We start from the raw sequence: 56,199 nt of genomic DNA on the forward strand, positions 1-56,199 counted from the left end.
AGATGCTGGCCGCGGCGGTACGGGCCGGGCGCCGGGAGCACGGCGCCCTGCTGCTGGCCGACTGCGCCCAGCTGCCGCTGCGCGACGCCACCCTGGACGCCGTCTTCGCCGCGGGGCTGATCGGGCACCTGCCGGACCCCCGGGCCTGTCTGCGGGAGCTGGCCCGGGTCACCCGGCCCGGCGGCCGGCTGGCGCTCTTCCACCCGATCGGACGGGCGGCGCTGGCCGCCCGGCAGGGCCGCGAGCTGACCCCCGACGACCTGCGCGCCGAGCCCAACCTGGGGCCGTTGCTGGAGTCCTCGGGGTGGACCCTGACCTCCTACACCGACACCGACGAGCGGTTCCTCGCGATGGCCTCGACGAAGGCGTAGGCGTTGTCGAACATGATGGTGTGACCGGCGCCGGGGACCGTCACGACGGACACCCCGGCGGCCTCCAGCTCCGCCCGGCCGCTCAGGTCACCGCTCGGCTCACCCTGCAGGAAGGTGCGCGGAACGGGCGACGAGAGCAGCAGTTCGCGCATGACCGGATCGCTCCCCGCAGCAGTGACGAGGCGGTGCGGTGCGGGGCGACGCGGTCGGCCAGGCGCATCGCGGCGACCCAGTGCGGGCCGACCCGCCATAGGACGCGGGCGAAGCCTCCGCCGTGGACGAGCTCCTCCTCGGTGAAGGCCGCGATGCCGCTGCTGCCCGCCGTCGCGCGCGGACGCGCGTCGAGGTTCGCCTCCGCCAGCACCAGGCGCGCCACCAGATCGGGCCGGCGCGCGGCGAGGACGATCGCCACGGCGCCTCCCATGCTGTGGCCGACCACCGCGGCCGGGCCCGTCGCGGCGGCGTCGAGTGCCGCGGCGAGCGCGTCCGCATGCTCCTCCAGCGTGTAGCCGAAGGCGGCGGGCCGGTCGCTGATGCCGTGGCCCGGCAGGTCGGCGAGGAGGGAACTCCGCCCGGTGAGGGCCGGATCCGCCGCTATGTGGGCGAAGTAGACGGAGAGGTCGCCCAGCCCGTGCACATAGACGAGCGCGGAGCCGGTCCCGGGTGTCCCGGTCCAGCGGATGGCTATGAGCTGCGTAAGGGCATCGCCGCTACCACCGAGGGCTGCGCCGAGCTGCGCCGGCGGCTCACGGAGCCGGACGCCGCCGACATCCCCGACGAGAACCGCTGGTTCACGTTCCTCGCCCTCCTGCGCCATCTCGATGACCCCTCCCTGCACAGCGCGGTGCTGCGTCGCCGGCTCGCCGTCCTGGTGGAACCCACGAGCTTCTTCCACGACGGCGACCGCCCGCTGCGGAGCGGAGGAGCTCGACGACCCGTTCCGGCGGGGCGTCCTGACGATCGCACGGGTCACCACGCGGGCGGAGCTCGGCCGGCTGCGCAGCACCCTGGACGCCCTGGGGTCCTGAGTACGGCCCCGGCGGGTCCGGCCGGCGCGGCGGGGACGGTAGCCTGCGGCACGTCCGACCGAGGAGAACTGCGAGGCCGCGCGTGACCCGAGAGCTGCACAACGTCCGGCTGGTACCCCGCGAGGGGGACCCGACCCCACTGACGGACGAGGAGGAACAGCGCGCGCGGACCACGCTCTTCAACGACCTCGGCCGCGCCGTCTCCGACCGCGGCTGGGTGCGCTTCCCCGCCTACTCGCCCGAGGAGCGGCGGCGGCTGGTCGACGTCGCCGGCCGGCTGAGCGCCTACTGGGGCGTCGAGGTCGGCGTGGCGGCCGAGGACCCCTGCTCCATGCGGCTCTTCCTCCCCGGGTACGGTCCGCGGGAGGCCGCGGTCACCCCGGCCGTGGAAGGCCGCTTGTGACGGCCCGGGCCCGGTAGGGCGGCGGACGCCTCACGCTTCGGGGAGGCCGAGCAGCGACCGGGCGACCGCCCGCGGCGGTACGCCACGCTCCTGGGCGAGCACCGCGACGGCACGCCGTGCGAGTTCACCGATCCCGAACATCAGCGCCTCCGGCGCGACACGCGCCGCAGCGGCCTCGAGCGCCTCCTCGTCCCCCTCGACGGAGGCCGCGACATGGGCGGCGGCCGCCTCGAAGAGGTTGCGCTCGCGTGATGCCCGGCGTGAGGGCTCCGCCCCGGGCGTCGGCGGGGGCTTCGCGGGCCTCCCCGGCGTCCGCGCCGCGGTGAACCTCCGGAGCCAGGTGGCCATCCGCATCACCCCTCTCACCCAGGGGCGTTCCCGCCCGCGGGCAGCCGGAACCCCGGAAGGCCCGGGTCGCCGCTCTCCGCGGTGAGCACGAGAGGGGGGCCGTGCGCGCCGGGCTCCCAGCCGGCGGCCAGCGCGTGCTCGACGAGCAGGCGGACGTCGCGAGGAGTCGGGTGGGCGGTATCTGTGACGCAGTATCCCCACGGACCGGGCTCCGAGGCCGACACCAGATCGGCGGCGAGGGCACGGCCGCCGGGAGCCGCCCCGTCCGTGACGCGGACGAAGACGACGCGGCGGCAGGTGCCGTCGGGCTGATCGGCGTGCCCGATGCGCGCGGTCCAGAGGAACTCGCGCCCGTCGAAGCGGAGGCGACGGCGCCGTTTCCTCACGGGCGGCCGCCCTGGTGGGCAAGGGAGTTGGCCATGGCGTCAGCGTAGGGGCCGGCGATCCGGCCACCGAACGGTTTTCCACAGGGCGCGCCCCGGTCTCGACGCGGGTGTTACCGGGTGGTTAGGGTGCGCCCACCACTGAGAACCCACTGGAGAGGGGATGCCCGTGTCCGCGACGGACGACGACGCGCTGTTCGTGCTCACCGCGGCGATGCTGACGCCCGCGCAGTTCCCGGGCGTCCTGGCCGACGACTATCCGGCCGCGTGCGCCGAGCTCGGGCTGGAACCGGCGGACGACGGCTACGGCCTCGTCTTCGGCCAGGACGGGACGGGCGCCCGGTGGACGGTCGCGATCAGCGACACGGCGCTGGTCGCGTGCGCCCTCGCCGCGTGGGACTGCGGGCTGGAGTACGACCTCTCCCCCGACGAGCGCTCGGTCGTCGCCGCGCTGCCCGGCTGGCCGCTGCCGGTCGCGGTGGCCGCGCCCGGCGTGCCCGCTCCGCACGATCCGCCCGAGGCCGAGGACGGCCCGCCGCTCTCACCGCCCGACACCGGGACGTGGGGGCCGGCACAGCGACGCCTGGGGGCCGACGAGATAGCCCTCCAGTGGCGGATCTGGCGGGAACAGCTCGACGCCGGGGACGAGCCCGACACCCCGGACGGCGCCGACAGCTCCAGCAGCTCGGACACATCCGCCGCGACCGTCACAAACTCCGCGCCCGACGGCACGGAGAGGGAGCCCACGGAGAACGAGTCGGGTGAAGGAACAGGGGCCACGGCTGCCACGGCTCCCGCCGCCGACGGCCTCCACCCCGGGGTGCGGCGCGCGCTGGAGGCCGCCCAGGAGTATCTCCGCACGCCCCCGCCGCCCGGCCGCATACGCTCGACCGCGGCGGGCGAGGGCGTACGCACCCTGCGTGTGGACGGCGAGGGCTGGAGCCTGGTGGCCCGCACCGACGACATCGCCTTCGTGCTGCTCGACGAGGAGCCCGGCGAGGTGCTGCCGGTCGGCCGGGGGCCGGAACTCCCCAGCCTGCTGGAGGGCCTGGAGAAGCTGGCCGTACGGCCCGCCTGAGCGCCGCTCCCGGTCGCGGCTCAGGCGTCCGGGCCGTCCGCGCGGACCTTCCCGTCGACCTTGCGCGCGGCGATCAGGACCGGGTCCCACACCGGTGAGAACGGCGGGGCGTAGCCCAGGTCGAGCCCGGTCATCTGCTCGGCGGTCATGCCCGCGGTGAGCGCCACCGCGCCGATGTCCACGCGCTTGGCCGCGCCCTCGCGGCCGACGATCTGCAGTCCGAGGAGCCGTCCGGTGTGCCGCTCCGCGATGGCCTTGACCGTCATCGGCGCGGCGCCGGGGTAGTAGCCGGCCCTGCTGGTGGACTCGATGACCGCGGTGACGTACTGCAGCCCGGCGGCACGGGCCTGGGACTCCTTCAGTCCCGTACGGGCGATCTCCAGGGAGCAGACCTTGCTGACGGCCGTGCCCACCACGCCCGGGAAGGTGGCGTAGCCGCCGCCGATATTGGTGCCGATGACCCGGCCCTGCTTGTTGGCGTGGGTGCCCAGCGCGATGTGCTGCATCCCGCCGGAGACCAGGTTGAGGACCTCCACGCAGTCCCCGCCCGCCCAGACCGCCTCCTCCCCGCGCACACGCATCGCGCGGTCGGTGAGCAGCCCGCCGTGCGCACCCAGCGGCAGCCCCGCGTCGCGGGCGAGGCCGGTGTTGGGGGCGACGCCGAGCCCGAGCACGACCACGTCCGCCGGGTACTCGCCCTGGTCGGTGGCCACCGCGCGGACCCGGCCGTCCGCCCCGGTGAGCACCTCGCGCACCGGGGCTCCGGTGACGACGGTGATGCCGAGGCCCTCCATGGCCTCCCGCACGAGCCGGCCCATGTCCGGGTCGAGGGTCGCCATGGGCTGCTCGGAGCCTTCGACGAGGGTGACCCGGAGACCGCGCCGCAGCATGGCCTCGGCCATCTCCACGCCGATGTAGCCGCCGCCGACCACGACGGCGGTACTGACGGGCCTGTTGTCGAGGGCGTCCAGGATGTCCTCGCCGTCGTCGAGGATCTGCACGCCGTGCACGCCCCCGGCGTCGATCCCGGGGATCGGGGGGCGCTTGGGCACGGCGCCGGTGGCGATGACGAGCTGGTCGTACTCCGTCCATCCCTCCGCCCCGAAGACGTCCCGGGTGCGCACCCGGCCGCGGTCCCGGTCGATCTCGACGACCTCGGTGCCGAGCCGCACGTCGATGTCGTGGGCCCGGTGCTTCTCGGGCGTGCGGGCGATCAGCTTGTCGGGGCCGGTGGCGTCCCCGGCGATCCAGTACGGGATGCCGCAGGCGGAGTAGGAGGTGCGGCGCCCGCGTTCGAAGGCGACGACCTCCAGTTGGTCGGGCCCCTTCCTCCTGCGCGCCTGCGACGCCGCCGACATGCCCGCGGCGTCCCCGCCGATGACCACAAGCCGTTGCCTCATGCCCCGCAGCGTATGTGCCGCCCCGGTGTCCCGCGCGATCACCCCGTTGCCGCAGACTGGGCGCCATGGACCTGCAGATCACCGCGACCTCCCCGGACCATCCCGCGACCCTCCTCGACCTGCCGTGGAACGTGCCGCTGGAGGAGTGGCCGGAGGAGTACCTGGTGGCGCTGCCGCGCGGCATCTCGCGGCACGTCGTCCGGTTCGCCCTGGCCGGCGACGAGGTGGTGGCGGTCAAGGAGGTCGGCGAGTGGGCGGCCGTCCGCGAGTACGGGCTGCTGCGCGACCTGGACCGCATGGGCATACCCGCGGTCGACGCCCTCGCCGTCGTCACCGGCCGCGCCGACGACCGCGGCGAACCGCTGGAGCCGGTGCTGATCACCCGCCACCTGGGCGGCTCGCAGCCGTACCGCTCGATGTTCGAGACGACGATGCGCCCGGGCACGGTCAACCGGCTGCTGGACGCGCTCGCCGTGCTGCTGGTCCGGCTGCACCTGGCGGGCTTCGCCTGGGGCGACTGCTCGCTGTCGAACACCCTCTTCCGGCGTGACGCGGGCGCCTACGCCGCCTACCTGGTGGACGCCGAGACCGGGCAGATCCAGCCCAGCCTCTCGCGCGGCCAGCGGGAGTACGACATCGAGGTGGCCCGGGTGAACATCGCCGGCGAGCTGATGGACCTGGAGGCGGGCGGCTCGCTGCACCCGTCCGTGGACCCGGTCACCTTCGGGCAGGCCATCGCCGACCGCTACGACGAGCTGTGGCACGAGCTCACCCGCGAGTCGGTGTACCCGGTGGCCAAGCGGCACTACATCGACCGGCGCATCCGGCGGCTGAACGACCTCGGCTTCGACGTCGCGGAGATGCAGATCCAGCGGTCGCCCGACGGTGACGACGTCACGTTCCTGCCCAAGGTCGTGGACGCCGGCCACCACCAGCGGCAGCTGCTCCGCCTCACCGGCCTGGACGCCGAGGAGAACCAGGCCCGCAGCCTCCTCAACGACCTCGAGACGTGGATGGCCGGCCAGGAGGACTACGCCCCCGGCGACCCGCTGGGCGCCCGCCCCGAAGTGCTGGCCCACCGCTGGGTCCGCGACGTCTTCCGGCCGACGGTCCGCGCCGTGCCGCGCGAGCTGCGGGGCTCCCTGGACACCGCGCAGATCTACCACGAGCTGCTCGAGCACCGCTGGTTGATGTCCGAGCGGGCGCAGCGTGACGTGGGTCTCGACGCGGCGGTCGAGGACTACGTCCGGAACGTGCTCCTCCCGTCGCCGCAGGGTCCCGCCGTTCCGCTGCCGCCCGACTAGGCCTTGTCGTCGAAGCAGCTCCCCCGACCTCCTGCCGAAGGCTGGGAGGGACTTCGACGACACGGCCCGGCGCCGGGCCCTAGCTAGTCTCGACGGGTGACCGACCCGACTTCGCTGAGGGGCGTCTTCGACGAGGACGCCGAGCTGTACGACCGGGTCCGCCCGGGGTATCCCGGCGTGCTCTTCGACGATCTGGCCGCGGTGGCGGGGCTCGGCCCCGGCGCGCGCGTGCTGGAGATCGGCTGCGGGACCGGACAGGCCACCGTGCCGCTCGCGGAGCGCGGCTTCCGCGTCACAGCCGTCGAGCTGGGCCCGTCGATGGCGGCGGTCGCCCGGCGCAGGCTGGCCGGGTTCCCGGGCGTCGAGGTGGTCGTCTCCGCCTTCGAGGACTGGCCGCTCCCGGAGGAGCCGTTCGACGCGGTCGTCTCGGCCACGGCGTTCCACTGGATCGACCCCGCCGTGGCGGTCGTCAAGTGCGCCGACGCGCTGCGGCCCGGCGGGGTGCTGGCCGTCATCGCCACCCATCACGTGGACGGCGGCACCCGGGCCTTCTTCGCGGACGTGCAGGAGTGCTACGAGCGCTTCGACCCGGCGACGCCCCCGGGGCTGCGGCCGCGCGCGGCGGCCCTGGTCCCCACCGACAGCGAGGAGACGGACCGCTGCGGGCGCTTCGGGCCGGCCGTCTTCCACCGCTACGAGCGCGAACTGCCGTACACCACGGCCGAGTACCTCGACCTGCTGCTCAGCTACTCCAACCACCGCGCCCTTCCCGCGACGCGGCGGGAGGGCCTGCTCGCCTGCATCCGGGCGCTGGCCGACGGCCGCTACGGCGGCCGCGTCGTCAAGCGGTACCTGACGGAACTGCGCATCACACGGCGACTGTGACGGTGACGGACCCGGCGGGCACGCCGATCACGCCCGTGTGCCCCCGGGGCCGCGCGTCGCGGAGATCGTCAGGCGGACGTAGTCCACGACGGGCTCCGGCAGGCGCGCGGCCACGGCGCGGACGAAGGCCTCGTGCTCCGCGCCGGGGAGGCGTTCCAGCTGTCCGCCGAGGACGACGACGGCCAGGTACGCGAGCAGTTGCGCGCCCGGTTCGAGACGGGCGGGGTCGGGGACGAGGGCGACCTGGACGTCGGTGAAACCGGCGTCCCGCAGGCGGCGTTCGGTCTCCTCGACGCCCGCGAAGTTCCAGACGGCGGGCTGCGGGCCGAGGACGTCGTCGACGGCGGCCGACACGCCGGCGATGTTGCCGAGTCCGCCGCATTCGGCGACGAGGCGTCCGCCGGGGCGCAGGACTCGTGCGACACCGCGGAAGAGCGCGGCGTGGTCGGGGATCCAGTGGAAGGTGGCGACGCTGGTGACGGCGTCCACCGTGCCGGTGACGGGGAGCGGGCCGGTGATGTCGGCGTGCACGACCTCGACGCGGTCCAGGCGTCCGGCGAGGCGCCGTCGGAGCTGCTCCAGCATGCGCAGCGAGCCGTCGAGGGCGACGACGCGGCCGTGCGGGAGCAGGTCGAGCAGCGCCTCCGTGTCGCGTCCGGTGCCGCAGCCGAGGTCGAGCACCCGCTCGTCGCCGCGCGGCGCGAGGCGGTCCAGGGTCCCGCGGCCCCACTGCACGTGGGGCAGCGGCAGGCTGTCGTACGTGGTGGCGTCCCATTCCCGCGTCATGACCTCCACGCTAGCCAGCGGAGTCCACCAAGTGATACCCATGTCTCACATAGTGACCAGCGAGAGATGCATCGGCGGCAGCGGAGGAGCGCACATGACGGCGGTCGCGGTACGGCCGGTGGGATGGGTGACCGGCGGCCGCGTGCCGGTCGAGGACGACGACTGGGGCGGCGTCGAGGCGGTGATCCGGCTGGACGGGGAGCAGTTCGGCCCGGAGGCGCTGTACGGCCTGGACACCTTCTCCCACCTGGAGGTCGTCTTCCACTTCGACCGGGTCCCCGAGGAGCGGGTGGAGACCGGCGCACGCCATCCGCGCGGGAACACCGGGTGGCCACTGATCGGCATCTTCGCCCAGCGCGGCAAGAACCGGCCCAACCGCCTGGGTGTGTCGCGTTGCAAGATCTTGCACGTCGACGGGCTGGATGTCCACGTCGCGGGGCTGGACGCCGTGGACGGGACGCCGGTGCTCGACCTCAAGCCGTGGATGGCCGAGTTCGGACCGCTGGACACCGCGTTCCAGCCCGCCTGGGCCACCGAGCTGATGCGCGACTACTACTGAGCGACCCCACTGCGGGACCTCTTTACCGCCCTGTCATGTCCCAGTAACCTCATGAAGATTCTTGCAGCAACTTGCAGGAAACTCACGGCTGTTCCCTTCGTGGCGCGCGGGAGGGCCTGCCTCACCCGCACCGGCCGCCGCCCCCGGCGGCCCTCGCCCGGGGAGCCCCCGCATGACCCGACACGCGCGCCCTGGAAGCCATCGCGCGCTGCACACCGTGCTGTTGCTCGTCGGCGGCCTGCTGCTCGGCTTGCTGCCGACGGGTCTGTCCTTCGCCGCCACCTCGGCGACGGTCTACTACCGTCCCGCCTCCGCGTGGACCACCGTCAACCTGCACTACGCGCCCACCGGCGGCGCCTGGACCACCGTGCCGGGCGTCGTCATGCAACCGGCCTGCACCGGCTGGTACTCCAGGACCGTCGACCTGGGCGGCGCCACCGGCCTCTCCGCCACCTTCACCAACGGCAGCGGAGCCTGGGACAACAACGGCGGCGGCAACTACCGGCTCGGCACGCCGAGCCCACCGGCAACACCTGCGTCAACTGGGGCGTCCCCACGGGCGGGAGGAGCGCCGAGGGCTACACCCTCTACAACTGTCAGTGGCCGAGCCCGACCTCCGGCATGTTCCCCTCCAGGTACTACCACCAGTGCTGGATCGGCAACTGGGAGGGCGAGGACTCCCGCTCCTGCTGGCTCCACGAGGACCTGGCGGACCTCAACACCGAGAACGCGCAGGTGCAGAACTACCTGATCGGCGCCTACGACAAGTACATCGACATGGGCGTGGACGGCTTCCGCATCGACACCGCCGTGCACAGCCCCCGCGTCACCTGGAACCGCCGTTTCCTCCCCGCCATATACGACGAGGTGACGGCGAAGTTCGGCGCGGACAAGGCGAGGGACTTCTTCGTCTTCGGCGAGGTCGCCGCCTTCGTCAACGACAAGTGGAACCGCGGCTCGGTCAACCACTCCGCGCAGTTCTACACGTGGAAGGAGCGCAGGACCTACAGCGACGACGACACCACCGCCGCGCTGGAGCAGTACACCTACGAGGAGCAGCTGGGCACGGGCGGCCAGCCGACGTCCACGAACGCCCTCCTGGACGGCAACGGCTACCACACCCCGGACCGCAGCCGGTTCTCCGGGATGAACGTCATCGACATGCGGATGCACATGAACTTCGGCTCCGCGTCGAACGCCTTCAACAACGGCAAGGACTCCGACGACAGCACCAATGACGCGACCTACAACGTCGTCTACGTCGACAGCCACGACTACGGCCCCAACAAGTCGTCCTTCCGCTACGCCGAGGGCACCGACGCGTGGGCCGAGAACATGTCGCTGATGTGGACCTTCCGCGGCATCCCGACGCTCTACTACGGATCGGAGATCGAGTTCCAGAAGGGCAAACAGATCGACTGCGGCCCCACCTGCCCCCTGGCGTCCACGGGCCGCGCCTACTACGGGGCGCACCTGGAGGGCGACGTCACCGCGTCCGGCTTCGGCACGGTGAGCTCCGCGTCCGGGCAGGTGGCCACCACGCTCTCGCAGCCGCTGGTCAGGCACGTGCAGCGGCTGAACCAGATCCGGCGGGCGGTGCCGGCACTGCAGACGGGCCAGTACTCCACCGCCGGGGTCAGCGGCGAGATGGCCTTCAAGCGCCGCTACACCGACGCGGCCGGAGGGGTGGACAGCTTCGCCCTGGTCACCGTGAGCGGCGGCGCCACGTTCACCGGGATCCCCAACGGCACGTACAAGGACGCGGTGACCGGCGCGCTGAGGACCGTGAGCGGCGGGAGCCTGTCGGTCGACGCGCCCGGCAAGGGCAACCTGCGCGTGTACGTCCTCGACCTGGGCGGGGCCAACGCCGCACCGGGCAAGGTCGGCTCGGACGGGCCGTACCTGAGGTAGCGCACCGTACCCGCGCACCGTACCCGCGCCGCGGGCGGTACCCGCGGCAGCGGGCCGGCCGAGGTGGGGAGGGCATCCGGGTGAGGTCCCCGGGCCGCCCGGCGTGTCCTCTCCACGCGATCCGGTCATATGAGCTGATGTTCATCTCATGGGTTCACACCGTGCGGCCAAGCACGCGCGCCGCCGCGCGGCCGGACGTCCGCGGCGTGCGGCACGTGTCTGGGCGACCGCCGCGGGGACGGCCGGTGTCGTCGCCGTGGCCGCCCTCGGGGTGCACAGCGCGATCATCCACACCGACCCTCCCTCGGTCCACGCCCGCCCGGCGCCGAGCCCGCAGCTCATGCCCTTCCCCGACCTGGCCGCCCGGGCCAGGCTGCAACGCGTCCCGCTCTACCCGGCCCACGAGCCCGCCATCGTCCCGCGCAAGAGCTGGGGGGCCGACGAGTCGCTGCGCACCGAGCCCCCGCACTACAGCACCACGGTCAAGGCGGTGTTCCTGCACCACACCGACAGCGGCAACGACTACAAGTGCGCGGACGTACCCCGGATCATCCGCGACATCTACTCCGGCCACATCCAGAGCCGCCACTGGGACGACGTCGCCTACAACTTCTTCGTCGACAAGTGCGGCACGATCTACGAGGGGCGCGCCGGCGGCTCCGACCGCCCCGTCACGGGGGCCCACTCGATCGGCTTCAACAAGGACACCATGGGCATCGCCGCGATCGGCACCTACGACGCCAAGGGCAGCGTGCCGCAGGCGATGACCGAGGCGATCGCCCGGATCGCCGCCTGGAAGCTCGGGCTGTCCGACATCGATCCCCGGGGCGAGGTCACCCTGGTGTCCAGCAGCAGCAAGAGCCGCTTCAAGAAGGGCAAGCAGGCGGTCTTCCACGTCATCGCGGGCCACCGCGACGCCTACATGACCGACTGTCCCGGCAAGGAGCTGTACGCCAAGCTCCCGGAGATCCGCACCGAGGCCGCCCGGCTGCAGGGCCGCCCCCCGCTGCGCGCCGCGAAGGGCAAGGGCTGACGCTCCGCCCGCGTCAGCGGGGCGCCAGGGCCAGCAGGGCGACGTCGTCGCCCACCGCGCCCGCGTACCGGTGCAGGTCCTCCCAGACCGCGTCGACGACCGCCTCCGGGGAGAGGCCGGCGCCCTCCGCCAGCCGGGCGGCGAGGCGTTCGGCGAGCGGGTAGAAGGTGCCCGAGGCGTCGCGCGCCTCGGTGACGCCGTCGGTGTACGCGAGGATCACGTCCCCCGGCTGCAGGGTCACCACCGACGTCGGGGCCGGTGCCTGTCCTGGCGGTCCGGCCCCGAGCGGGGGACCGGGATCGCACTCCAGCTCCCGCACCTCGCGGCCGCGCAGCAGCAGTGCGGGCGGATGCCCCTGGCAGACCACCCGTACCCATGACCCGTCGTCGGGGAACTCCAGCAGCAGGGCGGTGGCGAACAACTCGCGGTTCCCGGCGGCGTCCAGGGAGAGCCGCCGTTCCAGGCGCCCCGCCACACCGCGCAGCTCCCGCTGGTCGAGCACGGCCTCGCGGAAGGCGCCGAGCAGCCCCGCGACCGTGCCGACCGCGGCGAGGCCGTGCCCTTGGACGTCGGCGACCAGCGCCCGTACACCGTAGGGCCCGGTCCGCACGTCGTACAGGTCGCCGCCCACCAGGGTGCCGCGCTGCGCGGCCCGGTACAGGGCGGCGCAGCGCACCTCCCCCACGGTGCCGGGCACCGGGGCGAGGACGGCGAGCTGCGCCGCCTCGGCCACCGACCGGGCCAGCACCAGGCGGCCCCGGAACCGCTGCTGCACCGCGGCGATGACCACGCTGAGGGCGCCGATGAGAACGACGGCACCCAGTTCGGCGCCGACGATCGTCCCCGAGCCCACCACGGGGAGTTCCATGACGACCACGACGGCCGCGGCCAGGACCGCGGTGCCCGCCACCCCGTAGGTGAGCGCGGCGAGCGGGGCCACCGCCGCGTAGTAGGCGCCGAGCTCGACGTCGCCGGGGGTGACCCCCTGGGCCAGGATCAGCGCGCCGAGCAGGGCGACCGGGAGCACGCGCAGCCAGCGTGGCGGTGCGCCGATCCGCAGTGTGCCGTCCTCGGCCGGAGCCGTGTCCATGCAGGCACGGTAACCGCGGGCGGCGCGGGCCGCGCGTCTCAGCCGGTGGGCACGGCCGCCGCCGCGACGAGCTCCGGATGGTGCTTGCGGGCGACCTCGGGGTGGGCGCGGAGCCAGCCCTTGAGCTCGTTGCGGCCGTACTCGGAGAAGAGCGGGTTGGCCGGGTCCCGGGTGGCGCCGGGCGCGCGGTGGGCGTGCTCGAACGGCAGCGGGGCCACGCGCGCGTCGAGGCGGGGGTTGTAGAAGAAGGGCACGGAGTAGCGCTCGCGGGCGCCGGCCGGGCTGACCACGCGGTGGTTGGTGGCCTTGAGGTAGCCGTCGGTGGCGACCTCGAGCAGCTCGCCCAGGTTGACGACGAAGGCGCCGGGCAGCGGCGGCACGTCGTGGAAGCGGCCGTCGGAGCGTTCCACCTGCAGGCCGCCGACCTCGTCCTGGAGCAGCAGGGTGAGGAAGCCGTAGTCCTTGTGCGCGCCGACGCCCTGGTCGCCGCCGGTGGGGGCGGTGCCGGGGTAGCGCACCAGCTTCAGGTGCAGGTGCGGCTCGTCGGCGAAGGCCTCGTCGTAGAAGTCCTCGGGGGCGCCGATGGCGGCGAGCAGTTCGTGCAGCAGCCGGTGGGCGACGCGGCTGAGCCGGTCGATCCAGGCCAGGGAGAGTTCGCGGAGCTCGGGCAGGTCGGCGGGCCACTGGTTGGGGCCCTCCAGCCACCAGTACGGGGGCTCGCCGGCGGCCGGGACGTGCTGCGGGCGCTCGGCGCCGATGTCGAGCTGGTCGCGCCAGTCCTGGCTGCCGCCGGTGCGCTCGTCGCCGGTGCGGGTGTAGCCGCGGAAGTGCGGGGAGTTCAGGTTGCCGATGGCGAGCCGGTCGGCCTCGGGCAGGGTGAAGAACGCGCGGATCGCCCGCATCAGGGCGGCGGTCTCCTCGGCGGTCACGCCGTGGCCGGTGAGCTGGAAGAAGCCGACCTCGTGGGCGGCGGAGTGCAGTTCGCGGTGGAGCCGGGCGCGCGCCTGGGGGCCGCGGTCCGCGGCGGAGAGGTCGATCACGGGAAGCTGGAGCGTCATGGTGTGGTGTCCGCAGGGTGAGGACCCGGCACGCCGGCGATGACCGGGCGCTGCGCGACGGGCCCTGGTGGGGCGGCGTCGCGGGGCCGAGTGGGAGGAAAGGGGCGGGGTGGGGTCAGCCGCTGCGGCGACAGGACATGCTCGTGACGCGGACGAAGTCCACATGACGGCGGCGCACGAGCAAGAGCATGGGCCAAGGGTACTGCGCAGCGTCGTCCCGGGCGGTGACGCATGTCACGCGGCCCCATGAGCCGGGCGGTACGGGCGTGGGACGACCCCATGGTCGCGCCGGGTGCGGGCGGCCACGATGTGGCGGCAGCCATCCCCGACGTGCAAATGGAGGCTCCCCATGCGCCCCTGGAGAGGCGTCCCCCTGCTCGCCGCCGCCGTGTTCGCGCTCGGCGCCGCCGCGGTCCCCGCCGGTGCGGAGGCGGCCGCGGGTACGGCAGGGCACTGCGCCCGGCTGGCCCGGGTCACCGTGCCCGGCGCCGAGCACCAGCAGAAGGCCTGCCTGCCCGACATGACGACCACCGCGCTGGCGGGCACCGCGTACACCGACACCGCCGACCAGGCGGGCCTGGCGGCGGCCGGCACCACCCGCCCGTCCGGCGTGCCGGGCGTACAAGTCGACGGCTACTTCCCCGACACCTCGGGCTTCAACACCACGCACGGCTGGCAGCACGACGCCCAGTTCGTGCTGCGGCTGCCGGACCGCTGGAACGGCGGCCTGATCGTCACCGGCGCGCCCGGCACCCGCAAGCAGTACTCGCTCGACGTCCTGATCTCCGACTGGGCGATCGCCCAGGGCTACGCCTTCGCCTCCACCGACAAGGGCAACAGCGGGCCGGACTTCTACACCGACGGCCGCCGCCCGGGTGACGCGATGGCCGAGTGGAACCGGCGCACGACCCAGCTCACGGTGGCCGCGAAGGCGGCGGTGGCCTCCCGCTACGGCCGCGCGCCGCACCGTACGTACATGACCGGCATCTCCAACGGGGGCTACCTCACCCGCTGGCAGCTGGAGCACCACCCGGCGCTCTACGACGGCGGCGTGGACTGGGAGGGCACGCTCTGGACGGCCGACGGCCCCAACCTGCTGACGTCGCTCCCGGTCACGGTGGCCCGCGCCCAGGGCCGGGCCACCGACGCAGACCTGCTGGCGGCCGGGTTCGCGCCCGGCTCGCAGTTCCTGTGGGCCTACCACCAGCAGGCCTACTGGGGCCTGACCCAGAAGGTGTACCGCGCCGAGTTCGACCCCTCCTACGACCCCGCCTGCCCGGGCGCGAGCGCGGGTGCGACCGTGCCGGAGATCCTGGCGCCCTGCGCCTCGGACGCCGACTACGACTACGCGGCGCGCCCGGCCGCCGTGCACCGGGCCGTCGGCCGGGTGGCGCTCACCGGGCGCATCGGCAAGCCGATGATCACCCTGCACGGCACCCTGGACACGCTGCTGCCGATCGCGACCGACTCGGACGTCTACGCGCGCATGATCGACTCCGCGGGCCGGGGCGCGCTGCACCGCTACTACACGATCGAGGGCGGCAACCACGTCGACGGCCTGTACGACACGTATCCGGACCGGCTGCGCCCGATCCTGCCCTGCTACCGGGCCGCGTTCGACGCGCTGACGTCGTGGGTGGAGCGGGGCAGGACACCGCCCGCGGACCGCACGGTGCCCCGGCCGGCGAGCGGGGACGTGGTCAACTCCTGCGCGCTGTCCTGAGGTCAGACCCGCTCGAGCGGACGGTGCGGCCCCTCGGGGAGCTCGACGGAGATCGGGTCGCCGGGCCGCACCTCTCCGCCGTGCAGCACCACGCCCATGATCCCGCCCTTGCGGACGACGGCGCCATGCTCGTCCCGGCCGACGACCTGCTTGAGCAGGCCCTGCCGGAAGCCGTCGATCTGCAGGCAGGGGTTGCGCAGACCGGTCACCTCGACGACGGCCTCCGCGCCGAGCCGCAGCCGCGTCCCGACGGGCAGGCCCAGCAGGTCGAGGCCACGCGTGGTGACGTTCTCGCCGAGCTCGCCCGGGGCGACCTCGAAGCCGGCCGTGAGCAGCTCGTCGTGGAGCTCGCCGTGGATGAGGTGGACCTGGCGCAGATTGGGCTGTGTCGGGTCCTGGGCCACCCGCGACCGGTGCTGCACCGTCACCCCGAGGTGGGCGTCGCCCTCCACGCCGAGCCCGGTCAGCAGCCGGATCCTGTCATGGGTGGGCTTGCTGAAGTGGTGTCCCTCGTCGCGGCTGACGGCGGTGACGGTCGCGGTCATGCTCACCCTGCTCCCCCTCGGTCGGTCGGTCGATCGCGCGATCATTCTAACGAAGGCATTCATTGAACTTTCAATGATGGCCGCGTAACCTGGGGCCATGCCTGTTCGCCGTCTGAACCACGCCGTGCTCTACATCCGTGACGTCACGCGGTCCGTCGAGTTCTACACCGCCGTCTTCGGCTTCGAGGTCGACGTGGAGATCCCCGGCCGCGCCGCCTTCCTCAGCGCCGAGGACACGCTCAACGACCACGACCTCGGGCTCTTCGCCATCGGCCCGGACGCGCCCGGCCCCGAGCAGGGCCGCGTCGGGCTGTACCACCTGGCCTGGGAGGTCGGCACGCTCCGCGAACTGGCCGACACCGCGCGACTGCTCACCGAGCGGGGCGCCCTGGTCGGCTCCAGCGACCACCTCGTGTCGAAGTCGCTGTACGCCAAGGACCCCGACGGGAACGAGTTCGAGGTCATGTGGCGCGTCCCCCGTGAGGACTGGCCCACGCAGCAGGAACCCAGCGGCCCGCGCCCGCTCGACCTGGAGGCGGCGCTGGACCGCTGGGGCCCCGACCTCAGGACCGGCGCCGCCGCGGGCTCCGTCACCTGAGGCGCGACCGCGCCCCGCGCCCCGTCACCTGCCGATCTGGCGCCTGCCGCTCCGGCGCAGCCTGCGCCGCTGGGAGGGGTCCAGGGCGAGGTAGGCGGCCACGGGGACGCCCACGATGACCAGCAGGGCCAGCCAGGTCGGCAGGACCCACAGCAGGATCAGGCCGACAGCCACGCCGCCGACGGCGACCTTCGCGCGATTGGACATCTTCCCGCCTCCGTCTGCGGCGCGTGCCGCACTCACTGGGGTAAACGCGGCATCACGCGCCGCGGTTCCCCCGTACGGCGCGCCCTGCCCGGCACCGGGCAGGGCGCGACCGCCGGGGCGTCACTCGTGGTGGCGTTCGGTCAGTTCCCTCGGTTCCTGCGGGGCCGCGTCCGGCGCCGTCGTCCGCTCGGGGGCGGTCTCCGGCCGGTCGGCGGCGACCGGCCGCTCGCGGTCGCGGACCGCCTCGGCGCGCACGATCGCGCCCAGGGCTGCGTAGATGTCCACGGGCATGGTGGGGCTCCTCCTGCGGTTGTCGTCCTGCTGACGGGCATGGCTGCGGGCCGCCGCGCGGGCGGCGACGGCCGGGCGCCGTCAGCAGCGCAGGACGAGGTGCAGGTGGTCGGGTCTGCCCGCGGGGGCGACGTGCCGGGCGGGACCGCGGAGCGCGGCGCCCACGGGATCCGGGGGGCAGGTGTCGTGGACGATGTCGGCGGCGTGCCCCTGGACGGTCCCGGCACGCTGCTGGGGGCCCGCCTGCGGGACGGTGCGCCGCCCGACGCTCGCCGGGGGGTGGTGCATCTGCTTGCCGGGTTCGTCCGTGGCGGCGGCGACGGCCGCCGTCCGCTCCGGCGGCTGCAGTGCCGCGGCCCCCGGCGCGCACAACGCGTGGAGCAGACACACCAGTGCCGCGAAAAGCCCGACCGCGGCCCCTGCGGGCCCTGCGGGGGGCCGACGGGGAGGTCCCGCTGCGGGCCCTGCGGGGGCTCGACGGGGAGGTCCCGCTGCGGCATGCGGCATGCGCTGCTCCTCCGGATGCGTACCCCCCACTCTTAACCGGGCGGGCACCCGGACCCCGTAGCTCACTAGGCCGATCGACGCACGCGTTCACCCGGCCGGCGCAATCCGCGCTCCGCGCGGCCCGGGTGTTGTGTGCGGGTGCGTTGCGCCTGCGGGCGGCTGCGCCGGGCTGCCCGGTGGTTGTGTGCCGGTCGTTCGCGCCTGCGGCGGGCGTCCACCCGCCCGCCCTCCCGATTGCCCGGCACGGTCAGTGACCGCCTCGCTGCGTACGTGTGGGGTAGGTGCCGCGCCGGGGTACGCCCCCAGCCTTCGGCCGGGGGGACCCCCACCTCGGCGCTCGCGGCGCTGCCCTACGTAATTGGGCGCCGCGTACCCCACTCGTCGCCTGCGGGGGCACCCCGCCACACCCCCTCCTGCCGGTTGGGGCGACTAACGGCCGGTGGGGGGTCGGAGAGCGGTCCAGGGTTGCCGAAGGTGCCTTACTCGCCGCCACCGGCCGTCATGCGCCCCCACAACGGGAGGGGGTGTGGCGGGGTGCGCCCATGGGGTCTCCCCGGCCGAAGGCTGGGGGAGGGCGGGCGGTGGGGAAACCCCCAACCGCAACCACGCACCGCGCGTACGGGGCGACACGGGGCACCCCGGACGACTTGGCGGCGTATCAAACCGGTACGATCAGGCCCGGCGCGCCGCCCGGAACCTCGCGGACGTGCCCCCGCCCCCCGTGTGCCCGACCGGGACGGGGCGGCGGCCGGGTCGCCGCCGGAATCCGCCACAGCGGGCCCCGGGGCGCTCGGCACCCCAACGGCTCAGGCACCCCGGTAGCGGGTGAAGGCGGGGAACGCCGCCGCCAGGCCGAGCATGACGACCACGACGAGCACACCGCCCGCGGTGACCGCGGTACGCGTCCCGAACGCGGAGCCGCCCGTGCCGTGCAGGAGGTCGGCCACCCGGGGACCGCCCGCGACGACGACCGTGAACACGCCTTGCATGCGGCCGCGCATGTCGTCCGTCGCGACCGACTGCAGGATCGCGCTGCGGAACACCATCGAGACCATGTCGGCGAATCCGGCCAGCGCCAGGAAGGCCGCCGCCCACCACAGGCTGCTGCTCAGTCCGAGTCCGGCGATCGCGGCGCCCCAGCCGCAGACGGCGATCACGACCATCAGACCGTGCCGCTTGGAGCGGGAGAAGGTGCCCGAGAACAAACCGCCGGCGACCGCGCCGATGGGGATGGCGGCGAACAGCAGGCCGAGCGCGAAGCCCTCGCCCCAGGGGGCGTAGGTGGTGTCGGCGAGCTGGGGGAACAGGGCGCGCGGCATGCCGAAGACCATGGCGACGATGTCGGCGAGGAAGGACATCAGCAGGATGCGCTGGGCCGTGATGTAGCGGAAGCCGGCGCCGACCTCGCGCCAGCCGCCGCGCCGGGCGACGGGGGCGCCGTTGGCCTCCAGCGGCGGGAGCGCGGGCAGCCGCCACACCGCCCACACGGTCGCGGTGAGGGCGATCGCGTCGATCAGGTAGAGGTCGGGCAGGCCGATGACGGGGATGAGCACACCCGCGAGCAGCGGGCCGACGACCAGCCCGGTCTGCATGACCGTGGAGCCGAGCGCCATGGCCGCGGGCAGTTCCGCCGGCGGGACCAGGCGGGCGATGGCGGCGCTGCGGGCGGGGGCGTTCATGCCGGCCGCCGCCTGCTGCGCGGCGAGCAGCACCATGAGCAGCCAGACGGAGTGGGCGCCCGCGAAGGCCTGCACCCAGAACAGCAGGGAGGTGACGGCGATGCCGATGTTGGTGTACAGCATCAGCTTGCGGCGGTCCACGCTGTCGGCGACGGCCCCGCCCCACAGGGCGAAGACCACCAGCGGGACCAGCCCGGCGATGCTCGCGTAGCCGACCCACGCGGACGAGCCGGTGATGTCGTAGATCTGCTTGGGCACGGCGACCGCGGTGAGCTGGCTGCCCACGGCGGTCACGGTGGTGGAGCTCCACAGGCGGCGGTAGGCGGGGTGGCGCAGGGGGCGGGTGTCCATGAGCCAGCGACGCCAGCGGGTGCGGCTGCCGGGTATGCCGGGCTCCGCGCCGCGGTCCGCGGTGGGATCGTCCGCCGGGGCGTCGTCGGCGGTCTTCTTGGTGCTGTCCACGGGTGCTGTTGCTTCCTTGTACAACTATCGCTGACCCGCTGACACTACCCGCCCGCCCTCGTCATGCGTGAGGGCGGACGGGCAGGGCCCGGGGTCAGCGGCCCGCGGGGACCGTGCGGGCGGTGCGGGGCGGGGCGGCCGGGACGTCCGCGGCGCGCTGCGCGACGGAGGCGTGCGGGGTCGTGGCGGCGAGGCCGCGCGCTCCGCCGACGAGCGGCAGCAGGGCATGCGAGCGGGCCAGGTCGAGGGTGACGGTGGGGGTGGTGTCGGGGGGCTCGACCAGTCCCGCGTCGGTGCCCGCGACGATCAGCGCGAGCCGGTGCCCGGCGGGCACGACGTGGTCGGTGGCGCCCAGGGTGACGGTGGCCGTGTAGGCGCGGCCCGGGACGAGCGGACGCCCGTGCCATGCGGACGCGGTGTGCCCGAGGTCGGCCCAGCCGCGGCTCACCACGGTGTGGGCGACGTCGGCGGTGTCGGCCGCGGTGTCGCGGAAGCAGGCGCTGTCGCCCGCCGTGCTCTCGCCCCAGCACGAGCGCGTGGCCAGGTCGGCGATGCCCTCCTTGGCGCCCAGGAAGTCCCGGACGGTGTCCGGCCCGAGGTCGACCAGGACCGCGGACAGGTGGGCGCTGGTGGTCGAGGAGGACGCGGTGAGGGTGACCGTGCCGCTGCCGGACAGCCGCAGGTCGCGGGTGAGGGTGCCGGTGGTGAAGACGGCCCTGGAGGCGCTCGGGGTGTCCGCGCCGGCGGCCCAGTCCTCCTCCCACTCCTGCGGCGCGTCGGTGAAGGCCGCCGTGCTGCCGGGCACGGCCGGGACGGGCCCGAGGGTGCCCAGGCCCGGGGTGGTGCCGGGCCGCAGGCTCAGCCGGGCGGGTCCGGTGCCGGCGGGGGGCCAGGAGCGGTCGGTCGTCCAGTGGTCGGGGGAGCGTTCGACGTCGGCGCCGGGCTCGCGCTCCACGCCGTTGCGGACGCCCAGCAGGTAGTGGTCGAACCAGCGGTGCAGGGTGGACACCCATGCCTCGCGCCGGAAGTCGAAGGGGTCGACGTGGCCGGTCTGCGACAGCCACACCTTGCGCTCCACGCCGTGCGCGGCCAGCGCACTCCACCACTGGCCGAAGTGCTTGGTGCGGACGTTGAGGTCCTGCATGCCGTGGACGGCGAAGACGCTGGCGCGGACCTTGCCGGCGTCCTTGGTGTAGTCGCGTTCATTCCAGAACCCGGTCCGGTCGCCGCTGCGCGGGGCTCCGTCCACGATGCGCTGCTGCACCGCGGCGCAGCGGGCGCGGGCGGCCGGGCTCTCGACGTAGTCCGACAGCCAGTCGGGGCCGGAGTCGTAGAGGGCGGCGCCCTGCTGGAAGTAGTAGTCGTACCAGGAGCTGATGGCGCTGATCGGCACGATCGTGCGCAGGCCGCGCACCCCGGTCGCGGCGACGCCGTTGGCGATCGTCCCGTCCCAGCTCTTGCCGATCATGCCGACGTCGCCGGTGGACCAGCGGGCGCTCGCGGGCCGGGAGCCGGTACGGGAGGTGTAGCCCTCGGCCCGGCCGTTCAGCCAGTCGATCACCGCCTTGGCCGAGCCGATGTCGGAGGGGCCGCCGACGTCCACGCAGCCGTCGGAGCGGTTGGTGCCCGCCAGGTCGACCAGGACGACGGCGTAGCCGCGGGGGACGAAGTAGTTGTCGTAGTACAACGGGGCCTGGACCATGCGGCCCTGGTCGTCGTAGGTCTTCAACTGGCTCTCGTTGCCGCGTCCGCAGCACGAGTAGTAGGGACTCGCGTCCATGATCACCGGCACCTTGCGGCCGGCGGCCGCGGACTCGCGGGGCCGCACGATGTCGGCGGCGACCCGGTCGGTGCGGCCGTCGCCGTCGTCGTCGCGGCCCGTCTCGACCCAGACCGCCTCGCGGATCGCGTCGGCGTACGAGTAGTCCGGCCGGCTCAGTCCGTGCCGGACGGTCCCGCCGGGGGAGGTGGCCTGCACGGTGGTCACGGGGAGGAGGACGGCGGCGAGGGCGGCGATCACGGTCGCCACCAGGGAGGTCGTCCGTATGCGGATGCGGTCGGTACGGGGGCGGGTGGTGCGCATGGGTGAGGGCACCCGCGGACGCTAGCCGCGGCCCGGTCCGGGGGGCCAGAGCGATACCGGTCAACTTGTGGGGGCGTACGGGTACTTGTGGCGCGCACCGGCACGGGGGTGGCACGGCGGGTTCACGCGTTCGGCCCAGCCCGGCGATCCCCGGTGCACGATCTGTGATGACCTGGTTACGCAGCGAAGGGTGGGGGGACGGCGTGGCCGCTCCCTGCCGGGACGCGGCGCCGGGCCCGCCCCCGCGGCCGCTCACCGATGCCGACCAGCCCCGCGTCTCGCAACGGGCGGAAACGAAGGCGTGGCGATGAAAGCTGTCCCGGCCACCGGCCGAATACCCGGGCGCGGACTGCTCTGCGCACTCGCCGTACTGGTCGCCTTCGGGCTGCTGCTCGCCACCTGCACCGCCGCGACGCACACGCACAGGACCGCCGCGCCCACTCCCGCCGGGGCCTCCGCGAGCGCGGCGGACGACGCGATCCGCGTGGACCTGCGGCGCTACTACACGCAGGAGCTGCGCTGGTTGCCCTGCCGGGACCGGTCGTTCCAGTGCACGAGGCTCAAGGTGCCGCGGGACTACGCGCACCCGGGAGCGGGTGACCTCTCCCTGGCCGCGATCCGCAGGCAGGCCCGCGGCCACGGCGCCGCCCGCATCGGCGCACTCCAGATCAACCCCGGCGGCCCCGGTCTGTCCGCCATCGACGACCTGCGGGCCTACGCCGACAGGTACTCCCCCGCCCTGCGAGCCTCGTACGACCTGGTCGCGGTCGACCCGCGCGGCGTCGGCCACAGCTCGCCGGTGGACTGCGGCTCCGCCGCTCCCCCGGGCGCCGGGACGCGGGGGGCGCTCCCTTCGGACGAGGCCACGGTCATCAACACGTGGGCCGCCTACCACGCCAAGGTCGCCGCGGACTGCGCGCGGCACGCCGGGCGGCTGCTGCCGCACGTCGGCACCCTCGACGCGGCCCGGGACATGGACGTCGTACGCGCCGCGCTGGGCGAGGACCGCCTGCACTTCCTCGGCTTCTCGTACGGCACCTACCTGGGCGCCACCTACGCCGAGCTCTTCCCCTCCCGCGTCGGCCGGGTCGTCCTGGACGGCGCGGTCGACCCGGCCATGGACGGCTACCACGCCTACCTCAACCAGGCCCGCGGGTACCAGATCGCCTGGGAGTCCTTCGCCGCCGACTGCGCCCGCCGCAGGCACTGCCCGGTCGGCCACTCCGTCAAGGAGGCGGGCCACACGCTGGACTCCCTCGTGGCCGCCCTCGACCGCGCCCCGGTGCGGCAGGGCAAGGAGGGCCACCTCGACGGCGAGACCCTGCTCGGCACGGTCGTCACCGCATTGCGCGCGCCCGACTGGGAGACGCTGCGCGCGGTGCTGGACGGGGTGACCTCGGGTGACACCACCGTGCTGCGGGAGCTCGTGGGCTCCGAAGACGACACCGCGTCCGGTGACGAGTCCATGACGGCGGTCAACTGCCTGAGCTCCGCGCTCGAATCGCGGTCGACCCCCGCCCAGACGCTCGCGGCGCTGCCCGAATTCCTGCGGGCCTCGCCCCAGTTCGGGGCGTTCTACAACGAGGACCTGTCGACGTGCGCCCACTGGCCGACGCGGCCCACGCAGCTCCCGCGGCGCGTCAGCGCCCGGGGCGCCGGGCCGATCCTCGTGATCGGCACCACCCGCGACCCCGCCACCCCCTACGACCAGGCCCGGGCACTGGCCGCCCAGCTCTCCTCCGGGCGGCTCCTGACCTGGGACGGCGACGGGCACACCGCCTACCAGCGCGGCAGCCGCTGCGTCGACACGGCCGTCGACGACTACCTGTTGCGCGGTCTGCTCCCGCCCACCGGCGCGATCTGCCGCTGACGCGACCACCCGCCCCGCGCTCCGCGCGGCGCACAGAAAGGCGTGGCCATGAACGCACCCCGACGCAGGCTCCACGGCTTCATCGCCGTGCTCGGCAGCTGCGGGCTGCTGCTCACCGCGTGCGCGGCGGGCGACCTCCGGCAGACGCCGGCCTGGGCACCCGCCGGGGGCGCCGCCACCGCCGCACCGGCGGACCTGGCCCGCTACTACGGGCAGAAACCGGGCTGGAAGGCCTGCGCCGCGGTGCCGTCGTTCCAGTGCGCCACCATCACGGTGCCGCTGGACTACGACCACCCCGAGGGAGGCGACATCACCCTGGCCGCGATACGCCAGAGGGCCACCGGGAACGGCGCCGCACGCGTCGGCTCGCTGCAGATGAACCCCGGCGGACCGGGCTCGTCCGCGATCGCCTACCTGCTCGGCAACGTGGACTCCTTCTCCCCCGCGGTGCGCGCCGCGTACGACCTGGTGGCGGTCGACCCGCGCGGTGTCGGCGCCAGCACCCTGGTGGACTGCGCCACGGACACCCCCGCGGCCGCCCCGGACCCCGGCGCGCGCAGGGCGGACATCGACGCCTCGGCCGCGGGCTACGCGCAGGTCGCGGCCGAATGCGGCCGGCACGCGGGGCGGTTGCTTCCGCACGTGGGCACCGAGGACGCCGCCCGCGACATGGACGTCGTACGCGCCGTGCTGGGCGACCGGCAGCTCCATTACCTGGGCTTCTCGTACGGCACCTACCTGGGCGCCACCTACGCCGGGCTCTTCCCCTCCCACGTCGGCCGCATGGTCCTCGACGGCGCCGTCGACCCCGCCCTCGACGGGTACGACTTCACCATCGGCCAGGCCCGGGGGTACGAGGTCGCCTGGAAGTCCTTCGCCGCGGAGTGCGCCACCCGGCCCGACTGCCCCGTGGGCCGCTCGGTCCAGGAGGCCGGCCGCATCCTCGACACCCTGGTGGCCACGCTGAACCGCACCCCCCTCCGGCAGGGCAAGGACATCACCGTCACGGGGGACTCCCTCCTCAGCGCGGTCGTCCTCGGGCTGCGGGCCCCGGCCTGGGAGGCGCTGCGCGCCGCGCTGGAGGGGGTGCGGGCCGGCGACACCACGGCCGTACAGGCGCTCCTCGGCGTGGACGAGGAAACCGATCCGGGCGACCAGTCGTACTACGCGGTGTCGTGCCTGAGCTCCACCCTGGGCACGTGGTCGACCGTCGCGCAGGCGCAGGCGGCGCTGCCCGAATTCCGCCGCGAAGCACCGCAGTTCGCCGAGTACTACGCCGGGACCCTGCCGATGTGCACCCATTGGCCCGTCCGCCCTGACCAGCCGGCGCACCGGATCACCGCGGCCGGCGCCGCACCGATCCTGGTCGTGGGCACCCTCCGCGACCCGGCCACCCCGTACCCGTGGGCACAGGCGCTCGCCCGGGAGCTCTCCTCCGGACGGCTCCTGACCTGGGACGGCGACGGGCACACCGCCTACCACCAGGGCAGCACCTGCGTCGAGAGCGCCGTCGACAGCTACCTGACGAAAGGTCAGCTCCCGTCCACCGGCACGGTCTGCGTCTGACGGGCGGTAGCCGCCGTGCAGGCCGCACGTCCCCTGTCCCGCCGGGGCAGGCGCATCGCGGGCGGGCTGCTGAGCGCCTGCCTGGTGCTGGCCGCCTGTTCGCCCCAGCGCCCGCACCGGACGGCGGGCGTGAAGCGGTCCGCGGCCGCGTCCGCGGCCGCCCCGGCCACTCCGGTCGCCTCGGCAGCCTCGACGGCGGCGTCGGCGGCCTCGTCCGCGGCCTCGTCCGCGCCGCCGGACGTGTCGCGCTACTACCGGCAGAGGCTCGACTGGCAGCCCTGCCGGGAAGGGGCGTCGTTCCAGTGCACCACGGTGACGGTGCCCCTGGACTACGCCCACCCGCAGGCGGGCGACATCCGGCTGGCGGTCGTCCGTCACAGGACCACCGGCCCGCGCGCGGCCCGCATCGGCTCGCTGCTGCTCAACCCCGGCGGGCCCGGCGTGTCGGCGGTCGACGATGTGCTGTCCTTCGCCGACGGCTTCTCCCCCGCGATGCGCGCCGCGTACGACCTGGTCGGCGTCGACCCACGGGGCGTGGGCCGCAGCGCCCCGGTCGACTGCGGGACGGGCCCATCGGTCCCCGGGGCCGCCGCCGGGGACCCCGAGCCGGGCCTCGCCCTGGTCGCCGACGCGTGCGCACGTCGCGCGGGCCGGCTCCTGCCCCATGTCGGCACCCCCGACGCCGCACGGGACATGGACGTCGTACGGGCCCTGCTCGGCGACGACCGGCTGGGCTTCCTCGGCTACTCCTACGGCAGTTACCTGGGGGCCACCTATGCGGAGCTCTTCCCCTCCCGCGTCGGCCGCATGGTCCTCGACGGCGCCATCGACCCGGACATGGGCGCCTACCGCGCCACCCTCGGCATGGCACGCGGTTACCAGGTGGCCTGGGAGGCCTTCGCCGCCGACTGCGTCACCCGCCCCGGTTGCCCGGTCGGCCACTCGGTCAAGGACGCGGGCCGCATCCTCGACGGCCTGGTCGCGGGACTCGACGAGGCCTCCGGAAGTGCGGACGGCCACGGCGTCTCCCCCACCGGCGACGATCTGCTCACCGCGGTCACCTCGGCACTCGCGGCTCCGGCCTGGGGCGCACTGCGCAACCTGCTCCGCGAGGTGGCGGCGGGCGACGCCGCCGCCTGGCGACCGCTGCCCGGCACGGAGGACGACGGAGGGCCGGGTGAGCAGTCCCTCGCCGCGATCAACTGCCTGAGCTCCGCGCTGGGACCGCGGTCGACCGCGGCGCAGATGCTCGCGGCCGTGCCCGAGTTCCGCCGCGCGGCCCCCCAGTTCGGCGCGTACTACGCCGGGTTCCTCCCCATGTGCGCCGACTGGCCGACGCGGCCCACGCAGGTCCCGCACCGGATCAGCGCCCGCGGCGCCCCGCCGATCCTCGTCGTCGGCACCACCCGCGACCCCGCCACCCCCTACGAGCAGGCCCGGGCACTGGCCGCCCAGCTCTCCTCCGGGCGGCTGCTCACCTGGGACGGCGACGGGCACACCGCCTACCAGCAAGGCAGCGCCTGCGTCGACACGGCCGTCGACGGCTACTTCCTGCACGGCCGGCTCCCACCCGACGGCACCGTCTGCGGCTGACGGGCAGCAGGACGCCACACCACCAGGGCACCAGAAAGGCTGAGCGATGGACGCTGTCCGGCACACCGGCCACGCACGCAGGAGGGGACGACGCCGCGCGGTCGCGGTGCTGGGCGCGTGCGCCCTCCTGGCGACCGCGTGTTCCTCCCTCCGCGGCGGGGCGTCACCCGTGACCCGCCTGGCACCGGCCGGATCCGTGCACACCGAGGCCGTGCCGCCGCGGCTGACCCGCTACTACGCGCAGCGGCTCGCCTGGAGACCGTGCGAGGACGCGCCGTCCTTCCAGTGCACGACCCTCAAGGCGCCGCTGGACTACGCACACCCCGAAGCGGGCGACATCACCCTGGCCGCCACCCGCCTGACGTCCACGGGGAGCGGGGGGCACCGCATCGGCTCGCTGCTGTACAACCCCGGCGGGCCCGGTGACTCCGCCATCGGCGGCCTGCAGGATCTCGCCGAGGAGTTCCCGCCCTCGGTACGCGCCGCCTACGACCTGGTCGCCGTCGACCCGCGTGGCGTCGGCGCCAGCACCCCGGTGGACTGCGGCACCGAGGTTGCGGCGAACCTCGCCGAAGCCCGCCCGCTCACCGCCGGGAAGCCGGACTTCGAGGCCCTGGACGAGGCCCGTGAGAAGACCGCCGACGCGTGCCGGCGGCACGCCGGGTGGCTGCTGCCGCACATCGGCACCCCGGACGTGGCCCGCGACATGGACCTGGTGCGCGCCCTCGTCGGGGACGACCACCTGCACTTCTTCGGCTTCTCCTACGGCACCTACCTGGGCACCGTCTACGCCGGGCTCTTCCCCTCCCGGGTGGGCCGCATGGTCCTCGACGGCGCCGTGGACCCCACGGTCGACGGCTACCACCGCTTCCTGGATCCCGCACACGGCTACCAGGTGGCCTGGGAGGCCTTCGCCGCCGACTGCGCGCGCCGACCCGACTGCCCGGTCGGCCACTCCGTCGAGGAGGCGGGCCGCGTCCTGGACGCCCTGGTCGCCCGCCTCGACCGGAGCCCGCGGCAGGAGGGCAAGGACGTCACCGTCACGGGGGACGACCTGCTCGTCACCGTCGTGTCGGGGCTCAAGCAGCCCGCGTGGGAGGAACTGCGCCTGGCCCTGGGCGAGGTGGTGTCCGCCACCGGTGGCACCGCCGCGCTCCAAAGGCTCTCCGCCCCGGAGGAGGAGGCCGTCGCCGACGTGGGGTTCACGGCCGTCAGCTGTCTGAGCGCGGCGCTCGGGCCCGTGTTCACCCCCGCGCAGGCCGAGGCGCTGCTCCCCGCCTTCCTCCGTGCCTCGCCCCAGTTCGGGGCGTACTACACCGGGCTGCTCAGCACCTGCGCCCACTGGCCCGTCGGCCCGGCCCGGCCCGCGCAGGCCGTCACGGTCCCTCCCACGGCGCCGATCCTGGTCGTCGGCACCCTGCGCGACCCGGCCACCCCGTACGCCTGGGCGCGGGCACTCACCCGGCAGCTCCCTTCGGCCCGGCTGCTGACCTGGGACGGCAACGGGCACACCGCCTACCTGCAGCCCGGAAGCGCGTGCGTCGACGCCGCGGTCGACCGCTACCTGCTGAGCGGCGTGCTCCCGCCGACGGGGACGGTCTGCCGCTGAGAACACGCCGAAGCGCGCTCCCCCGGTCCTCGGGGAGCGCGCCTCAGGGCCTCAGTGCCTCACGGTGGGATCAGCCGCGGCGGCCGTTGTTGCCCCCGCCGAGACCCTTGTCGAGCCCGGCGCGGCGCAGGGCGTCGGCCATCGCGCCGCCGGGGGCCGGGCGGTCGCGGTCGCGGTCGCCGCCGCGGGACTGGCGGGGCGGGTTGCCGCCGCGGCGGTCGGGCCGGTCGGGGCGGCCGCCGCGCTCGGGACGTCCGCCGCCGGCGTTGCCCTTGGGCGCGCTCGCCTCGTCCTCCAGACGGAGGGTGAGGGAGATGCGCTTGCGCGGGATGTCGACGTCGAGCACCTTGACGCGGACGATGTCGCCGGGCTTGACCACCTCGCGCGGGTCGCTGACGAAGTTCCTGGACATCGCCGAGACGTGCACGAGCCCGTCCTGGTGGACGCCGACGTCCACGAAGGCGCCGAAGGCCGCGACATTGGTGACGACGCCCTCCAGGAGCATGCCGGGCCTGAGGTCCTTGAGCTCCTCGACGCCCTCCTTGAAGGCGGCGGTCTTGAAGGCGGGCCGCGGGTCACGTCCGGGCTTCTCCAGTTCGGAGAGGATGTCGGTGACCGTCGGCAGACCGAAGGTGTCGTCGACGAACTCCCGCGGCGCCAGCCCGCGCAGCACCGTGGTGTTGCCGATGAGCGCCCTGATGTCGGTGCCCGCCGCCGTGCTCATGCGCCGTACGACGGGGTAGGACTCGGGGTGCACGCTGGAGGCGTCCAGGGGGTCGTCGCCGTCGGGGATCCGCAGGAACCCGGCGCACTGCTCGTACGCCTTGGGGCCGAGGCGGGCCACGTCCTTCAGGGCGGTGCGCCTGCGGAACGGGCCGTTGGCGTCGCGGTGGGCGACGATGTTGGCGGCCAGGCCCTCGGTGATGCCGGAGACGCGGCGCAACAGCGGCACGGAGGCGGTGTTGACGTCGACGCCGACGCCGTTCACGCAGTCCTCGACGACCGCGTCGAGGGAGCGCGAGAGCTTCACCTCGGACAGGTCGTGCTGGTACTGGCCGACGCCGATCGACTTGGGGTCGATCTTGACGAGTTCGGCGAGCGGGTCCTGGAGGCGGCGGGCGATGGAGACGGCGCCGCGCAGCGACACGTCGAGCTCGGGGAGCTCGGCGGAGGCGTAGGCGGAGGCGGAGTAGACCGAGGCGCCCGCCTCGGACACCACGGCCTTGGTCAGCTTCAGTTCCGGGTGCCGCTTGATGAGGTCCGCGGCGAGCTTGTCGGTCTCGCGGGAGGCGGTTCCGTTGCCGATGGCGACCAGGTCGACCTCGTGGGCGGCGGCGAGTCGGGCGAGCGTCGCGATGGAGGCGTCCCACTGGTTGCGCGGCACGTGCGGGTAGATCGTGTCGGTGGCGACGACCTTGCCCGTCGCGTCGACCACGGCCACCTTGACGCCGGTGCGGAAGCCCGGGTCCAGGCCCATGGTGGCGCGCGTGCCGGCGGGGGCGGCGAGCAGCAGGTCGCGCAGGTTGGCGGCGAAGACCCGGACCGCCTCGTCCTCGGCGTCCTGGCGCAGCTGGACGCGCAGGTCGAGGCCGAGCCGGACCAGGAAGCGGGTGCGCCAGGCCCAGCGGACGCTGTCGGCGAGCCACTTGTCGGCGGGGCGGCCGCGGTCGGCCACGCCGAAGTGGTGGGCGATCGTGCGCTCGAAGCTGGAGGGGCCCTCCGCGACCGGCTCCTCGGGCTCCATGGTGAGGTCGAGGACCTCCTCCTTCTCGCCGCGCAGCATGGCGAGCACACGGTGCGAGGGGAGCTTGGTGAACGGCTCGGCGAAGTCGAAGTAGTCCGCGAACTTCGCGCCCGCCTCCTCCTTGCCCTCGCGCACCTTGGCGACGAGCCGGCCCCGCTCCCACATCCGGGTGCGCAGTCCCCCGACGAGGTCGGCGTCCTCGGACCACCGCTCGGTGAGGATGGCGCGGGCGCCCTCCAGCGCCGCCGCGGCGTCGGCGACGCCCTTGTCGGCGTCGACGAACCCGGCGGCCTCGGCCTGCGGTTCCAGGGACGGGTCGCCGAGGAGGCGGTCGGCGAGCGGCTCCAGGCCGGCCTCGCGGGCGATCTGCGCCTTGGTGCGCCGCTTGGGCTTGTAGGGCAGGTAGATGTCCTCGAGGCGCGCCTTGGAGTCCGCGGCGAGGATCTGCGCCTTCAGGGCGTCGTCGAGCTTGCCCTGGGACTCGATGGACTCCAGGATGGCGGCCCGCCGCTCGTCCATTTCGCGCAGGTAGCGCAGGCGCTCCTCCAGCGTCCGCAGCTGGGCGTCGTCGAGGCCGTCCGTCGCCTCCTTGCGGTACCGGGCCACGAACGGCACGGTCGCGCCGCCGTCGAGCAGCTCGACCGCCGATCTGACCTGACCTTCCCGTACGCCGAGTTCCTCGGCGATCCTGCGCTCGACCGAGACCGTTGTCGTCACGATGTGCGACCTGCTTTCTGGCTGGACTACCGCTGCATTATTGCGGAGCCCGGCCGCCCGGCCACGAGCCTGGGCCTATGCCGCGCCGGAGTCCGGGCCCAGACGCTTCTCGAACCAGTGGTCGGCGTAGCGTTCGCCGTTGTAGTCGGGGACCTCGTGGTAGCCCAGTTTCGCGTACAGGGCCCGTGCCTCGACCAGGTCGGCCCGGGTGTCGAGGCGGATCACGGCGGCGCCCAGTCGTTCGCGGGCCGCGCGTTCGGCGGCGGTGACCAGCAGTGCGGCGCCGCCGGTGCGGCGGGCGCCGGGGACGACCCACACGCGGCGCAGCTCGGCGACGCCGGGGGCCAGGAGGCGGACGCCCGCGCAGCCGGCCGGCTCGCCGTCGCGGCGGCCGACGAGGAAGTGCCCGTGGGGACCGGCGAGGTCGTCACTGGTGTGCTCGGTGAGCAGGTCGTCGATCTCCCGCGGGGTCATCGGCCTGCCGTAGTAGCGGCTGACGATGTCGTCGTAGTACCGCCACAGCAGGTCCCTCGACACGGGGTCGTCAACGGGGAGCGGGGCGATCTCCCATACGGGCGAAGCGTGGACGTTCGGTCGCGGTACGGTCACGCGGCCCATCGTGGCAGCACCCGGCGTCGCTATCCTCCGAATATTCGTTGGCACGTCAACGACATACGGGGGCACGACATGACGCGGCACGCCGCGCGGAAGAGCCATCCCATCGCCACCGCCGACCAGTCCTGCAACGGCGTCCTGGTCTTCGACCCCGACGCCCGGGACTGGTCGCGGCCCGGGGCCGTGACCTGGCGCTGGAGCGCGCCGGGCGGGGCCGGCACGAGCTGGCAGCACCTGTCGGACGTGCGGCTGCGCAGGACGCAGGCGTACGGGCGGGTCGTGCTCGTGGCCGCGTCCGGCGGCCGGGCGGCGATGGTGCGCGAGGACACCGGGGCCATCGTGTGGCAGACGGTGACCCCGGCCGACAGCCCGCACGCCATCGAGCGCATCCCGGGCGGGGTGATCGTGGTGGCCTCCGTGGCGCCCGGCCGGCTGCGGCTGTACGCGGACACCGAGCAGACCGCGCCGTTCCGCACCGTGCCGCTGCCGAGGGCGCGCGGTGTGCTGTACGACCCGGAGCACGGGGCGCTGTGGGCGATCGGCGCCGAGCGGCTGGTGCGCTACGCGCTGTCGGGCCGGGGCGCGGCGACGACGCTGACGGAGCACAGCGCCGTGGGCTTCGAGGGCGAGGGCCGTGATCTGCAGCCGGTGTACGGCGACCCGGGGTCGCTGTGGTTCACCGACACCTATGGGGTGTACCGGCTGGACGTCGCGTCCCTCAGGTACCGGCAGGTGGACGGGGCGAGCGGGGTGAGCGCCTACACCAACCAGCCGACGGGAACGCGCATCCGGGCCAGGTCGCAGGCGACCGGGCCCCGGGGCCGGGGCGGGCCGACGGTCGAGTTCCTCGACGCCGACGGGACCCCCGCGTACGCACGGACCCGCCCCGGCGCCGCCTTCGCCACGGTGCGCCTGTGGACCCCGGACTTCCGCTGAGGCCGGTCACGGCCGGGGCGGCCGGCGACCGGGATCCGGCCGGCGCGGGCGACCGGGGGACCGGCCCCCGCGCCGGTACGGAGGCATGTAATGATCAGATGTATTTGCCCCTGCCATCTTTTCTGCGGCCGACGCCCGACCGGGCGCCGCGCCCCCGGCGGGCCCCGGTGCGCCAGCACCCGGCCGGCCGGCACCCACGGACACGCCAACGGAGGCTTCGCTCCCATGGAATACCGCCATCTCGGCCGTAGCGGCCTGGTCATCAGCGAGATCGCGTACGGCAACTGGCTCACCCACGGCTCGCAGGTGGAGGCGGACGCCGCCACGGCGTGCGTGCGCGCGGCGCTGGAGGTCGGCATCACCAGCTTCGACACCGCCGACGTCTACGCGGGGACGCGCGCCGAGTCCGTCCTCGGCGAGGCGCTGAAGGGCGAGCGCCGCGAGGGCATCGAGATCTTCACCAAGGTGTACTGGCCGACCGGGCCGGGCCGCAACGACCGCGGGCTGTCGCGCAAGCACATCATGGAGTCGATCGCCGGCTCGCTGCGCCGCCTGCAGACCGACTACGTGGACCTCTACCAGGCGCACCGCTACGACGTGGACACCCCGCTCGAGGAGACGATGGAGGCGTTCGCCGACGTCGTGCGCTCGGGCAAGGCCCTGTACATCGGCGTCTCGGAGTGGCCGGCGGAGCAGATCCGTCGCGCCCACGCGATGGCGCGGGAACTGCACGTCCCGCTGGTGTCGAACCAGCCGCAGTACAACGCCCTGTGGCGGGTCATCGAGGGCGAGGTCGTCCCGACCTGCGAGGAACTGGGCATGGGCCAGGTGGTCTTCTCGCCGATCGCGCAGGGTGTGCTGACCGGCAAGTACCGGCGGGGGCAGGAGCCCCCGGCGGGCTCGCGGGCCACCGACGACAAGGGCGGCGCCGGCATGATCTCGCGGTGGATGAGCGACGAGGTGCTCGACGCCGTCCAGCGGCTCCAGCCGCTCGCCGCCGAGGCCGGCCTGTCGCTGGCCCAGCTCGCGGTGGCGTGGGTGCTGCAGAACTCCAACGTCTCGGCGGCCATCGTCGGCGCGTCCCGTCCCGAGCAGGTCGCGGAGAACGCCAAGGCGGCGGGCGTCGTCCTGGAGAAGGACCTGATGGCGCGGATCGAGGAGATCCTGGAGCCGGTCGCGGTCACCGACCCCAAGCGGGTCCACGACAACGTCCCTGCGCACCGCCCCTGAGCCGGCGTGCCCCGGCCCCGCGGTCCGTGCGGACCGCGGGGCCGGGGCACTGCTCGGGAGCCGCGCCGCGCTAGGCGGTGTGGCAGTGGCCCTCGCCGCGCGGGGTCTCCTTGGGGAGGTCGAGCGCGGGGTTGCGGTCGAAGAAGCCGGTCGGCTTGAGGGTGAACCCGCTGTGGTCGACGGGCATGACCGGCCACTCCTCCAGCCGCGGCAGGTGGGTGGGCCCGAAGGTGTGCCAGACGGTCAGCTCGGTGTCCTCCAGCGACTCGCCCGCCGCGGTCCAGCGGGGCAGTCCGGCGCCGCCCGCGTTCTGGTTGGGGTAGTCGCCCGCGGGGAAGCGCCGCTCGGGACGGTGGCGGGTGACCCACACGTGCTTGGTGCCGTAGGCCATGCGCCGGGCGACCGCCGAGTCGGGCTGCGCGAGGACGACCGGGCCGGGCTGCGGCACGAGCGTGTACGCCACGGGCTTGCCCATGCGGTTGAGGGAACCGGGGTTGGTGATCCGCCAGCGGCGGCCCGCCAGCGGGTCGGCGAGGCGGCCGCCCTCGGCGCTGTCGGCGACGGGGGTCACCCGGGTGGTGAAGACGTTGCCGTTGGGGTTGTCCGGCCCGCTCGGGACGGGGACGACGTCCACCTCCTCCACGGTGTTGGCGTGGCCGTCGACGGCGGCGTCCAGCCGTACGCAGAACAGGTGCTGGTGGAACGGGGCGAGCAGGCCGGGCGCGACCTCCGTGCCGACCGCGTCGGCGGTGCCGGGCTCCACGGCGGAGGTCTGCACGATGCCGGTGGACTTGGCCTCGAAGCCGATCGTGCCGTCCTGGTGGAAGTACCAGTAGAAGCCGTAGTCGTAGTTGCCGACGGTGGCGATGTAGGAGACGACGAGGCGGCGGGCGCGACGGCTGTCGGCGGCCATGTCGTTGAAGATGTCGGTGTGCTTCCACAGGAGGCCGTAGTCCTCCTCGTGGATGCAGATGGCGTTGGGCAGCGTCTCGGGGTTGCCGAGGTCGTCGGAGAGGACGGCGTCGAGGTAGGTGATCTCGCCGAGGCAGTCGCAGCCGAGCTTCAGGGCGTTGGCGTTGCGGCCGAGCGAGTACTCGCCCGCGTCGAGGAAGGCGACCCAGTTGCGGTCGTCGCCGGGCTCGGCGTAGGCGACGGCCATCTCGGCGAGCGAGGCGCGGTGCAGGACGGGGCGGACGCGGTCGCCGTCCTCGTAGCCGATCTGGTGCAGGACCAGGCCCTCGCGGCCGTTGAAGTCGATGCGGAAGCGCCACTTCTGCCAGGTCATCAGCCGGCCGCTGAGGGCGAAGGACGGCCCTTCCGGCTGGGTGATCTCCAGCGGGCGCAGGTCGGTGCGGGCCGGGCCGTTGAACTCGGCCTCGTAGCGGCCGCATTCGGACGGGATCGGCACGGCGCCGGTGTCGATGAGGCGGACGACCTTCCGCTCGATGACGTCGACGTCGGCGACGAGCCCGGCCACCGGGTGCGCCCACGGGCTGTCGGAGGCGTTGCAGCGCAGCCAGGTCAGGGAGCGCATGAGGCGGGCGCCGGGCCGGTCCTCGAAGCGCAGCGGTCCCGCTCCGAGGGGGGCGGCTACGGCGAGGTCGAGGTCGGTGACGCCGCGTTCGGCCATGGCCTTGCGCCAGCCCGGGTCGGCCTTGACGACCTGCTCGACGATCTCGTACTCCTCGAAGGTGACCGGGGGCTGGCCCTCCTCCGCGGTGTCGAGCGCGCGGTGGGCGACGACGACGCCCGCCGTGACGTCGACCAGTGCCTCGGCGGCGGCGCCGGTGGCCGAGTCCAGCAGGGTCACGCGCAGCCGGCGCACCACGGGGTCGCCGTCGCGATGGGCGTCGGCGGTGTGCCGGTCGGGCTCGTCGAGCAGGACGAGGGGGAAGCGGGTCGTGTCGGTGACCCTGCCGTCCTCCGCGAGGATGCGGCGGGCGGCGGATATCTCGTCGGCGGTCAGCGGGTCGAGGGGGTGGGGCGCGGCGGGTGCGGCGTCGGCGTCGGTGTGGCAGCAGGAGGACATCGGGGCAACCCTCTTGTCGGCGTTGGTCGTTGCGCTGTCGGGCGCTACGGACATGGAACCGGCCCGCCGCTCCCCCGGCCAGGGGTGCGACGGGCCGGACGGGGTCAGGAGGCGCTGTTCTCCGCGTCGGTGGCGGGCACGGACTCGCGCGCCTGCTCGATCCGGAACGCCTCGTTGCCGAGGCCGATGCGGGCGTGCACCTCGGGACGGGTGGCCCGCAGGACCGCGCCGTACACCAGGCCGCCGACGACGGTGACACCGATGATGGCGGGCAGGATCCAGGAGACGGCGGAGCCGTCGCCGGCGACCAGGACGTCGAAGTCCTTGACGGCGTAGACGGCGATGACGACCAGCGCGATGCCCGCGAGGGCGGAGGCGACGATCCGCGGTGCCTGGGTGCGCAGCGCGCCGCGCCGGACGAAGTAGCCGATGACGGCGAAGGACGCGGTCGCCAGCAGCACGATCACGCCCAGGGCGCCGACGTTGCCGAACCAGGTGAAGAGCTTCAGCACCGGCGCGGTGGGGTCGTGGTCCGCCGCCGCGCTGCCGTCGGTGACGGCGAAGGCGACCACGAAGCCGAGGGACACCAGGGTCTGCAGCAGCGAGCCGAAGGCGGGGGCGCCGCTGTTGGGGTTGGTACGGCCGAAGGCCTGGGGCAGCAGGCCCTCGCGGCCCATGGCGAAGGCGTAGCGGGCGACGACGTTGTGGAAGCTGAGCAGGCAGGCGAACATGCCGGTCACGTACAGCACGTGCAGGACGTCGGTGAAGGCGGCACCGATGATCGACTCGCTGAGGCCGAAGAGCAGTCCCGGTCCCTGCTTCTGCGACACCTCCACGATCTGCGACGGACCGGCCGCGATGCTCAGCGCCCAGGAGCTGATGGCGAAGAAGACGGCGACGAAGGTGACGGCGAGGAAGGTCACCCGGGCGACCACGACCTGCGGGCGGCTGGTCTCCTCGGCGTAGACGGGGGACTGCTCGAAGCCGACGAAGCTGGCGATGCAGAAGCACAGGGCGGTGCCCAGGCCCGCCCCGCTGAGCGTGCTCGGGTCGAAGGCGTGCAGCGACAGGCCCTCCTTGGCGGGACTGCCGATGGCGGCGACGTCGAAGATGACGACGAGGGCGATCTCGATCAGCAGCAGGACGCCGAGGACCTTGGCGTTGACGTCGATCTTGAGCCAGCCGAGCGCGCCGACCGCGAGGACGCCGAGTACCGCCGGGATCCACCAGGCGATCGTGGTGTCGAGGTAGGTCTGAAAGAGCCCGGAGATCTCGAAGCCGAAGAGGCCGAAGACCGCGAACTGCATCGCGCTGTACGACACCAGGGCGACGAGCGACGCGGCGGCGCCCGCGGTGCCGCCGAGCCCGCGGGCGATGTAGGCGTAGAAGGCGCCCGCGTTGTGGACGTGGCGGCTCATCTCGGCGTAGCCGACGCTGAAGAGGAGGAGTACCACGCCGAGGATCACGAACAGCAGCGGCTGTCCGACGATGCCCATGACGCCGTACGTGGTGGGCATGACGCCCGCGACCACCATCAGCGGCGCGCTGGCGGCGACCACGGAGAGGAGCAGGCCGGACATGCCGAGGCGGTCGGCCCGCAGGGCTCTCTCCTCGCCTTTGAACGTGCTGATCCCGCTGTTGCCCGTCAGCATGGCGGTTCCTTCCTGGGAGGGGTTGGGGTGGTGCTGGTGCGTCATGCGGTGCGGGCCCTACGGGGAGCCGGGGCCGAGCACGGCCTCCCGCGCGGCGCGGAAGGCCTTCTTGGGGTCGCGGTCCGGGTAGGCCCACGGGGTGCGGGTGGCGTGCGCGCCGATCCGGTTGAACAGGGCCGCCGCCTCGGCGTTGCGGCCCTGCAGGAACTGCGCGTGGACGAGGAAGTTGAGGTCGAGGTGGAGGCGCGGGTGGTCGTGCCCGGCACCGTCCCACTCCAGCCACCAGTCGAAGCCCCGCTTGAGGGCCTGCCGGGCCCGCCATCCGTCCCAGTGCCCGGAGGCCGCGGGATCGGCGGGCAGGGTCCCGGCGGTGGCGAGGACCCGGTACAGCTCGGCGTGGGCGACGACCGGGAGGACGGCGAGCGGTGAGCCGGCGGGCGCCTCGCCCGCGGCCCAGTCGGCGAATTCGTACACCTCGTGGAAGGGCCCGCCCTCGGAGGCGGCCTGGGGGCGTTCGGCGAGGCAGGCGGCCATCAGGTGGTGACCGTGGTGATGGCCGCGGTGGCGGCCGCGGACCTGGTCGAAGGCGCGCATCTGCTCGTCGTCGGTGCCGGTGTGGCGGGCCAGGATCAGCAGGCAGAGCCACGGCGTGGGGTCGGCCGGGGTGAGCGCGGCGGCGGCGAGGCAGGTCTCGCGGGCCCGTTCGGGCTTCTCCTTGCCGGCGACGGCGCGGAACACCGTGGCGCAGGCCAGCAGCGCGGCCGCGTCGGTGCTGCCGGGTTCGGCGAGCTGCCACTCGCGCGCCCAGGTGGCACTGGCGCCGCCCTCGCCGAGGACGACCAGGCGGTGGCCGCGCCGGTCCCAGTCGTCGCCGGTCTCGGCGAGCAGGCTGCGGGCGGTGGTCCACCGGCCCTGGGCGAGCGCAGCGCGGGCGTCGGCCAGTGGCTCGTCGTCCAGGGCAGGGTCGAACCGCAGGTCGTCCCGGGAGCGGGAGAAACCGAACGGGGGTGGAGGAGGAGTCATCCTCGGGGTGCCTCCACGGCGCGCACGTGATGTCCGGCCCGGGGCGGGGCATCCCGTTCGGCGTCCGGTGATCGCTTGATCACACAAAGCCAACCGGTATGAGCAGGTCCACTTCAAGTCCGGGCCTGTTGTCTCGATGTAGTCCCGCACACGCGTCCGAACGGCGGCGGGCGCCGCCGGACGCCGCGGGACACGGATCGGGACGGATCGCGGCGATCGCCTGCGCCGCAACGCCCGCGCCTGATATTCGAACGTACGAATATGAGACGAAGGAGCAACGCCGTGGCGGACGACACCGCGCCGGCACCGTCCCATCCCCTGGCGTCCGTCCGGCGCAGCCACGGCTGGAGCTACCAGGACCTCGCCCGGGTCGTCGCCGACAACGCCCGTGCCCTCGGCGTGCCCATGGCGGCCCGTCGGGAGAAGGTGTGGCGCTGGGAGCACTGGGGCGTGGTGCCGGAGAGGGACAGCCAGCGGGCCCTGGCCCGGGCCCTTGGCGTACCGCTGCGGGAGGTGGACACCCGCCCGTGGCCCGGTTGGTTACCGTCCTTCGACGGAATCCCCGACGGGCTGCCGTGGACCCGGGCGGGCGGTCTCGACGCGCTGGACGCCCTGCTCGACGGCGGCGGACGCGACCCGCGGGGCCACCCCGTGCTGGAGGGAGCGGAGTTCGGCGACGCCGTCGCCGACTGGGCGGCCGCGACCGACGGCGGGAGGGACGAGCCGCCGCGGGACGACGCCGTCGCCGGCCGGGAAGGGGCTGCGGCCGACGAGGAGACCGTGGACTGGCTGGAGCGCGGCGTGCTCGGCCTGCGCCGCCTGGACGACCGGCTCGGCGGCGCGGCCGTGGGGCACCGGGTCGAGGCCGATCTGCGGATCGCCCTGGACCTGTTGCGCCGGGGACCGTACCGGGGCGGGCTCGACGCCCGTCTGCTGCGCGTCGCCGCCGGACTGGCCCAGTTGGGCGGCTGGGCGGCGACGGACTGCGGACGGCACGGGGCGGCCCAGCGGCACCACCTCACCGGGCTGCGCCTCGCGCACGGCGCGCAGGACCGCCCGCAAGCCGCCAACCTGTGGGCGGGACTGACCCTTCAGGCGGTGTTCGCGGGCCGTCACGACGACGCCCTGGCGGCGGCCCGCGCCGCGGAGTCCGCCGCGGCCGGGGCGACCTCGCGCACCCGCGCGATGCTCGCCACCCGCCGGGCCCGGGCCCACGCCGGGCTCGGCGAGGACGCCGCGTGCCGCCGGTCGCTGGAGGAGGCGGGACGGCTGCTGGACACCGCGCCCGGCGACGACGACCCGTCGTGGATCTACTGGTTCGACGAGGCGGAGCTGTGCGCGCAGAGCGGGATCGCGCTGCTGGACCTCGGCCGTGCGCAGGAAGCGGCCCCGCTGCTGGAGAAGGCACTGGCGATCCAGGACCCCCTCTACCGGCGCGACCGCACCCTCTACACCGCGCGCGCCGCCCTCGCCCGGGCGCGGACCGGTGACCTCGACACCGCCCGAGCCCTCACCGAGGACGCCGTGGACCTCGCCCGGGACTGCGGGTCGCCCCGGGTGGCCATCGCCGTCGAACAGGCCAGGACGACGCTGTCCCAGGCCCGTTGACGACCCGGCCCCGCCGGACCGGCACCGCGGTCCGGCGGGCCCGCCCCGGCGACCACCCGAACCGGGAGCCCGACAGCCGCAGTCGGGGTCCGTCCGAGGACCGCGCGGCGCATCGCGCCACCGGTCCGGACGTCCCAGGCGCCCCGAGGGGCAGTGGTCCACGGCCCCGGAAGACCCGCCCGGCGCGGGGAGTTCGCACACTACGGCCCCGGCCACGCCGGACCGCCCGGCACAACGGTCACTCCCGCCGCCGGTGACCGGACCGCCTGCCGGCGGGCACGCCGCGGCGCGGCGCGGCCGCAGTCGGCGTCGTCACCGCAGGTCCCGGACCGCGCGGCGCATCGCGCCGCCGGCCCGGACGTCCCAGACGCCGGTCGTGCACCAGAAGCGGTGCGGGGGGCGGTGCGCCGGAGGCGGTCTGGTGCGGTGCCGCGCGGTGGGCTACGTTGCCGCGGCATGACGCCGATGGGGACGATGAGACGGGTGTGGACGGCCGTGCTGTGCGGGGCGGCGCTCGCCGCGCTGACCGCGGCCCCGGCCCACGCGGCGGGTGAACGGCCCGGTCCGCGCTGGGAGCTGAAGGACACCGGCAGCACCGCGCGCTTCCGCGGGCTGGCGGCGGTCAGCAGGAACACCGCCTGGGTGGCCGGTTCCGAGGGCAAGGTGCTGCGCACGGTGGACGGCGGACGCCACTGGGCGGACGTGTCGCCACCGGGTGCCGCCGAACTGCAGTTCCGCGACGTCGAGGCGTTCGACGCGCGGCGCGCGGTGGTGCTGGCGATCGGCGAGGGCGAGGCGTCCCGTGTGCTGCGCACCCAGGACGGCGGCGCGACCTGGACGGAGACCTTCCGCAACCCCGACCCCCGCGCCTTCTACGACTGCGTCACCTTCTTCGACGACCGGCACGGCCTCGCCGTCAGCGACCCGGTCGACGGCAGGTACCGGATGCTGTCCACCGGTGACGGCGGCCGCAGTTGGCGGGTGCTGCCCTCCGTCGGCATGCCCCCCGCGCTCGCGGGCGAGGCCTCGTTCGCGGCGAGCGGTCAGTGCCTGGTGAGCCGTGGCCCGCGCGACGTGTGGCTGGCGACCGGCGGGGCGTCGCATGCCCGCGTCCTGCACTCCCGCGACCGGGGGCTGACCTGGACCGTGGCGGCGTCCACCCTGCCCGCGGGCGACCCCGCGAAGGGCGTGTTCGCGCTGGCGTTCCGCGACGCGCGGCAAGGGATCGCCGTGGGCGGGGACTACCGCTCCGACCAGGCCTCCCCCGACGCCGCCGCGGTGTCCCGCGACGGCGGCGCCACCTGGACCGGCTCCGCACGACCCCCGGCCGCCTACCGTTCGGGGGTGACCTGGCTGCCGTACTCCTCGCGCGCGGCGATCGCGGTCGGACCGTCCGGCAGCGACCTGAGCCTGGACGGCGGCCGGATCTGGCGGACCTTCGACTCCGGGTCGTACGACACCGTCGACTGCGCCCCGGACCTGGGCTGCTGGGCCGCGGGTGAGCAGGGACGCGTCGCACGCCTGGGGATCAACTTCGGCGGCGGGGCCCCTGGCTCGTAGTCTGCGTTCGTGAACCGCAGACGCCGCAAGAAGCTGAGCCGAGCCCTCGTGCGGGCCGCGAGGAGCGGTGAGACCGGGACCGTGCGCCGGCTCCTGCGGCGCGGCGCCTCCCCCGAACTCCCGGACGCTGACGGGACGACACCGCTGTACGCGGCGTCGGTCCACGGCGCGGCGGACGTGGTGGGGCTGCTGCTCACGGCGGGGCCCTGCCCGACACCGAGAGCGGCCACGGGGACGAGGGCACACCCCTGTGCGGGGCCGCGTGCTGGGGGCACACCGGGACGGTGCGCCGGCTGCTCGCCCAGGGTGCCGATCCCCGCCTGCGCGAGGACCACGGCACGGGGCTCACGCCGCTCGAATGGGCCGGGCGCGGCCCGTACCCGGAGACGGCGGCGCTGCTGCGCGCCGCGGCGGACTCCCGTCCGCCCACGGCCGGGTAGGACGGCCAGGCGGCACGGCGCGCCGGTACGGTCCCGCACCGCGGGACCGTACCGGCGCGCCGCCGGACGTCCTGGTTACGCGACCGGGCGGGGGCGTCCCCGTCCACGGGTGAGGCTGTAACCGGCGATGCCCGCGAGCGCGCCCAGCACGCCCCCTGCCGCGGTCCAGATCCAGCGGTCGGACCACCAGCCGCCGCCCCAGCCGTCCTCGGGCTGGGCCAGCCCGGCCGGCACCGGCGAGGCGCTCGGGTCGGCCTCGTCGGACTCCTCCGTGGCGGAGGCGGACGGCACGGCGTTGGGGTCGAGGGTGGCCCCGGCCTTGGCGACGGGGGTGAGCGGGGCGGCGAGTTCGCCGTCGACGGCCTTGGAGCCGCCCGCGTCCGTCGAGGTGGTGCCGACCTGTGCCTGGACCGGCAGGCCGAGGTCCTCGTCCGGGAGCCGCAGCACGGTCAGGCGGATGTAGTACGCGCCCGGGAGCGGGTCGTCGGCCCATGCCTCGGACCACGCACGCACGGTGCGCAGCCGGCAGCTCAGCTCCAGCTGGGTGTCCTGCGCGGACGCCGTCCTGGTCGGCTTGCCCGCGGTGCACGCCTGACGTCGGCGCAGGCCGTCGTAGACGTCGAGCTGCCAGGTCTGGTCGCCGTGCCGGCTCGCGGACTCCGGCAGGCCGACCGTCGCGGAGACCGTGGGCACCTCGCCCACCGCGGCCGGGAACACCCAGTACAGGTAGTCGCCGGTGGAGGCGCCGGCCGGGACGGTCCGCACCCCCGGCCGGAGGTTCCCGGCGGTCCGGAAACCGGTGCCGGGCTGGACGGTCTCCTCGGTGGCCCCCGTTCCGCTCACACCCGGGCTGGGCGTGGCGTCGTCCGCGGCGGCGGTGCCCGCTCCGGCGGCGAACAGGGCCGCGCCCGCGAGCAGTACGGCGGCCGCCCGGCGCGCCGTTCGGATGGTACGCATCAGTTGGTCCTCCAGACGGCGACGCGCCAGCGCGAGATCCAGCCCCACAGCACACCGGCGACGAGGCCGGTCACGACCAGCAGGGCCAGCAGCCACCAGCCGCGGCCCAGGCCGAAGGAGGCGACGTCGGACGGCTCGTCGGGCGAGGAGACCAGGTCGACGCTGAGTTCGAGCGGCAGGCCCGGGGTGCGCTTCACGGCGTCCGGGGCGGAGAAGGAGTTGCTGACCTCGATGCACACCGTGCGGGCGGCCGCGGCGTCGTCGTCGTCGCGCTCCGGCCAGGCGTAGCGCAGACCGGAGGAGATGACGTCGGTGCGTCCGCTGCCCGCTTCCGAGCCGCGGACGAGTTCCCGGCCGCCGGAGGTGACGGCCCGTACGAGGACGCCGTAGTCGCGGTTGACGGCGCGGTCGGCGCCGACGCTGACGGAGGCGCGCAGTTCCTGGCCGTCGGTGACGCTCACCCGGTACCAGCGGTGCTCGGTGAACGCCTCGCGGTCGCTGTAGACACCGGCCCCGAGCAGCGGGGCGTCGGCGCAACGGTCGGCGCCCTGGGTCACGGTGGGGGTGACGACCACGTTGTCGGCGGAGCGGTCGACGAGTTGCTTGATGCGGTCGGAGAGCTGGTCGGCGTGGTCGACGGCGGTGTAGGTACCGCCGGTCGCCTCGGCGATGCAGCTCAGCTGCTCGCGGATCTTGGTGTTGGGCACCAGGCCGAGGGTGTCGACGACCAGGTGGGTGCCCTCGGCGGCGAGTTCACGCGCGACCTCGCACGGGTCGAGCGGCTGGCAGGTGTCCTCGCCGTCGGTGATGAGCACGATCCGGCGGGTGCCGTCACCGCCCGCGAGGTCCTTGCCCGCGGCCTGCAGGGCGGGGCCGATCGGCGTCCAACCGGTGGGGGCGAGGGTGGCGACCGCGGTCTTGGCCTCGGTGCGGTCGACGCTGCCGACCGGGTAGAGGGCCTCGGTGTCCTTGCAGCCGACCACCTTGTCCTTGCCGGGGTAGTTGGCGCCGAGGGTGCGTATGCCGAGCCGGACCTCGTCCGGTACGGCGTCGATGACCTCGTTGAACGCCTGCTTGGCCGCCGACATGCGGGACCTGCCGTCGATGTCGTTGGCCCGCATCGAGCCGCTGACGTCGAGCACGAGCTCGACCTTCGGGGCCTCGTGCGCGGTCTCCGGCCCGTCGTCCGCGGCGGCCGGCGCCGCGGCCGGGAAGAGCGCGGTGGCGAGGGTGGCCGCGAGGCCGCACAGCCCCACCGCCAGCCGTTTGCTTGTGATCATTGGCGGATCCTATGGAAGATCCGACTCCGCCCCCAACTCGGCCCGGACCGCTCTTCCGTGACCCTCCCCGCAGCGGACCACGCTTCGGGCCCGGGACACCGCGCTGACCAGCGACGGTCGAGGGTCATCGCTCTCGTCCGGCTCGGCCGACCTACCTGATGGGCCGTCAGGTGCAGCCCGCCCCACCGCCGCCACATCTGCGGGACCACGCCGGCCACTTCCCGGCATCCATAGCGTCCCATTGACGATAAGTGGCGCCTCGTGCCAGGCTGACGCGGCATCACGCCGGAGATCCGTCCTGAACCGGCAGCCCCCGGGATGCCCCGGGACCGCCGCGTTCGACCAGGACAGCGCTCGCCCTGCACTCGCCGTTCGGCCCGTCCCGCACGTGCCGCCGGACCACCTGGAGGACGCCCGTGGCCCACACCCCCACACCCCATCCCCACCTGGACGCGCGGGCCGCAGACCGGGCCGCCGGGGTGTTGCTCGGCGCGGCCGTGGGCGACGCGCTGGGTGTGCCCTACGAGTTCAAGGCGACGCTGAGTGAGGATCAGCAGCCGCGGATGATCGGCGGCGGCTTGGGGCCGTACGAGCCGGGCGAGTACTCCGACGACACCCAGATGCAGGTCTGCATCGCCCAGGTGGCGGCGACCGGAGCGGATCTGCGCAGCCCCGAGGCCCTGGACGCGATCGCCGCCAACTTCCAGGGCTGGCTGAGCGACGGCGCCAGCGACGTCGGCAACCAGACCAGCCTCGTCCTGAGCACCGCTGCCCGCGCCCCCGGGCCGGCGGGCACGGCGATGCGGGAGGCCGCCCGCGAGTACACCGCAGGCAACGCGCGCAGCGCCGGGAACGGCTCGTTGATGCGGACCGGGATCGTCGCCCTCGCACACCTCGGTGACCCCGCCGCGATGACCGAGGCCGCCATCGCCGTCGGCGCGCTCACCCACCCCGACCCCGACTGCGCCGACGCCTGCGTGCTGTGGTGCTCCGGCATTCGCACCGCGGTGCTGTACGGCACCTTCGACGGCGTACGCGAAGGCCTGGACCTGCTCCCGCCCGAGCGCCGGGAGACATGGGCGAAGCGGCTGGACGAGGCCGAGGCCCACCCGCCGCACCACTTCGGCAACAACGGCTGGGTCGTCCACGCGCTCCAGGCCGCCTGGTCGGCCATCACCCGCACCGCGGTGCCCGAACTGAACCCCGCCGAAGGTGACTTCCCCGCCCGGCACCTGCGCCTCGCCCTGGAGGCGGCGGTGCGCGCCGGAACGGACACCGACACCGTCGCGGCGATCGCGGGCGCCCTGCTCGGCGCGCGCTGGGGCTGCTCCGGCATCCCGCTGGAGTGGCAGCAGGCCGTCAACGGCTGGCCGGGGCTCACGGGCGCCGACCTGGTCCGGCTGGCCGTGCTCACCGCTCGGGGCGGGAACGACGACGACGCCGGCTGGCCCTCGGCGCCGTGTTTGCCGGCCGGTGGCCACCCCGGCTTCGCCGTCCCCCACCCGCACGACGACGGGGTGGTCCTGGGCAACCTGGCCCTGGCCCAGGGCACCGAGCCGGTCGACGTCGACGCCGTGGTCTCGCTCTGCCGCGTCGGTTCGGACCCGCTCCTGCCGGGCACACCCGACGTCGAGCAGGTCCGCGTCTGGCTGGTCGACAGCGAGGGAGCGAACGCCAACCTCCACCACGTCGTGGACCAGGCCGCCCGCCAGGTGCTGCGGCTGCGCCAGGAGGGCAAGCGGGTCCTGCTCCACTGCCACGCCGGGCAGAGCCGCACCCCGGCCGTCGCCGCCGTCTACAGCCACCTGGCCAAGGGCACCGATGCGGAGAGCGCGCTGCGGGACCTGCGCCGGGCGCTGACCGGTGGCTGGCACCTCCACGCGCACCCCGAACTCCAGTCCGCGGTCCACGATCTGACCGCCCCGGCGGCGGCCGCCGGAGCCCGGATCGGCGAGGGCAGGCGGGAGGCGTCCGATCTCGAACCCGACGCCGGGCAGCGGTCCCGGTGGGATCGCCACCCCCGCTGGTGAGCCACGCCCCGTGCCGAAACCCCCGTCCCCGGTCCCGCGTGACACCGGGGCCGGGGACGGGGCCGGGGCGGTGGCCGGCTGGACATGGACCCGCCTGCCTCCGGGCCGTCGCGGTACGGTGCGTTCTGCACATTGCAAAGCGTCCCCAACATGCTTTGCCAGGCCCTGACGTCATGACAAACTACGCGGGGATCAGCGGTGTTGGAGGGGATGGACCGTGACTGAAGCGCGGGCGGCAAGCGCTCCCACCGTGCTGCGGGTGGTGCTCGGCAGACGCCTCCAGGACCTCCGCGAGAGGGCCGGCCTCTCCTACGAGCAGGCGGCCCGCGCCCTGGACGTCACCCACGCCACGGTCCGCCGCATCGAGAAGGCCGAGGTGGGCCTGCGCATCCCGTACGTGGAGAAGCTGCTCCTCACCTACGGCGTCACCGAGCCCGCCGAGATCGCCAACTTCCTGGAACTGGCCCGCGAGGCCAACCGTCCCGGCTGGTGGCACCGCTTCCGTGACGTGCTCCCCGAGTGGTTCAGCGCCTTCGTCAGCCTGGAGGGCGCCGCCGAGCTGATCCGCGCCTACGAACCGCACTACGTCCCGGGGCTGCTGCAGACCCCGCAGTACGCGGAGGCCGTGCTGCGCGCGGGGCGGCCGCACGCCTCGCGGGAGGAGGTCGAGCGCGGCGTCGCGCTGCGCATGCAACGGCAGGCGCTGCTCACCCGCGACGACCCGCCGCTGCTGTGGGTCGTGATGGACGAGACGGTGCTGCGCCGCCCCATCGGCGGCCCCGAGGTGATGCGCCTGCAGATCGACCGCCTGATCGAGGCGTGCGGGATGCCCCAGGTGCGACTGCAGGTGCTGCCCTTCGCGTCGGGGCCGCACCCGGCGATGTACGGCCCGTTCCACATCTTCCGCTTCCCGCTGCCGGAACTGCCGGACATCGCGTACGCGGAGAGCCTGATCGGCGCCGTCTACCTCGACGAACGCGAGGACGTCTCACGGTTCCGCGAGGCCCTGGACCGGATGAGCGCCCAGGCCCTGCCCGCGGGCCCCACCCGGGAGTTCCTGGAGGAGGCACGGGGCCGGCTGTGAGGCCGGGCGCCGTGCCGTCCACCGGTCAGCGGGGCATCGCCGCCAGCTTCGCCGCGAGGCTCTCGACGCGGTCCCGCCAGACGTCCAGCGCCAGGGCGGGGGGCACCTCGGGGACGCCGGTCTGGGTGAGGACCAGTCGCGCGCCGTGCCCGGTGCCGCGGGTCAGCTCCCAGCGCACGGTGCCCTCGTGGCGGCCGTGGAGGTCCCAGGGGTAGGCGAGCGCCTCCTTCGGGCGCAGTTCGCTCACCGGTCCGGGGGCGAAGTCGCCCACAACGAAGCCACGCGGCACGGGTCCGCCCACCTCGGGCGCGGACACCCCGCCGAGCAGGGTCTTCCACACCGTGGCCGCGGGCTGGGTCAGCTGCCGCTCGAAGCGGACCTTCCAGCCGACCGGCAGCTCCTCCACGGTGCCGTGGTCGAGACCGAACTCCTTGACGTAGCGCTCGTGGGCCGCTTTCATGTCGCCCGGCCCGGGCACCGGCTCGCCCTCCAGCTCGGGGTCGATGCCGGCGATGCAGGCGTCCCAGCCTGCGGCGAAGCTGGCGGCGCCGGGGCGGTCGCCGAAGGTGTGGGTCAGGGTCAGCACCGAGCCCAGGGACTCCGGCACCAGCTCCCAGCGCAGCAGGTCCTCGCCCCAGGTGTAGGCGATGACGTGCGGCGGGTCCCACTCGGTGACCTGGCCGTCCATGGCCTCGCCCTCGCCGTGCCGGAAGGGGAAGCGCACCTTGCCGCCCACTCGCGGCTCCATCTCCACGTCGGAGGGGAACCACTTCGACAGGTGCCCCGGCTCGGTCAGGGCCCGCCACACCTTCTCCCGCGGGTGCGCGAGCCGCCGCTCCATCCGCAGCGCGGTCCGGCCGTCCGCGGTGGTCAGCGTCTCGCCGGTGTCCGTGGTCATGGCTCCTCCATCTCGTCGGGCATGGCGTCCAGATGCCGCTCCAGCGCGTCCAGGCCGGTGCCCCACAGCCTGCGGTAGGGCGCGAGCCAGGCGTCGACCTCCCGCAGGGGCTCGGGGCTCAGCTCGTACCAGCGGCGCTGCGCCTCGGCACGCACCCGGACCAGGCCCGCCTCACGGAGCACGCGCAGGTGCTTGGACGTACCGGGCTGGGTGAGGCCGAGGTGCTCGGTGAGCTCGCCGACGAGGCGGGGGCGCTCCAGGAGCAGATCGAGGATCCGCCGCCGCGTCGGCTCGGCCAGCACGTCGAAGGGTATGGACACGTTCCCCAATATACTCCTCAGGCTATATACCCACAACGGCATGCGCGCGCGGCGGGCACGCGCCCGGGCCTCGTCGCGCCCTGGTGCGCGCCCCCGACGGTGGGTCAGAATGTCCGCCGTGACGATCACCACCGCCGAGGCGGACAAGGTCCTGGCCGACAACTTCGCGCCCTGGGTGCAGGACCTCGGGCTCTCCGTCGAGGAGACCGGGGAGCGGCACGCCGTGCTGCGGCTGCCCTGGTCGGACCGGCTGGCCCGGGAGGGCGGCGCGCTGTCGGGCCAGGCGCTGATGGCCGCCGCCGACACGGCGACCGTGATCGCGGTGTCCGCGGCCCGCGGGGGCTACGGGCCGATGACGACCATCCAGCAGTCCACGACCTTCCAGCGGGCGGTCATGGGCACCGACGTCCTGGTCACGGCGCGCGTCACCAAGCTCGGGCGGCGGCTGGCGTTCATCGACGTCGAGCTCACCCCCGAAGGCGCCGTCGAACCCGCGGCGCAGGCGACCACGGTCTACGCCTTCCCCGGCTGAGGCGGCCGAGGCAGCTGGAGCGGCTGGGGCGGCTGGGGGCGGCTGGGGGCGCCCCGGTAGACCCCCGCAGACCCCCACCCGCCCGCTTTTCACCGTATCGAGTCGAATTCCCCCTCACGCGCGGCGTGGTGGTGCGACAACCCAGTCGGCCCGGGCAACCATTGACCATTCGTCAGATAATCGGTTTTCGGGCTGGAGCGACGTGACTCGACGACCCCGCCGGGTGCGCCTGGCGATCTCCGCGACGCTGGCGTGGAGCGCCGTGCTCGGCGGCGCCGGCGGGGCCGCCGCCGCGGTCGCCGGGGACGGGCTGCGCTACGGCGCGACCACCCGGCTCGCCTCGGGCGTGGACTACCGGACGTTCACCTACCGGGGAGCCCACGGCACGGCCCGCGGGCACCTGCTGACGGTGGACCTGCGCACGCCGGGCGTCACGGTGGACCTGCTGCACCCCGGTGTCGTCGCCGGACGCGGCACGGTCTCGGGGCTCGCCGACGCCGCGGGCGCGGTGGGCGGCATCAACGCCGACTTCTTCAACATGAGCGAGGCCCAGCACCCCGGGGTGCCCGCGACCGGTGCCGCGGTCGGCCCGGCGGTCGCCGCGGGACGGGCCCTGAAGTCGGCGGTGCCGCCGGCCCAGCGCTTCGGCCCCAAGCTGCCGCCCGGCGCGACCACCGAGGACGTCCTCGCGGTCGGCACCGACCGGATCGCCCGGCTCGACCGGCTCCGGCTGGCCGGCTCGGTCAGCTTCGAGGAGGGCACGGTGCCGCTCGCCGGCCTGAACCAGTACGCGCTCCCGGTCGGCGGCGTCGGCCTGTACACCTCGGACTGGGGCAGCGCCTCCCGGCTCCGCGCCGGCTGCGGCGACGACACCAGGCGCGCGGCGCCCTGCAGCAACGACACCTACGAGGTCATGGTCAGCCAGGGCGAGGTGGTGGGCGTCGGCGAGGGCCCCGGAGAGGGCGAGATCCCGCCCGGCGCGGTGGTCCTCGTCGGCCGAGAGGCGGGGGCGGAGGCGCTGCGCCTGCTGGAGCCCGGCGACGCGGTCGACGTGCAGCAGCGACTGGTGGCCTCCGCGTACGACGGCGGGTACAGCTTCGCCGTCGGGGGCTACCCGATCCTGCGCTACGGCTACCCCGTGGACGGCCTGGAGAACGGCGTCACGGCGACCCGCACCGCCGCGGGCTTCGGCGACGACGGGCACGTGATGTACCTCCTGGCGCTGGACGGGAAGGCCGAGTCGGGCGCCGGCCTCACGGTCCGTGAACTCGCCTCCCTGATGTCCGGCATCGGCGCCCAGGCCGCCGTCAACCTCGACGGCGGCGGCTCCTCCACCCTCGTCACCCGCGCCCCCGGCGCGTCCCGCGTCAAGGTCCGCAACCACCCGGCGGGCGGCACGGAACGCCTCGTCGCCAACGGCATCGGCGTCTTCACCACCGGCGGCCCACAGCGCCGCGGCCGGACCCTGGACCCGGCCGGACTCGGCATCGAGGAGTTCCCGCATGTGCAGGGCCCCCCGCCGGTCGAGGCCGTGGTGGACGTGCACCCCTGGGGGTGAGGACCGCTGGACCGCCTGCCCTTCAGCCCCCCAGGCCCGGCGCGCCCCAGAGGGGGAACCAGCGGCCCAGGTCCTCCTCGAGGCGGAGGTCGTTCCCGAGCAGGGCCTTGACCTGGAGCTCCAGGGGGTTGTCGCGCTTCTCCCCCGGAAGCGGGGCGAACGGGTAGAACGAGCCTCGTTTGTAGAGGTAGACCAGCGCCAGCGACCGCCCGGCGTCATCGCGGAAGGCGGCCAGGGAGCAGAGCAGCTGGGGGCCGAAGCCGTGCCCCTCCAGGGCCGAGTTGACCGCGTGGAGGTCGCCGACCAGGGCCGGCAGGTCCTCGGCCGGACGCCGGACGACCAGCCATGTGTACCCGTACGCGTCGCGGACGGACTCCACCGGCACGGCGCCCTGGCCGGTGTCCATGTCGAGGAGCGCCCGCACGTCCTGCTGGACCTCGGCGAACGCGCCGCCCTCCACGGCGGCGAAGCACACCGAGCCCACGCCGGTGGGCCGGAAGCCGGCTGCGGCCTCCAGGGTCACGGCCGCCGAGGGGAGCCCGAACAGCTGGTCCAGGTCGGGTCTGACGGGCTTGCTGCGGCCGAGCAGCGCGTCCAGGAACCCCATCAGCGCCGTCCCAGCTCGACGGAGATCCGGCCGAGCTGCGCCAGCCGCTGCTCCAGCGTGGGATGCGTGGACAGCAGCTGGGCCAGGCTCTGGCCGCCGGCGAGGGCCGGGACGAAGTAGAAGGCGTTGAAGGGCTCGGCCTTGCGCAGGTCCTCGGTGGGGATGCGGGCCATCTGCCCGGAGACCTTGGTCAGCGCCGAGGCCAGGACGGAGGGCCGCCCGGTGAGCAGCGCGGCGGAGCGGTCGGCGGACAGCTCGCGGTAGCGGGACAGCATCCGGGTCAGCAGGAAGCTGACGCAGTACACGAGCGCGCTGACCAGCGGGATCAGGATGACCACGATCGCGGTGCCCGGGTCGCGGCTGTTGCGGCCGAGGCCGCCCCACAGTCCGATGCGGGTGACCACCCCGGCGAGGACGCCCAGGAAGGAGGCGATCGTCATGACCGCCACGTCCCGGTGGGCGACGTGGGAGAGTTCGTGGGCGATGACGCCCTCCAGCTCCTCGGGCTCCAGCCGGCGCAGCAGGCCGGTGGTGGCGCACACCAGGGCCGCCTTCTCGTTGCGTCCGGTGGCGAACGCGTTGGGGACGTCGCTGTCGGCGATCGCGACGCGGGGTTTGGGCATGTCGGCCAGGGCGCAGATCCGGTCGACGACGCCGTGCAGTTCGGGGGCCTGCTCGGGCGTGACCTCGCGGGCGCCCATGCTGAAGGCGGCGATCCGGTCGCTGAACCAGAACTGGGCGATGAACAGCCCGCCCGCGACGATCAGGATCAGTGGCCAGGCACCGCGCAGCAGGGCCAGCAGGACGCCCACGAACACGACGTACAGCAGCCCGATCATGAACATGGTGACCACCATGCGGGTGGTCAGCCCCCGGTCGGGGGCGAAGCGGGTCCTGTCCATGGCCCCTCCCGTTCCTCCGGGCCGCCGGCCGCGGCTTCGTGCTCCGCTGTCGATTGTGCCTCCGCCGGCACGTGAACGGCGGGGGCGCAGGCGCGGCCGGCCCGGAGTGATCAGCCTGCCGGGTCGAGCGTGAGCTTGCCGTAAGTACGGCGGGCCCGCAGGTCCTCGTGGGCGCGGGTGACCTCGGAGAGCGGGTACCTGCCGCCCTCCTGCGGCTTCAGCCGTCCGCCGGCCGTCATGGCCAGCAGGTCGGCCATCGGCTCGCGGTACATGCCGGGGCGCCCCAGGCAGTGCATCAGCCAGAAGCCGACGACGGCCCGGGAGCGGCCCATGAGCTGCGCGGCCTGCACCGGGGTCGGGGGGACGCGGGAGGCGAGTCCGTACGTCACCAGGCGGCCGAAGGGGGCGAGCGCGGCCAGCGAGGCGTCGAAGACCGGGCCGCCGGTCATCTCCAGCACGATGTCGACCTTCTTGCCGCCGTTGGCCTCGACGAGCCGCTCCTTCAGCCCCGCGGCGTCCGTGGCGTCCGCCTCGATCGCGACGTCCGCGCCGAGCTCCAGCGCGAGGTCGCGCTTGTCCTTGGAGGAGGCGGTGGCGATGACCCGTCCCGCACCGAACTCCTTGGCGAGCTGCACGGCGAGCGAGCCGGTGCCGCCCGCGGCGGCGTGCACGACCACCGACTCGCCCTCGGCCATGCGGGCCGAGGTGCGCAGCAGGTGCCAGGCGGTGAGGCCCTGGACGACCAGGGCGAGGGCCTGGCCGTCGGTGACGCCCTCGGGCACGTCGTGGGCGAGGTACTCCTCGACGACGGCCTTCTCGGCGTAGCCGCCGTTGTCGGTCAGGGCGACCACGCGGCGGCCGCCGGCGGTGCGGCCGACCACCTCGGCGCCGGGCACGAGGGGCAGGGTGGCCTTGGAGAGGTAGGAGTTCTCCACCAAGTGCGTGTCGGCGTAGTTGACCCCCGCCGAGGAGACCTCGACCAGCAGTTGCCCCGGCCCCGGCACGGGATCGGGCAGCTCGACCTGCCGCAGCACCTCCGGCCCGCCGAATTCGGTGATCTGGATCGCGCGCACCGCGACTCCCTCCGCGTACGTACCAACGTCGTCCGGGTCACGATAGCCCGTAACACCGACCAGTCGGTATGTGACTTTCCCCGGAGCACCGGAAGAATGTGGGGCACCCGAGCACCGCACGTGTCCTCCGTCCCTCGTCCGCCCCCGCAGGGAGAGCCCATGCTCAGGCGCAGCAAGCTGTTCGGCCGCAAGACGCGGATCACCTTCGCCCTCCCCGTCGACCACCCGCCCGGCACCGTGAGCGTGGTCGGCGACTTCAACGGCTGGGAGCCCGGCCGGCACACCCTCGTCCCCCGCCGCGACGGCACCCGCACGGTGTCGGTGATCCTCCCGGCGGGCGTGCACCGCTTCCGCTACCTCGCCACCGATGCGATCTGGTTCGACGACGAGTCGGCCGACCGCGTGGACGACCAGGGCAGCCTCCTGGAGCTGTAGGCCGTCCCGCGCGCCGGGGCGCCGTCCGGCCCCGCCCCGTACCACGGGGCGGCCGGACGCGCCGCCGGATGAGCGGTACGGGTCACCGCACCGTATGGTCGTGCGTAGGTACGGCCGGGGCTGCGCCGGGGAGCACCTCACGGCAGCGGGCGACCGCGGCGACCGGAAGGGCACGAACGGCATGTGGCGGCGCCTCCCAGTACGTCAGATCGTCGGTGTGGCACCGCTGTTGCTGGTGGCCCTGATCGTCCTGCGGCAGTGGCCGATGGTGGACGCCGGTACCGACCGGCTGGGTTCCGCCGACGCCGAGTGGCTGCTGGCGGCCGGGGCCGCGACGCTGCTCGCCTGGGTGTGCTCGGCGGCCGCCCAGCAGGGCGCCGTGCTGGAGCAACTGCCCACGGGACGCCTGCTGGCCACCCAGTTCGCCGCGTCCGCGGCCAACCACATCCTCCCGGCGGGGGTCGGCGGCAACGCCGTCAACCTGCGCTTCCTGCTGCGCTGCGGCCTCTCCCCCAGTCGTTCCGCGGCCGCGCTGACCGTGCGGGCGCTGGCGGCCTGCGTGGTGCGCATCGGGCTGCTGGCGGTCCTGTTCGCGGCCTTCCCGCACGCCCTCGACCTGCGCAAGGTCGTGCCCGGGCGGCCCGGTCCGACCGTCGCCCTCGTGGCCGGCGCGGCGCTCTGCCTGGTCCTGGTGGTCCTGCTGTCGGTGCGCCACGTCCGCCGCACCGTCCGCTCGTTCCTCGGCACGGTCGCCACCGACGTCCGCGCGGTGCATGGCCGTTCCGCGCGGGTGGCGGCGCTGTGGGCGGGTTCCCTGGCCTTCCCGGTGATGCACGCCGCGGTGCTGGTCGCGGTCGTACGGTCGCTGCACGCGCCGGTGCCGGCCGCGCACGTCGCGGTGGCGTACCTGGCGGGCAGCGCGGCGGCGGCCCTGCTGCCGACCCCGGGCGGAATCGGCTCGCTGGACGTGGCCCTGGTGCTGGCGCTGGTCACCGCGGGGGCCACCGGCGTGGCGGCGACCTCCGCGGTGCTGGCGTACCGCATCGTCACCGTATGGTTGCCCCTGCTCCCCGGTGTGCTGGTGCTGGCCGCGCTGGTCCGCCGGCGGGTGCTGTGAACCGTCCGGGGAGGGAAGTCCAGTGCGCGTCCTGATCGGTCTCGTCGGGGCGCTGGTCGTCGCCGGGACCTTCTCTTCGGTGCTGCGCACGCTGGTGATCCCGCGGCCGACCCGGTCCAGCTTCACGCGCCTGGTGCACGCGGCGGTCCACCTGCCCTTCCAGTTCGTCGCGGACCGCTGCCGGACGCCCGAGGCCAAGGACCGTGTCCTCGTCCCGGTGGCCGCGGTGTCCATCCTCGCCAACCTGATCGGCTGGCTGGTCGCGTTCTGGGCGGGGTACGCCATGCTGCAGGCGGCGGTCAGCGACCTCGCCCCGATCGACGCGCTGCGGGAGGCGGGGTCGTCACTGTTCACGCTGGGCTTCGCCAGCAGCCACCACGTCGACCTCACGGTGATCGACTTCATCGCCGCCGCGACCGGCCCGATCACCATCGGCCTCCAGATCGGCTACCTGCCGACCCTGTACGCCGCCTACTCGCGCCGCGAGGCGGAGGTGACCCTGCTGCAGGCCCGGGCGGGCAACCCGCCGTGGGGGCCGGAGATCCTCGCCCGCTACGCCCAGATCGGGCTCACCGACAGCCTCACCGAGCTGTTCCGCAACTGGGAGCGGTGGGCGGCGGAAGTGAGCGAGAGCCACACCAGTTACACGGTGCTCAGCCGGTTCCGCTCGCCGCAGCCCGACCGCAGCTGGCTGATCGCGCTGCTCGCCGTCATGGACGCCGCCGCCATGCAACTCGCCCTCAACCCCGGGCGCCCGCAGGCCGAGGCCCGGCTCGCCCTGCGGGCCGGCTTCGTCTGCCTGCGCGACATCGCCGCGATCTGGCGGATCCCGTACGACGCCGACCCCTCGCCCAACGCGACCATCAGGCTGCCGTACGAGGAGTTCGCCGCGGCGGTCGCCCACGCCGCGGCCAACGGCTACCCGCTGGAGCGCACCCCCGAGGAGGCGTGGCCGCACTTCCGCGGCTGGCGGGTCAACTACGAGGAACTGGCCTACCGTTTCGCCTACCTCTTCGACGCGGTCCCCGCCCCCTGGTCCGGCCCCCGCCGCACCATGGAGGAGACCGTCACCCCGGTCACGCCGGTCGACCGCAAGCCGGCCGCCCGGGAGTAGCGGCGGCCCGGCCGCCGGCGGGCGCGGCAGGGGCGTTACGGTGACCACCGTGCCCATCAGCCCCGGCCCGACGGCCGTCACCCGCCCCGCGCGGCCCGCGGACCTGCCGCACCTCCTGCGGTGGGAACGCGACTACATGCGTGCCGTGGAACCCGCCGCCGAGGCGGCCTGGACCGAGGCGATCGACCTCAACCTCGGCCTGTGGGTGGAGTGCCTGGACCGCACCCTCGTGCTGGAGGCCGGCGGCGGGCCGGGCGGCTCGATGATGTGGATGCCGGCGGACGACGGCAAGGCCCTGCTGGTCGGCCTGCACGTGGTGCCCGCCCTGCGGCGCCGCGGCTTCGGCCGCCTCCTCCTCGACGCGTTCG

At 74.4% G+C, this 56,199-nt stretch carries 49 protein-coding genes and 5 pseudogenes (2 of these 54 only partly in view); 29 read left to right on the plus strand and 25 right to left on the minus strand.

The features are described from left to right. A protein-coding gene (locus ACFYYN_RS22865) for a class I SAM-dependent methyltransferase (RefSeq protein WP_500547308.1) crosses the window boundary here: on the plus strand, positions 1-371 show its 3' portion. The gene continues 286 nt to the left of window position 1, outside the view; 371 of the gene's 657 nt are visible here — the last part of the coding sequence; its start codon lies off the left edge, out of view; its stop codon occupies positions 369-371. Here ACFYYN_RS22865 and ACFYYN_RS22870 read toward each other — a convergent pair. After that, positions 320-1,059: pseudogene (locus ACFYYN_RS22870) on the minus strand (alpha/beta fold hydrolase). The gene ACFYYN_RS22865 and the pseudogene ACFYYN_RS22870 overlap by 52 nt on opposite strands. Before the next feature lie 24 nt (positions 1,060-1,083). Here ACFYYN_RS22870 and ACFYYN_RS22875 point away from each other — a divergent pair. Beyond that, positions 1,084-1,399: pseudogene (locus ACFYYN_RS22875) on the plus strand (PadR family transcriptional regulator); the annotation flags it as partial. Between the two features lie 82 nt (positions 1,400-1,481). After that, positions 1,482-1,802: a hypothetical protein gene (locus tag ACFYYN_RS22880; RefSeq protein WP_500547310.1), complete on the plus strand. Its 321-nt coding sequence runs from the start codon at positions 1,482-1,484 to the stop codon at positions 1,800-1,802. A gap of 30 nt (positions 1,803-1,832) precedes the next feature. On the opposite strand, the gene ACFYYN_RS22885 is transcribed toward ACFYYN_RS22880, so the two are convergent. Together ACFYYN_RS22885 and ACFYYN_RS22890 are read right to left on the minus strand one after the other, a co-directional pair. Further along, positions 1,833-2,150, minus strand: coding sequence for a hypothetical protein (locus ACFYYN_RS22885; RefSeq protein WP_500323239.1), 318 nt, complete (start codon positions 2,148-2,150; stop codon positions 1,833-1,835). 14 nt (positions 2,151-2,164) lie between these two features. Then, entirely contained in the window at positions 2,165-2,536 is a 372-nt protein-coding gene (locus ACFYYN_RS22890) for a hypothetical protein (RefSeq protein WP_500547311.1), read from the minus strand. A gap of 160 nt (positions 2,537-2,696) precedes the next feature. Between ACFYYN_RS22890 and ACFYYN_RS22895 the strand changes: the two genes are divergently transcribed. After that, complete coding sequence (locus ACFYYN_RS22895) at positions 2,697-3,611, plus strand: hypothetical protein (protein WP_500547312.1); 915 nt, start codon at positions 2,697-2,699, stop codon at positions 3,609-3,611. A 20-nt stretch (positions 3,612-3,631) separates the two neighbouring features. Here the strand turns inward: ACFYYN_RS22895 and ACFYYN_RS22900 are convergent, their stop codons facing one another. Continuing rightward, the gene (locus ACFYYN_RS22900; protein ID WP_500547313.1) at positions 3,632-5,011 is read right to left on the minus strand and encodes an FAD-dependent oxidoreductase; all 1,380 of its coding nucleotides are present in this window, start codon (positions 5,009-5,011) and stop codon (positions 3,632-3,634) included. Between the two features lie 65 nt (positions 5,012-5,076). Between ACFYYN_RS22900 and ACFYYN_RS22905 the strand changes: the two genes are divergently transcribed. Both ACFYYN_RS22905 and ACFYYN_RS22910 read left to right on the plus strand, forming a co-directional pair. Then, positions 5,077-6,315, plus strand: a complete 1,239-nt coding sequence (locus ACFYYN_RS22905) for a DUF4032 domain-containing protein (RefSeq protein ID WP_500547314.1) — start codon at positions 5,077-5,079, stop codon at positions 6,313-6,315. Between the two features lie 96 nt (positions 6,316-6,411). Then, the gene (locus tag ACFYYN_RS22910) at positions 6,412-7,200 is read left to right on the plus strand and encodes a class I SAM-dependent methyltransferase (RefSeq protein WP_500547315.1); all 789 of its coding nucleotides are present in this window, start codon (positions 6,412-6,414) and stop codon (positions 7,198-7,200) included. A 27-nt stretch (positions 7,201-7,227) separates the two neighbouring features. On the opposite strand, the gene ACFYYN_RS22915 is transcribed toward ACFYYN_RS22910, so the two are convergent. Continuing rightward, positions 7,228-7,986 (minus strand): class I SAM-dependent methyltransferase, encoded by a 759-nt coding sequence (locus ACFYYN_RS22915; protein ID WP_500547316.1) that lies wholly within the window; start codon positions 7,984-7,986, stop codon positions 7,228-7,230. A gap of 94 nt (positions 7,987-8,080) precedes the next feature. Here ACFYYN_RS22915 and ACFYYN_RS22920 point away from each other — a divergent pair, with 94 nt between their 5' ends. From ACFYYN_RS22920 to ACFYYN_RS22935, 4 genes and pseudogenes are all read left to right on the plus strand, one after another. Then, positions 8,081-8,545, plus strand: a complete 465-nt coding sequence (locus tag ACFYYN_RS22920) for an SAM-dependent methyltransferase (protein ID WP_500547317.1) — start codon at positions 8,081-8,083, stop codon at positions 8,543-8,545. Positions 8,546-8,717: 172 nt separating this feature from the next. Continuing rightward, positions 8,718-8,996, plus strand: a pseudogene (locus tag ACFYYN_RS22925) (carbohydrate binding domain-containing protein); the annotation flags it as partial. Positions 8,997-9,058: 62 nt separating this feature from the next. After that, positions 9,059-10,456: pseudogene (locus ACFYYN_RS22930) on the plus strand (alpha-amylase family glycosyl hydrolase); the annotation flags it as partial. Positions 10,457-10,604: 148 nt separating this feature from the next. Then, positions 10,605-11,489, plus strand: coding sequence for a peptidoglycan recognition protein family protein (locus tag ACFYYN_RS22935; RefSeq protein WP_500547318.1), 885 nt, complete (start codon positions 10,605-10,607; stop codon positions 11,487-11,489). A 13-nt stretch (positions 11,490-11,502) separates the two neighbouring features. Here ACFYYN_RS22935 and ACFYYN_RS22940 read toward each other — a convergent pair whose 3' ends face one another. Together ACFYYN_RS22940 and ACFYYN_RS22945 are read right to left on the minus strand one after the other, a co-directional pair. Then, positions 11,503-12,579: a PP2C family protein-serine/threonine phosphatase gene (locus ACFYYN_RS22940; protein ID WP_500547319.1), complete on the minus strand. Its 1,077-nt coding sequence runs from the start codon at positions 12,577-12,579 to the stop codon at positions 11,503-11,505. A 38-nt stretch (positions 12,580-12,617) separates the two neighbouring features. Continuing rightward, positions 12,618-13,637, minus strand: coding sequence for an isopenicillin N synthase family dioxygenase (locus tag ACFYYN_RS22945; protein WP_500547320.1), 1,020 nt, complete (start codon positions 13,635-13,637; stop codon positions 12,618-12,620). 349 nt (positions 13,638-13,986) lie between these two features. On the opposite strand from ACFYYN_RS22945, the gene ACFYYN_RS22950 reads away from it, so the two are divergent. Then, positions 13,987-15,360 carry a tannase/feruloyl esterase family alpha/beta hydrolase gene (locus tag ACFYYN_RS22950; protein ID WP_500547321.1) on the plus strand — a complete coding sequence of 458 codons (1,374 nt, stop codon included), beginning with the start codon at positions 13,987-13,989 and terminating at the stop codon, positions 15,358-15,360. 2 nt (positions 15,361-15,362) lie between these two features. On the opposite strand, the gene ACFYYN_RS22955 is transcribed toward ACFYYN_RS22950, so the two are convergent. Then, positions 15,363-15,905 carry an MOSC domain-containing protein gene (locus ACFYYN_RS22955; protein ID WP_500323223.1) on the minus strand — a complete coding sequence of 181 codons (543 nt, stop codon included), beginning with the start codon at positions 15,903-15,905 and terminating at the stop codon, positions 15,363-15,365. 97 nt (positions 15,906-16,002) lie between these two features. On the opposite strand from ACFYYN_RS22955, the gene ACFYYN_RS22960 reads away from it, so the two are divergent. Further along, complete coding sequence (locus tag ACFYYN_RS22960) at positions 16,003-16,503, plus strand: VOC family protein (RefSeq protein ID WP_500323221.1); 501 nt, start codon at positions 16,003-16,005, stop codon at positions 16,501-16,503. 24 nt (positions 16,504-16,527) lie between these two features. Here ACFYYN_RS22960 and ACFYYN_RS22965 read toward each other — a convergent pair whose 3' ends face one another. The 5 genes from ACFYYN_RS22965 to ACFYYN_RS22985 all read right to left on the minus strand — a co-directional run bounded on the left by ACFYYN_RS22965 (position 16,528) and on the right by ACFYYN_RS22985 (position 21,732). Then, on the minus strand, positions 16,528-16,710 hold the full coding sequence (locus ACFYYN_RS22965) for a tail-anchor membrane protein (protein WP_500547322.1): 183 nt from the start codon (positions 16,708-16,710) through the stop codon (positions 16,528-16,530). A gap of 120 nt (positions 16,711-16,830) precedes the next feature. Next, positions 16,831-17,001, minus strand: a complete 171-nt coding sequence (locus ACFYYN_RS22970; protein ID WP_499515428.1) for a hypothetical protein — start codon at positions 16,999-17,001, stop codon at positions 16,831-16,833. A gap of 81 nt (positions 17,002-17,082) precedes the next feature. Next, positions 17,083-17,391, minus strand: a complete 309-nt coding sequence (locus ACFYYN_RS22975) for a hypothetical protein (RefSeq protein ID WP_500547323.1) — start codon at positions 17,389-17,391, stop codon at positions 17,083-17,085. Positions 17,392-18,314: 923 nt separating this feature from the next. Continuing rightward, positions 18,315-19,649: an MFS transporter gene (locus ACFYYN_RS22980; protein WP_500323216.1), complete on the minus strand. Its 1,335-nt coding sequence runs from the start codon at positions 19,647-19,649 to the stop codon at positions 18,315-18,317. Between the two features lie 94 nt (positions 19,650-19,743). Then, entirely contained in the window at positions 19,744-21,732 is a 1,989-nt protein-coding gene (locus ACFYYN_RS22985; protein ID WP_500547420.1) for a Xaa-Pro dipeptidyl-peptidase, read from the minus strand. A 307-nt stretch (positions 21,733-22,039) separates the two neighbouring features. Here ACFYYN_RS22985 and ACFYYN_RS22990 point away from each other — a divergent pair, with 307 nt between their 5' ends. The 4 genes from ACFYYN_RS22990 (at position 22,040) to ACFYYN_RS23005 (ending at position 28,370) form a co-directional block, all read left to right on the plus strand. Further along, positions 22,040-23,602: an alpha/beta hydrolase gene (locus ACFYYN_RS22990; RefSeq protein ID WP_500547324.1), complete on the plus strand. Its 1,563-nt coding sequence runs from the start codon at positions 22,040-22,042 to the stop codon at positions 23,600-23,602. Between the two features lie 48 nt (positions 23,603-23,650). Then, the gene (locus ACFYYN_RS22995; protein WP_500547325.1) at positions 23,651-25,168 is read left to right on the plus strand and encodes an alpha/beta hydrolase; all 1,518 of its coding nucleotides are present in this window, start codon (positions 23,651-23,653) and stop codon (positions 25,166-25,168) included. A 15-nt stretch (positions 25,169-25,183) separates the two neighbouring features. Continuing rightward, positions 25,184-26,761 carry an alpha/beta hydrolase gene (locus ACFYYN_RS23000; protein ID WP_500547326.1) on the plus strand — a complete coding sequence of 526 codons (1,578 nt, stop codon included), beginning with the start codon at positions 25,184-25,186 and terminating at the stop codon, positions 26,759-26,761. Between the two features lie 169 nt (positions 26,762-26,930). Further along, on the plus strand, positions 26,931-28,370 hold the full coding sequence (locus tag ACFYYN_RS23005) for an alpha/beta hydrolase (RefSeq protein ID WP_500547328.1): 1,440 nt from the start codon (positions 26,931-26,933) through the stop codon (positions 28,368-28,370). A 70-nt stretch (positions 28,371-28,440) separates the two neighbouring features. Here ACFYYN_RS23005 and ACFYYN_RS23010 read toward each other — a convergent pair whose 3' ends face one another. Together ACFYYN_RS23010 and ACFYYN_RS23015 are read right to left on the minus strand one after the other, a co-directional pair. Further along, complete coding sequence (locus tag ACFYYN_RS23010; protein WP_500323207.1) at positions 28,441-30,831, minus strand: Tex family protein; 2,391 nt, start codon at positions 30,829-30,831, stop codon at positions 28,441-28,443. 75 nt (positions 30,832-30,906) lie between these two features. Then, positions 30,907-31,449, minus strand: a complete 543-nt coding sequence (locus ACFYYN_RS23015) for a GNAT family N-acetyltransferase (protein ID WP_500323206.1) — start codon at positions 31,447-31,449, stop codon at positions 30,907-30,909. 69 nt (positions 31,450-31,518) lie between these two features. Here ACFYYN_RS23015 and ACFYYN_RS23020 point away from each other — a divergent pair, with 69 nt between their 5' ends. Together ACFYYN_RS23020 and ACFYYN_RS23025 are read left to right on the plus strand one after the other, a co-directional pair. Further along, positions 31,519-32,382, plus strand: coding sequence for a DUF6528 family protein (locus ACFYYN_RS23020; protein ID WP_500547329.1), 864 nt, complete (start codon positions 31,519-31,521; stop codon positions 32,380-32,382). Positions 32,383-32,607: 225 nt separating this feature from the next. After that, complete coding sequence (locus ACFYYN_RS23025; protein ID WP_500547330.1) at positions 32,608-33,612, plus strand: aldo/keto reductase family protein; 1,005 nt, start codon at positions 32,608-32,610, stop codon at positions 33,610-33,612. A gap of 70 nt (positions 33,613-33,682) precedes the next feature. Here ACFYYN_RS23025 and ACFYYN_RS23030 read toward each other — a convergent pair whose 3' ends face one another. The 3 genes from ACFYYN_RS23030 to ACFYYN_RS23040 form a co-directional block, all read right to left on the minus strand. Then, positions 33,683-35,641, minus strand: a complete 1,959-nt coding sequence (locus ACFYYN_RS23030) for a primary-amine oxidase (RefSeq protein WP_500547331.1) — start codon at positions 35,639-35,641, stop codon at positions 33,683-33,685. A gap of 104 nt (positions 35,642-35,745) precedes the next feature. Further along, positions 35,746-37,293, minus strand: coding sequence for an APC family permease (locus ACFYYN_RS23035; RefSeq protein WP_500547332.1), 1,548 nt, complete (start codon positions 37,291-37,293; stop codon positions 35,746-35,748). Between the two features lie 57 nt (positions 37,294-37,350). Beyond that, a complete protein-coding gene (locus ACFYYN_RS23040; RefSeq protein ID WP_500323202.1) occupies positions 37,351-38,316 on the minus strand; it encodes a hypothetical protein in 966 nt (321 codons plus the stop codon). 282 nt (positions 38,317-38,598) lie between these two features. On the opposite strand from ACFYYN_RS23040, the gene ACFYYN_RS23045 reads away from it, so the two are divergent. The 3 genes and pseudogenes from ACFYYN_RS23045 to ACFYYN_RS23055 all read left to right on the plus strand — a co-directional run bounded on the left by ACFYYN_RS23045 (position 38,599) and on the right by ACFYYN_RS23055 (position 41,924). Further along, entirely contained in the window at positions 38,599-39,924 is a 1,326-nt protein-coding gene (locus ACFYYN_RS23045) for an NsdA family TPR-like regulatory protein (RefSeq protein ID WP_500547333.1), read from the plus strand. A gap of 465 nt (positions 39,925-40,389) precedes the next feature. After that, positions 40,390-41,484: a WD40/YVTN/BNR-like repeat-containing protein gene (locus ACFYYN_RS23050; RefSeq protein ID WP_500547334.1), complete on the plus strand. Its 1,095-nt coding sequence runs from the start codon at positions 40,390-40,392 to the stop codon at positions 41,482-41,484. 9 nt (positions 41,485-41,493) lie between these two features. Further along, positions 41,494-41,924: pseudogene (locus ACFYYN_RS23055) on the plus strand (ankyrin repeat domain-containing protein). Between the two features lie 75 nt (positions 41,925-41,999). Here ACFYYN_RS23055 and ACFYYN_RS23060 read toward each other — a convergent pair. Further along, the gene (locus ACFYYN_RS23060; RefSeq protein ID WP_500547335.1) at positions 42,000-42,881 is read right to left on the minus strand and encodes a hypothetical protein; all 882 of its coding nucleotides are present in this window, start codon (positions 42,879-42,881) and stop codon (positions 42,000-42,002) included. After that, positions 42,881-44,161: a VWA domain-containing protein gene (locus ACFYYN_RS23065; protein ID WP_500323196.1), complete on the minus strand. Its 1,281-nt coding sequence runs from the start codon at positions 44,159-44,161 to the stop codon at positions 42,881-42,883. The genes ACFYYN_RS23060 and ACFYYN_RS23065 overlap by 1 nt, the downstream gene beginning before the upstream one ends. A 416-nt stretch (positions 44,162-44,577) precedes the next feature. Between ACFYYN_RS23065 and ACFYYN_RS23070 the strand changes: the two genes are divergently transcribed. Next, complete coding sequence (locus ACFYYN_RS23070; RefSeq protein ID WP_500547336.1) at positions 44,578-46,191, plus strand: ADP-ribosylglycohydrolase family protein; 1,614 nt, start codon at positions 44,578-44,580, stop codon at positions 46,189-46,191. Between the two features lie 217 nt (positions 46,192-46,408). After that, entirely contained in the window at positions 46,409-47,275 is an 867-nt protein-coding gene (locus tag ACFYYN_RS23075) for a Sco1979 family transcriptional regulator (protein ID WP_500323193.1), read from the plus strand. Between the two features lie 25 nt (positions 47,276-47,300). Here ACFYYN_RS23075 and ACFYYN_RS23080 read toward each other — a convergent pair whose 3' ends face one another. Both ACFYYN_RS23080 and ACFYYN_RS23085 read right to left on the minus strand, forming a co-directional pair. Then, complete coding sequence (locus ACFYYN_RS23080; RefSeq protein WP_500547338.1) at positions 47,301-48,173, minus strand: SRPBCC family protein; 873 nt, start codon at positions 48,171-48,173, stop codon at positions 47,301-47,303. Beyond that, positions 48,170-48,493, minus strand: a complete 324-nt coding sequence (locus ACFYYN_RS23085; RefSeq protein WP_500323189.1) for an ArsR/SmtB family transcription factor — start codon at positions 48,491-48,493, stop codon at positions 48,170-48,172. Before ACFYYN_RS23085 ends, ACFYYN_RS23080 begins: the two co-directional genes overlap by 4 nt. A gap of 118 nt (positions 48,494-48,611) precedes the next feature. On the opposite strand from ACFYYN_RS23085, the gene ACFYYN_RS23090 reads away from it, so the two are divergent. Together ACFYYN_RS23090 and ACFYYN_RS23095 are read left to right on the plus strand one after the other, a co-directional pair. Beyond that, positions 48,612-49,025 carry a PaaI family thioesterase gene (locus tag ACFYYN_RS23090; RefSeq protein ID WP_500547339.1) on the plus strand — a complete coding sequence of 138 codons (414 nt, stop codon included), beginning with the start codon at positions 48,612-48,614 and terminating at the stop codon, positions 49,023-49,025. A gap of 202 nt (positions 49,026-49,227) precedes the next feature. Then, positions 49,228-50,583, plus strand: a complete 1,356-nt coding sequence (locus ACFYYN_RS23095) for a phosphodiester glycosidase family protein (RefSeq protein ID WP_500547340.1) — start codon at positions 49,228-49,230, stop codon at positions 50,581-50,583. 22 nt (positions 50,584-50,605) lie between these two features. On the opposite strand, the gene pspAB is transcribed toward ACFYYN_RS23095, so the two are convergent. The 3 genes from pspAB to ACFYYN_RS23110 all read right to left on the minus strand — a co-directional run bounded on the left by pspAB (position 50,606) and on the right by ACFYYN_RS23110 (position 53,165). Then, a complete protein-coding gene (pspAB, locus tag ACFYYN_RS23100; RefSeq protein ID WP_500547341.1) occupies positions 50,606-51,190 on the minus strand; it encodes a PspA-associated protein PspAB in 585 nt (194 codons plus the stop codon). Next, positions 51,190-52,092 carry a zinc metalloprotease HtpX gene (gene htpX, locus ACFYYN_RS23105; RefSeq protein ID WP_499515403.1) on the minus strand — a complete coding sequence of 301 codons (903 nt, stop codon included), beginning with the start codon at positions 52,090-52,092 and terminating at the stop codon, positions 51,190-51,192. The genes pspAB and htpX overlap by 1 nt, the downstream gene beginning before the upstream one ends. A 110-nt stretch (positions 52,093-52,202) precedes the next feature. Next, positions 52,203-53,165, minus strand: a complete 963-nt coding sequence (locus ACFYYN_RS23110) for a quinone oxidoreductase family protein (RefSeq protein WP_500547342.1) — start codon at positions 53,163-53,165, stop codon at positions 52,203-52,205. Between the two features lie 159 nt (positions 53,166-53,324). Here ACFYYN_RS23110 and ACFYYN_RS23115 point away from each other — a divergent pair, with 159 nt between their 5' ends. The 4 genes from ACFYYN_RS23115 to ACFYYN_RS23130 form a co-directional block, all read left to right on the plus strand. Then, positions 53,325-53,600, plus strand: coding sequence for an isoamylase early set domain-containing protein (locus tag ACFYYN_RS23115; protein ID WP_500360407.1), 276 nt, complete (start codon positions 53,325-53,327; stop codon positions 53,598-53,600). A gap of 100 nt (positions 53,601-53,700) precedes the next feature. Continuing rightward, on the plus strand, positions 53,701-54,717 hold the full coding sequence (locus tag ACFYYN_RS23120; protein WP_500547343.1) for a lysylphosphatidylglycerol synthase transmembrane domain-containing protein: 1,017 nt from the start codon (positions 53,701-53,703) through the stop codon (positions 54,715-54,717). A 22-nt stretch (positions 54,718-54,739) separates the two neighbouring features. Then, the gene (locus ACFYYN_RS23125; protein ID WP_500547344.1) at positions 54,740-55,831 is read left to right on the plus strand and encodes a hypothetical protein; all 1,092 of its coding nucleotides are present in this window, start codon (positions 54,740-54,742) and stop codon (positions 55,829-55,831) included. A gap of 49 nt (positions 55,832-55,880) precedes the next feature. Beyond that, positions 55,881-56,199: the 5' portion of a GNAT family N-acetyltransferase gene (locus ACFYYN_RS23130; protein WP_500547345.1), read on the plus strand. The gene runs 149 nt beyond the window's last position; 319 of the gene's 468 nt are visible here — the first part of the coding sequence; it begins with the start codon at positions 55,881-55,883; its stop codon lies off the right edge, out of view.

It is taken from the genome of Streptomyces sp. NPDC001902, assembly GCF_042891295.1.
In the GTDB taxonomy this organism is placed as follows: Bacteria; Actinomycetota; Actinomycetes; order Streptomycetales; family Streptomycetaceae; genus Actinacidiphila.

Bases quoted from the DNA above. Each gene is read 5' to 3' on its own strand.
- ACFYYN_RS22885 (WP_500323239.1), bottom strand. From the start codon at position 2,150: ATGGCCACCTGGCTCCGGAGGTTCACCGCGGCGCGGACGCCGGGGAGG.
- ACFYYN_RS22895 (WP_500547312.1), top strand. From the start codon at position 2,697: ATGCCCGTGTCCGCGACGGACGACGACGCGCTGTTCGTGCTCACCGCG.
- ACFYYN_RS22900 (WP_500547313.1), bottom strand. From the start codon at position 5,011: ATGAGGCAACGGCTTGTGGTCATCGGCGGGGACGCCGCGGGCATGTCG.
- ACFYYN_RS22905 (WP_500547314.1), top strand. From the start codon at position 5,077: ATGGACCTGCAGATCACCGCGACCTCCCCGGACCATCCCGCGACCCTC.
- ACFYYN_RS22915 (WP_500547316.1), bottom strand. From the start codon at position 7,986: ATGACGCGGGAATGGGACGCCACCACGTACGACAGCCTGCCGCTGCCC.
- ACFYYN_RS22920 (WP_500547317.1), top strand. From the start codon at position 8,081: ATGACGGCGGTCGCGGTACGGCCGGTGGGATGGGTGACCGGCGGCCGC.
- ACFYYN_RS22935 (WP_500547318.1), top strand. From the start codon at position 10,605: ATGGGTTCACACCGTGCGGCCAAGCACGCGCGCCGCCGCGCGGCCGGA.
- ACFYYN_RS22940 (WP_500547319.1), bottom strand. From the start codon at position 12,579: ATGGACACGGCTCCGGCCGAGGACGGCACACTGCGGATCGGCGCACCG.
- ACFYYN_RS22945 (WP_500547320.1), bottom strand. From the start codon at position 13,637: ATGACGCTCCAGCTTCCCGTGATCGACCTCTCCGCCGCGGACCGCGGC.
- ACFYYN_RS22950 (WP_500547321.1), top strand. From the start codon at position 13,987: ATGCGCCCCTGGAGAGGCGTCCCCCTGCTCGCCGCCGCCGTGTTCGCG.
- ACFYYN_RS22955 (WP_500323223.1), bottom strand. From the start codon at position 15,905: ATGACCGCGACCGTCACCGCCGTCAGCCGCGACGAGGGACACCACTTC.
- ACFYYN_RS22960 (WP_500323221.1), top strand. From the start codon at position 16,003: ATGCCTGTTCGCCGTCTGAACCACGCCGTGCTCTACATCCGTGACGTC.
- ACFYYN_RS22965 (WP_500547322.1), bottom strand. From the start codon at position 16,710: ATGTCCAATCGCGCGAAGGTCGCCGTCGGCGGCGTGGCTGTCGGCCTG.
- ACFYYN_RS22970 (WP_499515428.1), bottom strand. From the start codon at position 17,001: ATGCCCGTGGACATCTACGCAGCCCTGGGCGCGATCGTGCGCGCCGAG.
- ACFYYN_RS22985 (WP_500547420.1), bottom strand. From the start codon at position 21,732: ATGCGCACCACCCGCCCCCGTACCGACCGCATCCGCATACGGACGACC.
- ACFYYN_RS22990 (WP_500547324.1), top strand. From the start codon at position 22,040: ATGAAAGCTGTCCCGGCCACCGGCCGAATACCCGGGCGCGGACTGCTC.
- ACFYYN_RS22995 (WP_500547325.1), top strand. From the start codon at position 23,651: ATGAACGCACCCCGACGCAGGCTCCACGGCTTCATCGCCGTGCTCGGC.
- ACFYYN_RS23015 (WP_500323206.1), bottom strand. From the start codon at position 31,449: ATGGGCCGCGTGACCGTACCGCGACCGAACGTCCACGCTTCGCCCGTA.
- ACFYYN_RS23020 (WP_500547329.1), top strand. From the start codon at position 31,519: ATGACGCGGCACGCCGCGCGGAAGAGCCATCCCATCGCCACCGCCGAC.
- ACFYYN_RS23025 (WP_500547330.1), top strand. From the start codon at position 32,608: ATGGAATACCGCCATCTCGGCCGTAGCGGCCTGGTCATCAGCGAGATC.
- ACFYYN_RS23030 (WP_500547331.1), bottom strand. From the start codon at position 35,641: ATGTCCTCCTGCTGCCACACCGACGCCGACGCCGCACCCGCCGCGCCC.
- ACFYYN_RS23035 (WP_500547332.1), bottom strand. From the start codon at position 37,293: ATGCTGACGGGCAACAGCGGGATCAGCACGTTCAAAGGCGAGGAGAGA.
- ACFYYN_RS23040 (WP_500323202.1), bottom strand. From the start codon at position 38,316: ATGACTCCTCCTCCACCCCCGTTCGGTTTCTCCCGCTCCCGGGACGAC.
- ACFYYN_RS23050 (WP_500547334.1), top strand. From the start codon at position 40,390: ATGGGGACGATGAGACGGGTGTGGACGGCCGTGCTGTGCGGGGCGGCG.
- ACFYYN_RS23060 (WP_500547335.1), bottom strand. From the start codon at position 42,881: ATGCGTACCATCCGAACGGCGCGCCGGGCGGCCGCCGTACTGCTCGCG.
- ACFYYN_RS23065 (WP_500323196.1), bottom strand. From the start codon at position 44,161: ATGATCACAAGCAAACGGCTGGCGGTGGGGCTGTGCGGCCTCGCGGCC.
- ACFYYN_RS23080 (WP_500547338.1), bottom strand. From the start codon at position 48,173: ATGACCACGGACACCGGCGAGACGCTGACCACCGCGGACGGCCGGACC.
- pspAB (WP_500547341.1), bottom strand. From the start codon at position 51,190: ATGGGGTTCCTGGACGCGCTGCTCGGCCGCAGCAAGCCCGTCAGACCC.
- htpX (WP_499515403.1), bottom strand. From the start codon at position 52,092: ATGGACAGGACCCGCTTCGCCCCCGACCGGGGGCTGACCACCCGCATG.
- ACFYYN_RS23115 (WP_500360407.1), top strand. From the start codon at position 53,325: ATGCTCAGGCGCAGCAAGCTGTTCGGCCGCAAGACGCGGATCACCTTC.